Consider the following 57,671-nt stretch of genomic DNA (forward strand, 5'->3'; position numbering starts at 1 on the left):
GTAAGGTTGCTATGACCGGAGCCGTGATGTCCTGAACATTAATAGTTTGCGAAGCTGTTGATGTATTGTTACAAGAATCTTTCGCAGTCCAAGTTCTGGTTACAGAATAAGATCCTGCACAATTTCCAGGCGTAGTCACATCTGCAAAAGTCAGAGTGAATGCACTTCCGCAGGCATCAGTTGCGGTTGCCTGAGCGAACACTGGTGTTGCTGGACAATTGATGGTTGATGGTGCAGGTAAGGCTGCTATGACCGGAGCCGTGATGTCCTGAACATTAATAGTTTGCGAAGCTGTTGCAGTGAAACAAGCATTGCTGGCTGTCCAGGTTCTTTTTACAGAATAGGATCCAGCACAGCTTCCAGGCGTAGTTACATCAACAAAAGTCAGATTTGATCCCACACAGCCATTTGTCACAGTTGGTGTTGTGAATGCTGGAGTAGCTGGGCAATTAATTGTCGATGGTGCTGGCAACGCTGAAAGAGTTGGTGCACATGGAACACAATAATTTGGTGTGGTAATATTTTGAAATGCTGTAGAGCAAGACGAATTTTGATAATCCAACCTTGAGGTACTTACAGCTTGATCCCCGCAAATGTTTGGTTTGGGGGTCAATTGGTATTTCAATGTGATGGTTTCCACATTAAGAAAATCAATATTCCAGTTAATTACTTGTCCAACTTGTGTAAATGAACCTTTAGTTACACTAATTGATCCTCCAACAATATCAAAATTGGCACTGACCGTTTCCTTATCAAAAGGAGTTCCGACAATTTGAGCGGCAACCCATGATAATTGTGTAAAAATTTGAGTGTAGATACCGCTTAAATTAGCTCCGCTTTCTGTAAAATAGGCGCCACCAGATTGAATATTATTCAAGCAGTATTGTGAATTGGTTTGATCTGTTCCTGAAATTCCCCCGAAAAGTCCGACAGAGAATATCTGATTGTTGTATACAACGCTGGAAACAGTATGTGTCTTAGCATTTGTGGCTGCAGTAATGGCACTTTGGATACAAGTCCCGCTGGTTCCTGCAGTACAGGTAGAGCCGCCGGCGCCAGTTCTGTTGGCAACACCATCGGTTAATAAGATGATGCTTCTAGCTGTTGTACAATTGTAAGTTCCATTGGCTATTAATTCGTTATCGGCCTTTACAATCCCATCTTGAATATTTGTATTCCCATTTGCGTTTAATCCGTTTATTATGGTCAACAGACCGGCCTGACCGGATGAAGCCGTCAATCCCTGTCTTAATGTACCCGTTGTAGAATAAGTAACAATGGCAACGCGATTAAGGGTTGTAGGATTATTTGCAGGAAGGAAAAAGGTGTTGATAAAATCGGTAGCAGCATCTTTTGCATAATCCATCGATGTATTTGCATCTCCGGAAATTGTATTTCCCATACTTCCTGAGACATCAATTACCAATACAACTTCAAGAGGCCTTGAAACCGGATTAGCTCCCTGTACTTTTAATTCCACATCAATAATACTGCAAGAACCAGGATTCTTTGTTACAGTTTTTGTGGGAGTTATTGTTTGACCAATCACAAAAGATGACGTTAAAAGCAATACTGTTAGTAAGTATGGTTTTAATTTTTTTTGTGAATATTTGCTAAAGAAGGGTAAATATTTTTTCATCTTCAAATTATTTTATGGTTAAAACCTAATCATAATCCCAAATGATTATTCATCAAGAGGATTAATGACAAGGGTATGTAAAACCGTACTAAGTCTGTAATTAGAGCATTGAGTGGAACTTGCTACAATTTGGGTACAACACCATTTATTTAAAGCAGTACCAGTGGGAACGGTTATTCTTACCAAAAACTTAACTGACTGTCCGCCATCAATTTCAATTTTGTCTATTCGATTTTTATCCATATCCAAAAAAGTTGAATTGATGTCTACATTATTTGATGTACTGCTGCCATCAGTGTTTGAACATGTACTATTGATGTTTTTAGCTGATAGAGAGTAGGTATTTCTCGATGGGGTCTTATTGGTAATAACCATTGTGTAATATGTTCCGTCAAGGGGAACGCTTCTTATGTTCCGGCTTTTGTACACGTCAAAATCTGCTTGACAGGAGCTTTGTCCAAATGTGCTCAGTGAGTTAAAAACCAAAAATAAGACAATGATAGTTAAAGTAGTAAGGTCAAATTGGTCTTTAAAAAAACCGGGTAATTTCCAGTCGGTAGCTATTACCGAGAAATTATTCATTTTGCTTAATTTGTGTCTTGTTTCCATACTTTAATTATTTTAGAAATAATACTAATTCAATTTCTACAGTAACGTATGGAACCAGCAAATCAGCAATAACTAAGATGTCATCGCTTAAAGGATAGTTGCCTATTCAGTACAAATTGAAATGATTTTACTCTTGGGATAAAAAAGCTGTAAATTCTGAAGTGGTATATTTGAATTTACGCGTTATGGAAATTTGTAAAAACTATGTTTAAATACTTTTAACAATGCTAAATTATCACTTTAAATAGAATCACAATCAATAGGTTCTGTTTTTTCGATGAACGTGCAATTATCATCTACGATTAACATTTTTTTTGTAATTCATTAGTTTAAATTAGAATTTGATAACTTTATAACTAATTATTCAAAGTTAATTCATGAAATCATTAATTTTAATTAGACACGCAAAATCCAGTTGGGATTTTCCTGTTATCGATAAAGAGAGACCGCTAATAGAAAGTGGGGTTAAAAACATAAAAAAAGTGGCAAAAAAAGCGATAGAATTTCTCCCTGAAAATAGGACAATCTGGAGTAGTACTGCAAACAGGGCAACTCAGACAGCTTTGCTTTTTTGTGAAAATACCTTTATGAACCAGAATGACATTATTTTTAAAGATAGTTTGTACACTTTTGATGGAAGTAAATTAGAAAATGAGATTAGAAAATGTGAAAATACGATAGAAAATTTAATTCTTTTTGGACATAATGAGGCAATTACAAATATTGTCAATAAATTTGGAGATAAATTTATAATGAATGTTCCTACAGCCGGTTTTGTTTACTTACAATTTGAACAAAATAATTGGCAAAATATTAGTAAAGGAAAAACTATAAAATTTATTTTTCCAAAAGAAATTACAGAATGACAATTACCGAAAACAGATATTTAGATCGAGAAAAAAGCTGGCTGGCTTTTAATTTCAGAGTGCTTCAGGAAGCCGCAGATGAACGAGTTCCATTATTAGACAGGTTACGTTTTTTGGGAATTTTTTCTAATAATTTAGATGAGTTTTTCAGGGTTCGATATGCTGCCATTCGCCGTTTAAGCATGTCTGGAGTATCTGGCGAGAATATTCTTGGCGGAATTACGGCTCAAAAGTTACTTAAGGATATTACAGATACGGTAATCGATCAGCAATCAGAAAGCTTGCGTATTTTGAGTATCATTGAAAAAGAACTTGAAAAGGAAAATATTTTCATTATCAATGAAACGGAAATAAATAAACAACAGGCAAATTTTGTAAAAGATTATTTTATCCAAAAGGTAAGCCCTGAAGTTGTAACGATTATCTTAAATGATTTGGCCGAATTCCCTTTATTAAAAGATACTTCGGGCTATCTGGCAATAAAATTAGTAATGAAGCCCAAAGAACCGTCATCGATTTTAGAAAAGATAAAAACGAAAAAAGAAATTCGATATGCGGTCATAGAAATTCCTAAAACCATTAACCGTTTTGTGGTTTTACCTTCAAATAATGACAAGCAATATATTATGCTTTTGGATGATTTAATCCGACACAATTTGCATAAAATATTCAATATTTTCGATTATGAAAGTATTTCAGCGCACATGATAAAAATTACCCGTGATGCTCAGTTGGAACTCGACAGTGATTTGAATAAGAGTTTCATGGAAAAAATTTCATCAAGCGTAAAAGACAGAAGAATCGGAGAACCGGTGCGTTTTATTTATGACCAGACAATTGATAAAGATACCCTGAAATTCTTCCTTAATAAAATGGGAATTGATGCAAAAGACAGTATTATTCCCGGAGGAAGATACCACAATCGCAGGGATTATATGGATTTCCCTCATTTGGGAAGATATGACTTGTTGTACAAAACAAATACGCCATTACCTGTTGAAGGGTTAAGTCTTGAAGGAAGTATATTGAAAAAAATTGAAGAAAGGGATTATTTGGTTAATGCGCCATATCAATCGTTTTCATACATTATTAAATTCTTGCGAGAAGCTGCTTTAGATCCAAAAGTTTCAGCCATTAAGATTACATTGTATCGTTTGGCTAAAAACTCACAAATTGTAAGTTCATTGATAAATGCTGCCAAAAACGGGAAAAAAGTAACAGTTCAAATCGAGTTACAGGCCCGTTTTGATGAAGCCAGTAATATTTCGTATGCAGAGCAAATGCAGACCGAAGGAATTGAACTTATCTTTGGTGTGAAAGGATTGAAAGTACACAGTAAAATTTGCCTTGTTGATCGTATTGACGATCATGGAAAATTAAAACGTTACGGAATAATTTCAACCGGAAATTTTAACGAATCTACAGCAAAAGTGTATACTGATGTGACCTTATTTACAGCGCATCAGCAAATTTTGAAGGACATTTCGAAAGTTTTTGAATTCTTTCAAATCAATTATAGAGTATACCGTTACAAGCATTTAATTGTCTCGCCGCATTATACAAGATCCCGTTTTTATAAATTAATAGACAGGGAAATCTTAAACGCAAGTTTGGGAAAACCGGCCTACATCAAATTAAAAATGAATAGTTTATCAGACTTTAAAATGATTGATAAATTATACGATGCAAGCAGAGCAGGAGTAAAAGTGAAATTGATAATCAGAGGAATATGTTCATTGATCCCAGGAGTTAAAGGAATGAGCGAAAATATCGAAGCCGTTTCTATAGTAGATAATTACCTGGAACATTCCAGAGTGTATATTTTTTGCAATGATAATGATCCGGATGTTTTTATTTCCTCTGCTGATTTTATGACCCGAAACCTGGATACTAGAGTAGAAGTAACTTGTCCGATTTATGATGCTGTTATTAAAAAAGAATTGCTTGACACTTTTAATATCGCCTGGAAAGGAAATGTAAAAGTACGGTACCATTCAGAAAAATTGGACAATAAATACCGTATGAGAGGTGATAAGCCGATTTTTAGAGCTCAGCTTGAAACCTATAAATATTACAGGGATAAAATTGAAGTAATTGCTGAAAAACTATAATTTCTATTTATCAAAAATAACTGAATCAAAAATTCAAGAATGATTTCAATAAAAAAATATGCTGCTATTGATATAGGATCAAATGCGATGCGACTTTTGATCGCCAATGTTGTTGAGCAGCAAGGTAAAGAAACGCAGTTTAATAAAAGTGCTTTGATCAGGGTGCCTATTCGGTTAGGTCAGGATGCTTTTACTGTGGGTGAAATTACCGAAGAAAACATCGACAGAATGGTAGATGCCATGAAAGCTTTTAAATTGTTGATGAAAGTATATAAAGTAGAACGTTATATGGCATGTGCTACATCAGCTATGCGTGAGGCATATAATGGAAAAGAAGTAACTGAAATTATAAAGAAAAAGGCAGATATTAAAATTGAAATTATTGATGGAAAAAAAGAAGCAGCTATCATTGCTTCTTCCGATTTACATCATTTTATCAGAACGGAACAAACCTATCTTTATGTAGATGTTGGTGGTGGAAGTACCGAGTTTTCTTTGTTTTCTGATGGAAAAATGGTCGCTTCAAAATCATTTAAGAACGGAACAGTACGTTTGCTAAACAATATGGTTAATGACATTGTTTGGGAAGAAATTGAAAAATGGATTAAAACGAACGTTGAGCCTTACGAAAAAGTAACTCTTATAGGTTCTGGCGGAAATATTAATAAAATATTCAAATTATCAGAAAAGGCATTAGATAAACCATTGTCATATATGTACTTGAATTCTCAATACCAATATTTGAATTCGCTTACATACGAACAACGAATCGCTGAACTTGCACTGAATACGGATCGTGCAGATGTTATTATACCAGCATTGCGTATTTATCTTAATGCTATGAAATGGAGTGGAGCCACAAAAATCTATGTGCCTAAAATTGGATTGTCAGATGGTGTGGTAAAAGCAATGTATTACGGAAAAATTTAGGTAATAGTGTTGGTTTTTTCTGCTTTCAGATAAGTTTGAGATGACTTTCTAAAGATCCAAATCAAAAGTTTTTCTGAGCAATTCCAATGCAGGATTCATCTCATTCATTCGGTCGTATTTTTCCTGAGTGGTGAATGCTTTTTTAAGTTCGATGGTATCGTTGATTTTTACTTCAATTGTAATGTTGTGGTTGTGTAATTTACCTCGTAAATAGCCCAGTAAGTCATGCTTTTCCCCCTCAAAATCAATTTTTGAACTTTCGTTCGGCAACTCATGAATAATGGTTGTGCCTTCTAATTTAGGATCATTAAGTAACAATAAGGATTCGAGAATTTTATACCCTTTTTCACCTAATCTGTTGGCGTATTTCACCCATTGTTCGAGCATTTGAGTTTCTGTAAAAGGCTCGGTAGGTAATTCATCGTGGTGTCTTTCGGCAGGTTTTAACTTTGCTTCCAGTTCTTTTTTCGCTCGTATACTTCCCAAAGATAAAGCGGAAACTTTTGGTTGGTCTGTCTTCAGAAGTGGAGAAGTAACTTCGGTCTTAGGAACTGCAACTTCTTTTACAGGTTCTTTAATTTCCTCTTTAGCAACAGTGACTTCATTGGAAATCTCAGGATTCTCAATGTCATTATTTGTAGTTTCTTTGTTGGTTTTAACTTCAACAATAGAATAACTGCTGTTTCTAAAATGGGTTGGCGGAATTATAAATTGTTTAGCTTTTTTTTTTCTCCATCAAAAGTGATAGAGGCAAGCTGCATAAGACAAAGTTCGACCAGCAAACGTTGATTTTGAGATACTTTATATTTTAAATCGCAATCATTTGCTACATCAATTCCTTGTAATAAAAATTCCTGTGAGGCTTTCTGTGCCTGCTCACCAAAAAGTTTTTGAGCCTGTTCACCTGCTTCCAGTAAAATTAAAGTCGCCGGATTTTTACAAACCAGTAAATCTCTGAAGTGGGAGGCTAGACCGGCAACAAAATGATGGCCGTCAAAACCTTTTGCCAAAATATCATTATAAGCCAGAAGTAATTCAGGAATGTTATTATCCAAAATTAAATCAGTTACTTTAATATAGTATTCGAAATCGAGTACATTCAGATTTTCGGTGACAGCTGCACGAGTCAGGTTATTTCCGCAATAGGAAACTACCCGGTCAAAAATAGACAATGCGTCACGCATGGCGCCATCCGCTTTTTGAGCAATGATGTGTAATGCATCATCTTCAAAAGTAATGTTTTGGCTTTTGGCAACTTCAGCAAGATGTTCTTTGGCATCTTTTACAGTAATTCTTTTAAAGTCAAATATCTGGCAACGGGATAAAATCGTTGGGATAATTTTGTGTTTTTCTGTTGTAGCCAAAATAAAAATAGCATGACGTGGCGGTTCTTCCAATGTTTTCAGGAAAGCATTAAATGCAGCCTGAGATAACATATGCACCTCATCAATGATATATACTTTGTATTTTCCGGTTTGCGGCGGAATTCTAACCTGATCGATCAGATTACGGATATCGTCAACGGAGTTGTTAGAAGCTGCATCCAACTCAAAAACGTTGAAAGCAAAGTCTTCATACGGATCGTCATAACCTTCCTGATTGATTTTTCGCGCTAGAATACGGGCGCAAGTTGTTTTTCCTACACCACGCGGGCCTGTAAAAAGAAGCGCCTGAGCTAAATGATTACTCTCTATGGCGTTTAGCAAAGTATTGGTAATAGCCTGTTGTCCAACTACGTCTTTAAACGTTTGCGGACGGTACTTACGAGCTGATACTATAAATTGTTCCATAGAAAATTATTGGATTACAAATATAGAATTTTTGTTGATTTGGTCATGGAGATATTCTTTGAATCAGTGAAAAGTTATTCACAAATTAAAAAGAATGAAAAATAGGTTTTTTGACTGCTTGGATTAATGTTTTCGGTCTTTAATAGTCAAATCCATTAAAACCCGGGCAGCATCGTTTCCTGAATTAGCAGAAAAACCAGTGACATAAACCCCTTTTCTGTCATTTGAAATTGATTTTATGCCATAAACAGTGGCTTCATCATCAGGATCGGTGTCTCCTTCGTAGCGATAGATATGCACGATTTCAAAATCTGTCGGATTTTCAGTAATCTGAATATGTTCCAAATTAAAATCAATGGTAAAGCCTAATGCTTTGAGTTCTTCCAAAGCTTTAGCAACATTTGCATAGTTATAAGTATGTGCCATGATAAGTCAGATTACTGTTGTAATCAATAAAATTACAAAAAAAAGCCGTAGAATGGGAATCAAATCACATTGAAAACCGTCAATAAAAAGTATTTGTTGTAAGTTTGCACCGCAGGCCGCCTTATCGTCGTCTTGTTGTTCGCAACGAGAGGGAGGAAAGTCCGGACACCAAAGAGTAGCATAGCGGGTAATGCCCGTCCGTCGTGAGGCGAGGACAAGTGCAACAGAAAGTATGTACAGGTAATGCTGTAGTGAAACCAGGTAAACTCTATGCGGTGAAATGTCAAGTATATCAGCATTTAAGGGCGACTCGTCTGTTGCTGAAGGGTAGGCAGCTTGATCTCGTTGGTAACAGCGAGACTAGATAAATGATAAGGCTCTACTTCGGTGGAGACAGAATCCGGCTTATAGGCCTGCATTTTTTTACGTTTCTTTTACTTCATTACGACTCAGAACCGAGTTTATTCGGTATTGAGAAAATTCGGTATAAAACCAGTACTTTTTTATACATTGAAAGGCTTTGTTGATAATGCAATTGGTTCAACAACAGTTACAATTGGCTCAACAACAGTTGCAATACGCTAAGCAAATGAGGTACAGAATTTTTGAAAGAATACAAAGAATTGGAAAACAAATGGAGTATCTGTCCTACTTGAATTTGGATTAAAATCATTTTATCTTAAATTCCAAACCAATATTTCTGATGCTTTCGATTGAAATGCTGGAATCGTTGGAAAAATATTTTCGGATACGGCTGATAAAAACATCCATGCTTCTGCCGGAAAAGAAATCATCATCACCCCAAATAGCTAATAAAATTTCGTTTCGCCTAATCAGTTGGTTTTTGTTTTTCAATAAGAATAAAATCAATGCGACCTCTTTTTCAGTAAGGCGTTGTGTGTGATTATCAAGTTTTAATTCGAGCCTTTCGGCATTAAAAATATATTTTCCGACGGCCATTTCTTCCATTGGATTTATCTGATATACTTTTTGCTGACTGCGTTTCAGGATATTATTGAGTCGCAAAACGAGTTCATCGGCTTCAAAAGGCTTAACGATATAATCATCGGCACCCAATTGCAAACCTTTTATTTTGTCTTCTTTTAATTTTCTGGCGGTTAAGAAAACGAAAGGCATTTTCGGATTGGCAAGGCTTATTTTTTCTGCCAAAGTAAATCCGTCAATTTTTGGCATCATGACATCGAAAACACAAATATCGAAAGGTTTTTTTTGAAAAATAGCCAATGCTTCTTCGCCGTCTTTTGTCCAGATCACTTCGTAATTATACAATTCGAGGTATTGTTTGAGAACAGATGCGAAATCGAAATCGTCTTCGGCTAACAGAACTTTTTTCATATTTTGAACAGTAAAAATACCAGATTATTAAACAGAAGGTATGGTGATATTGAAAATTGTGCCTTTTCCTAAATCACTGATTACACCAATAGTTCCCTGATGCGCTTTGATAATCTGGTCTACATAATACAATCCCAGTCCAAGCCCTTTCGTGTTATGCAGATTGCCTTGCTCGACCCTGTAAAATTTATCAAAAAGCAGAGAATGTTTACTTTTTGCAATCCCGATTCCGTTATCCTGAATGTTGATATTGAATACGTTATTTGCTATTGAAGTATGGATTATAATTGTATTGGAACCATATTTGACGGCGTTTTCCAGTACATTTAAGATAGCCGTTGTAAGATGGAATTTATCCAGTAAAACAGTTGTTTTTTCGGTTTTAAAATTAGTTGAGATGCTGATGTTTGGGTTGGCCATTTTAAAATCACCTACAATTGAATTTAAAAAAGTTTCAGAAATGATTTTCTCTTTCTTTAATTCGATTTCATTTTCGCCTAAAGAAGTGTTTAAAACCTGATCGATCAATTGTTGTAAACGGTTATTCTGGCGCGAAACGGTAGCGATTAAATCGTCAAAATGCTTCTCGTTATTCCGAATGTCCTTTCGTTCCAGAATTTTGGTAGAAATGGACAGAGTAGACAATGGTGTTTTTAATTCGTGTGTGATATTATTGATAAAATCTGTTTTGATATCGCTTACTTTTTTCTGTTTGATTAAGGCTTTTATAGCGATTACAAAGAGTGTAATTAAGGTTAAAATAGATAAAAAAGCGAAGCATAAAACCATTGTCATGCGCTTTAAAATAACAGTTTCCCAATCGATTACCGAAACATATAAAGCATCTTCCGTGAGTAATTTATAATCGGAATTTAAAGTATTTCCACCCGTTGTTCCTACATAATTCCTAATCAGGAATGCATTGTCAAGAGAAGCCAGATTACCATATAGCTTGTTTTTGATAAATGGTTTTTCGGCAAAAACGGTATCGGCAGGTTTAGTAGTGTTATAAATGACAAATTTGTTGAGCACGATGGCAAAATCGAGTTTGATATCCGGAATTTCATTTTCGAATTTGAGCTGTAATTTCCGGGTTAATTCGGTTTTGAACTTGTTGTCAAGAATGGCATTTTTGACCCAAAATTTGGTTTTATTTTCCTGGATATAGTTTAAGGCTAAATTGCGATACAATACATCCTTCTTATTGAAAATTGTTGAATCAATATCGCTGTAATCGTTTGTAATTGCAGCAATTTTATTTCTTATTTCCGTATGAAATTGCTCCACTTTATAATCATATGTCGTTTTTATCAGATAAAACTGCATGGCAGAAAGCGCCACAAGTACTGCAATGGAGAATATGATTAATAAATTGATTTTCTTTTTCATCATGTCAAAAATAGCTCTTTTATTCTAAAATAAAACTGTTAACTCAGCATTAACCCAGCATTAACTTTCAGAATGAAAATTTGCACTCAAATTTGCACCGAAACGTTTTTGTTCCATAAAAAAAAACAATACAGTTATGCTGCTAATCTCAAAAAAATATGCCTTTTCCCAGAAAACCACTGAAGATTTCGGTTACAGGCATTTGTCTTATAAATTTCAGGACGACAGAGTTGATTTGATCATCATTTCAAAACCCGGAGAAGAAAAAATCGAAAAACCTTTGTTTTTTTTCTGCCAGGGAAGTTTGCCCAGGCCTCTTGTCATATATAATGAAAAAGGACTGTTCGGAGTTTTACCTTTTAATGAATCTCCTTTTTTGAAAGCATACCATATTATAATCGTAGGCAAGCCGGGTGTTCCTGTTATCTCTAACGCGACAGTTCTGGGGAAAGATTTTATGTACTTAAAAAATGATAAAAATGAGGCCCCACCGAAAGGATATACGGATAGGAACTATTTGGATTATTATGTCTTCAGAAATAATTTTATCCTTAAGCAATTATTGAAGGAACGATGGGCAGCTAAATCAAAATTAGTGGTTTGTGGTCACTCTGAAGGAAGTTCAATAGCTGCAAAAATGGCATTTTTAAATCCTAAAATAACACAATTGATTTATTCTGGAGGAAATCCTTTTGGGAAAATCACTGCTATTTTATCGAACTATGAAGATAAGCAGGAAGCGATACACTATTGGGAAAAAGTGGTTGAAAATGCCAATACTATCAATTATGACAAGGGAGAATCGTATAAAGCAATATACAGTTTCTCGTTGTCACAAAGAGAACATCTTTTAAAACTCAACATTCCAATCCTGATTACGTATGATCTAAAAGACACGGAAGCTACTTATAATAGCCTGTTTCAAGCAGAAGCGATACGTGAGCGAAAGCGGAATTTTCGTTTTATGGCTTATCCTGGTTTGGCTCATGATTTTCTTTCGGTGAATGAAGAATCAGCGCCCAATTATGAGAATTGGAATAAAGTAGCAAAGGATTGGCTTGTTTGGTTGAATGTTAAAGTAAAATAGAAATGAGAAATACAATAATTATGATGTTTGCGTTGGCTGCTTTTCAGTCCGGTTATTCCCAAGAGGCAATAAAGCAAGATCCGATTCCTGCACAATTAGATGAAATTGCCGTCAAAAGAACTGGAAAAGAGGTTAGTATTAAAAACGGAAATATAAAGATTGACGTTTCCAATTCTGTTCTTAAAAAAGTTTCGAATCCGATTGATTTATTAGCCAAATTACCTAAAATACAAGTAAGTCCTAATAAAGAAAGTATTACGGTTTTAGGAAAAGGTACTCCTCTGATTTATATAGACAACCAGAAAGTAGGGATGAACGAGCTGAATTCGCTTGCAGTGGAAGATATAAAATCAATTGAGATCATAAATAATCCTTCTTCAAAATATGAGGCAGAGGGAAGAGCTGTTGTTCTAATTACTTTGAAATTGAGTAAAAAAGAAGGCTTTAAGGCAATAATAACTGAGAATGCAACATTTAAAAGGTATTTCAACAATTATTTTGGCGCTAATTTGAGTGTCAAAAAGAACAAGCTGGAGGTAAGGACGAACTTTAATTTTAACCAATTAGTCATCTGGGAAAGCAATGGCAATGATTTTTCGATCCCAGATGAAGACATTATTTCGAATTATATGGTAAAAGCGGTGACCAAAAGACCTCAATTCGTTTTTGGCAGCGGTGTTTATTATAAAATCAATGAGGATGATTATTTGTCATTTAGTTTTAGCGGAAGAGAGCAGAAAGACAGGTTTACAATTGATACCGACACTTATAATAAAGAGCAAAATATCGAAAACAGTATTCAGACGTATAATAAAAATGATGAGAAAAGACATTTTTACAATGCATTTGCAAATTATGCACATGTTAGTAAGAGTTTAGAGGGAAAACTATTTGCAGGGATTCAGTATTCGAATTTTAACCAGGATATAAAAAGTTTGGTTTTTAATAATTACAACAATACGGCATTTGAAGAATCGCAAAAAACAGAACAAAAATTTAATATTACTGTTTTTTCAGGAAGAGCAGATTTTGAGAAAAAGTTTAAAAACCAGATGAAATTAGAACTCGGGACACTTTATTTAGAAGCAAATTCAGACACCGGTTTTTTAACTGAGAAATTTAATCCTGAAAGTACTACGGATTCGGCATACAATTATCATGAAAAAAACAGCACTGCCTATTCTCAACTTTCGGGAAATATAAAGAAAATGAGTTATACCGGAGGTCTTCGAGTTGAAAACACTATTGCAAAAGGGAAATTTAAATCGGAAAACGGATTGCTAATTGACAAGAATTACACTAATTTATTCCCTAAACTGGAAATTGAAATTCCAATTGACAGCACTAAATCAATTTCAGTTCGTTATGCAAAAAGTATTTCAAGGCCCAATTATTCGTCAACAAGTCAGGCGACAGCATACATAAATCCTTATTTTGTTTTTGCCAATAATAGTAACCTGAATCCGACGTTAACAGATGAAGTTGCGGTGAATTTTCAACGAGGTGAAATAGCTGTAAACATCAGTTACAATAAGAAACATGATCCTGTTTATTACGGAAGCTTTTACGATGCTTCACAGCATTTGCTGACTCTGAAACCTATTAATTTTAAAAAAGAATCGGGTTTTAATGCTGAACTTGTATTGCCGTTCAGTTATCGTTTTTGGACTACAACAAATGTTTTCAGTACTGTTTTGAATAAAGTTGAAGATGAAACTGCAATTGTAAAAAAGTCAAAACCGTATGGGTACTGGTATTCTAATAATACTTTTAAACTGCCTAAAGAAATCACATTGGCAATAACTTTTTATGGGCTGACAAAACAACAAGAAGGAATTTTTGAAAGAAAAGGGATGTTTACCGTGGATGCCGTTATCTCAAAAACGTTCTTCAGTCATTTTGATTGTACCTTAAGCTTTGCGGATATTTTCAGAAAATATAACAACTATGACAGCTATACAATCAATTCGGTGATCGCAAAAGGAAAGTATTTTTCTGATGCCCATGCAGTTTCTTTGTCTATAAAATATTCTTTCGGAAAGCTTAAAGATTCAGAATTCAAAGAGAAAAATATAAATGAAAATGCGAATAGAATCAAATAATTTAAATGTCAAATTCTTCTTCTTCCAAATCAAATTCTTCTCCATCCTGTTCCAACTCGAAGAAAGTGAAAACAGAGCCTCCATAGGCTTTTTCGAAAGAAAAATGATCCAAATGCTCTAGTTTGGTGTATTTGGAATGTTCAATAATCATCATACCTTCTTTTTCCAATAACTCATTTTCAAAAACCAATGTAACGATTTTTTCAAACGCGGATTGTTCCATTCCATAAGGAGGATCGGCAAAAATGATATCGTACTTGGCTTTACTTTTTTCTAAAAATTTGAAAACATCGCTTTTCATAGCTGTGATATCAAAATCAAACTCTTGGGCTGTTTTTTTTATAAACATTACGCAGCCCATATCACCATCAACGCTGGTAATGGGCGTGCAGCCACGTGAGCCAAACTCATAACTGATACTTCCGGTACCTGCAAACAGATCCAAAATGCGTAATTCGCTAAAATTGAAATTATTATTTAAAATATTAAACAAGGCTTCCTTACACATGTCAGTTGTAGGACGAACCGGCAGGTTTTTCGGTGGATTAATACGTCTTCCTTTATATTTTCCGGAAATTATTCGCATGAGTGTATCAGTGTAAAGTGCTGTAAATATTCGTATTTAGATAAATTATCTCTTAAACTGTAATTGTCGTAAAAGAAAGAAACGTTTCGGATGTATTTGTATGCAATTTTATACAAATTACTTGTATTATCGATGTTTCCTATAAGCTTTACCTGAACTGTTTCAGGATTTAACTGAAGTTGTTCGGCAGTAAATAAAATGTAATAAATAAAATCCTGCTCCGTTTTGTACTGGAAAGTATTAAACAGCAGTAATTTTTGATTTTTGACCGCTACAATCTGGAAATTGTCTTTTTGAACATGAATAAACAATTGAGGTTCATCAATATTTTTGGAACAATCCAACACTTTTTTGACTAATACAGAAAATGAATGTCTGTAGTTAAAGCTTCCAAAATAATCAATCAGAAAATTATTAATATTCACATATGGAATATAAACAGTATTCATTTCGTAATTTGAAACCACGTCATAAGTGAAAAAATCAGATTCAAAAACCTTTGTATTATACTGAAGATAGCTGCTTAATGCATTTTCATCAAATAATACTGAAGGTACAAAAGTGAGTAAATTATTGTTGTGTAAAACGATAATCTCATCAAATGGTGTTTGTAAAGCAGCCGTTTCATTGAAAATTTTTGTCAGCGATGCTTCAATTTGATGTGGATTTGAAATGTTTTCAATGGAAATATTATCGGCTAAAATAATTCGATTATCTAACGTATCTTTTATACAATAAGAAACATCAGTTAATGAAATCTGAAGCACTAAATTTTTATATTTTTTTTCGAGAATGGTAGCGTTAGCTAAAGACATTATGCATTAGATTCGTTGATGAGCAAAGCTACAATTTTTTTTAGTTTATTAAATGGTCTGGATGATTTTCATGCGTATATTTGAAATATAATTTTATACCAAAATAAAAATGAATTCCCATCTGTTTTACAGTGTTTTACACAAAAAATTCCCTTTTAAACCCACTGTAAACCAAGATGTTTTTTTTCAAAAAATTGCTGAGTTTATTACAAATACGAATAAAAACGAAATTTTTGTTCTTAAAGGATATGCGGGAACCGGAAAAACTACGGTTATTTCAACTATCGTAAATAATCTGGCAGAAGTTAATAAAAAATATGTTTTGCTGGCTCCCACAGGCCGTGCCGCAAAAGTAATTGCCAATTATTCGAATAAACCGGCATTTACAATACACAAGAAAATTTACTTCCCTAAAAAAGCATCTGGCGGAGGTGTCAGTTTTACTTTGCAACCCAATAAACATAAAAATACTATCTTTTTTATTGATGAGTCTTCCATGATTTCTGATGTGAATACCGAATCAAAATTATATGAAAACGGATCGTTATTGGACGATTTGATTTCTTATGTGTATTCGGGTGATAACTGCAAAATGATTTTGTTGGGTGATACGGCACAATTACCACCTGTTCAGTTAGATATAAGTCCGGCTTTAAATACCGAAACGTTGAGTCTGCATTACAGTAAAGATATTTTTTCGATAGAATTGGACGAAGTAATGCGTCAGGAAGAAAATTCAGGAATTCTGCATAATGCAACAGGATTACGTGATTTACTGAAAGACAGTTTTATAACCGAATTTAAATTCGATTTGAAAGGGTTCAAAGACATCGTCCGTTTGACTGACGGCTATGATATTCAGGATGCGATTAACAGTGCATATAGCAATTTTAGTATTGAAGACACCGCTTTTATCGTTCGTTCAAACAAACGGGCAAATCAATATAATGAGCAAATACGCAGCAGGATATTGGGAAAAGAAAGTGAACTTTCCACCGGAGATTTTTTAATGGTCGTAAAAAATAACTATTTTTGGTTGAAAGATAGTGATGAAGCCGGGTTTATTGCCAATGGAGACATTATTGAAGTATTGGAAATCAGAAATATAAAGGAATTATATGGTTTTAAATTTGCTTCTGTAAAAATACGGATGGTGGATTATCCCAATCAAAAGCCATTTGAAACCATACTTTTATTGGATACTATTTCGAGCGAATCACCTTCGTTATCCTATGAAGATTCAAATAGATTGTATGAAGAGGTTATGAAAGATTATGAAAATGAAACCACTAAATACAAAAAGTTCCAAAAAGTAAAGGAAAATGAATATTTCAACGGATTACAAGTTAAGTTTTCCTATGCCATAACTTGTCATAAATCGCAAGGAGGGCAATGGAATACTGTGTTTATAGAACAGCCCTATTTGCCAAACGGAATCGATAGAGATTATATAAGATGGCTGTATACGGCGATTACAAGAGCCAAGGATAAATTATACCTGATTGGTTTTAAAGACGAGAGTTTTGAAAATTAAATGCTATGACAGAAACTATTTTAAGCCTATTTTTAGGCATCGGATTGGCTTCAGCAGCTGGATTTAGGGTGTTTTTACCTTTATTTGCGCTGAGTCTGGCTTCTTATTTTCATGTTTGGGAATTGAATGAATCCTGGCAATGGATAGGAGGAATTCCTGCTTTAATCACCCTGGGAATTGCTATGATTGCTGAAATTTTTGCGTATTATATTCCTTATGTTGATAATATTCTCGATACGATAGCTACACCACTGGCAGCTATTGCCGGAATAATAACTATGGCTTCAACATTAGTTGATATGAGCCCTATGATGACATGGGTTTTAGCTATAATTGCAGGAGGAGGAACGGCTACGGCAATGCAAGGAATGACAACCGTAACCCGATTGGCATCAACAGTAAAAACGGGTGGAATTGGAAATCCTGTTGTTTCCACTGCCGAAACCGGAACTGCAATAACATTGAGTTCTCTTGCTATTTTTTTGCCAATTGTGGCAATAGTAATAGTTATTTTATTATTTGTAATAGTGTATTGGGTTTATAAAAAATTTAGAAAATGAAAATAATTGCCGTTATTCCTGCACGATATGCCTCTACACGATTTCCAGCCAAATTAATGCAGGATTTAGGAGGAAAAACTGTTATTTTAAGAACATATGAAGCTGCTATCAGCACTCATTTATTTGATGATGTATTTGTTGTAACCGATTCCAATTTGATTTACGAAGAAATAATCTCAAATGGAGGAAAGGCCATTATGAGCATAAAAGAGCACGAATCGGGCAGCGATCGAATTGCCGAAGCTATTGAAAATATGGACGTTGACATTGTAATTAACGTACAGGGAGACGAACCGTTCATAAACAAAGAACCTTTAGAAAAGGTCATTGAAGTTTTTAAAAATGATTTGGATAAAAAAGTAGATTTAGCCTCATTAATGTTTGAAATTAAGGATGCAGCAGAAATTCAGAATCCAAATAATGTAAAGGTTATTGTCGATCAAAAAGGTTTTGCGCTGTATTTTTCACGTTCTGTGATTCCCTATCCAAGAGAAGAAAATGCAGGTGTTCGTTATATGAAACACATTGGTATATACGCCTTTAGAAAAGCAGCGTTATTAGATTTTTACCATTTACCGATGTTGTCTCTTGAAGCTTCTGAAAAACTGGAACAACTTCGTTATTTAGAATATGGAAAAAGAATCAAAATGGTTGAAACTACGCATGCAGGAATCGGAATTGATACTCCTGAAGATTTGGCAAAGGCCAGAGAAATTATAAAAGTAAGCGATTAATGACTGTTAAAGATAAGCTTCCTGTAAGTTATTTGCTTTTTACTAACAAAGGAAGAATCAACAGATTAACCTATTGGACTGCATCCGTTTTTATATGGACGGCTTTTTATATTCTTTTTAATCTATTGGAATTTTCTATTTCTTACACGGCTACTCTGGTTTTGTATCCTCTTTTATTTTGGGCATTAATTGCCACAGCTACTAAAAGATTGCATGACATTAATTACTCGGGAAAGTTAATAGGTATAATTTTAATTCCGGTTTTAGGCCCTTTGGCATTGTTTTTTTTGTTGGGATTTAAAAAGAGTAATGTTGATAAAAACAGATTTGGACACAACCCTAATTTTGCTCCGGATTATTTTAAAAATGAATATACCAACAAGATTCAGCCTTTGAAATCAGACGAAAGAATCATTAATGATGTAACTCAATTAAATCCGGTTGTTGTTTCAAAAATAGAAATTCCTGACAGTATTGAAGCTCTTCGGGATATTATTAAAAACACAAATAATCCTATTTCAATTGGAGGTGGAAAATTCAGTATGGGCGGTCAAACGGCTAGTTCCAATACTGTGCATATTGATATGAGGAAACTCAATAAAATTATTGATTTCTCTGCCAATGAAAGAACGATTAAAGTAGAAACCGGTGTTAGATGGTGTGATATTCAAAAGTATATTGACCCATATAATTTAAGTGTTAAAACAATGCAGACATATGCTAATTTTACTGTTGGCGGATCATTAAGTGTCAATTGTCACGGCCGTTATATCGGTTTGGGAGCACTCATTCTATCTGTAAAATCGATTGATATTATTTTAGAAAATGGTGATTTAAAACACGCTTCAAGAGAGGAAAATACCGATTTATTTTTTGCTTCTATAGGTTGTTATAATGCAATTGGAGTTATTGCTGCAGCCACATTTGATTTAGAAGAAAATATTGCTGTGGAACGAATTAATACTCTTATGAAATGCGAAAATTACTTGGATTTTTTCTTCAATAAAGTAAGAGAGAACAAGGATGTTATTTTCCATAATGGGGATATTTATCCACCAGCATTCAAAAAAATAAGAGGTGTAAGTTGGGTTAAAACAGAGAAAAAACCAACCGAAAAAAATCGTTTAATGCCACTTGAAGCCTCGTATCCATTGGAGAGGTATTTTATTGGAGCGTTCAGTAAAAGTAAATTTGGTAAGTGGAGGAGACAATATATTTACGATCCGATTTTATTTTATAAAACAAAAGTGCATTGGAGAAATTATGAAGCGGGTTATGACGTAGCCGAATTAGAACCGGAATCCAGAAAGCATAGTACTTATGTGTTACAAGAATATTTTGCCCCAGTTAAGAGGTTTGATGAATTTACAAATTTGATGAGTGAAATATTTAACAGACATCATGTTAATGTAATTAATGTTTCCATCAGACATGCTCACAAAGATGACGGCTCATTGCTGGCTTGGGCGCGGGAAGAGGTTTTTGCATTCGTAGTCTGGTATAAACAAAACACAGATGATATTGAAAAAAATAAAGTTGGAATATGGACGAGAGAGCTAATCGACGCTGCGATTTCAGTTAATGGGTCGTATTATTTACCTTACCAAGTCCATGCAACGGATAAGCAATTTCATCAAGCTTATCCAAAGGCAAAAGAATTAATGGAGTTAAAATCAAAAATAGATCCGAATTATAAATTCAGAAATGTGATCTGGGATACTTATTATCAACCTAAACAAAACCAACATGAACAATAAACCATCAGAATTTAAAGCCGTATTTTCAGACACTAAATGGAGTGATGATTTTTATAGCTTTTTACAGGTAATTTTCCATTTGTACCCGGAAGATAAATTTCATTATTTGATAGCTTCAATGAGTAAAGAAAAACCCTCAGATGAAGAAATATTTAAATCGATTCAAAATGATTTACCAAAAATAAAACCTTTTCTTTCTGAATTGACGCTGGCTCTTCCGGCATTAAAGAAGCAAAAGAGAGAAATGTCTAACCAGGTTTTACAATTACTTGGAAATAAAACTACTATTGATGGTTATTTAGAAATAGGTTCAACAGGAAGATACATCAGTGAGTTAAAAAAACATATTTCTCTTAAAGGGAAAATTTTCCTGACTAATGATGTTGAACCAAGTAATGCTATTGGTGATATTATGGAAAGAGGTCAGTTTGGTAAAATTGGACATTTTTTCAATTTAAATAATTATCAACCCATTAGTCAGAATGTAATTGCTGATGAGAGCCTTGATTTAGTGACTTGCCATATTGGATTACATCATTGTCCGCCAGAATTATTGGACGGATATTTAAAATCGATTAAAAGAATTCTTAGAAAAGACGGTTTGTTTATTATTAGAGATCATGATGTAAAAACGGTTGAAATGGCAACTTTTGTTTCTTTAGTTCATACCGTTTTTAATTTAGGTTTGAATGTTTCCTGGGAAACGGACAATGCTGAATTTAAATCATTTAAATCGGTTGAGGAATGGGTTAAAATCATTTCAAATTATGGTTTTCAGGATATGGAAAAAAGAATTTTGCAAGACAAGGATCCTTCGGATAATACATTAATTGGATTTGTAAAATATTAAAAATGAAAAGGTTACGAATACTAACGCTTTGTTCCGTTGTTTTGGCAGCAACTATTTTCTTTACCAAAAAAAGGAATCCAACAACTATTACCGAAGGGGAAGGATTGGTTATAAAAAAGGAATGGCTGACAGTAAGTAAAAATTCTAAAACTCCAAAAGAAAGTATTCGTCCAGCTGATCAAACATTTTTGACTTTCCCGGAATGGTATTTGGTTTTCAGTCCTGATGAACAAGCACAATATTTTAAAAACCAGACAGCTACAAGCTTCCCTTTTATGAGTCATATCAGACAAATTTGGGAAGGATATCATATTGTAAATGAGCAGATAAAAGGTAACTTTCCAACAAACACGGGCTATCACTTTATGATTTGGGTCATAGGATCAAGTGCTTCAGTAGAATATTCTATAAAAGCATGGTACGAAACGGTTATTGGCCGTTTAACAGATACAGGAGATTCAATTACTGATGAAGATCGGTTTAATGCTCAATATACACAGGATTATGTTGATTTTATTAAAGACAGGCCTTGGTATGAATTTGATTTTAAAAAACAGCTGACTTCTTTTTGGTCTTCACCTTCTTTTTTTGGAAATCATTTTTTTAGGAAGATCGAAAGAAAATATATGCTGACTTCAGAATTTATGGTGAAACTTGTCTACGGAAAATTAATTGGTCTTGGCACAGTAACGGTTTATGATACAGCATTGCCAACAACTGAAGTATTAGTAAACTTAATTCCTACGGCGGATTCAAATTTACAGATCAATAAAAAATATTCAGATCTTTGGCTGTTCCTGTAAAAAATTTAAACAAATTGCTTTTACAATTGGATGCGGATAAAATAATGGTTGAGCATATTTTTGATTTTTAGAAAAAAAGAATAATAATATTTTCTTCCTCTCATTATTATTTCCTGATTGTCATCGGGTATTTTTCCGGTTTCAATTTTGATAGTTGAGTTAATTTTCTTGGAAACATCATTCTGAAAAAATACTGTAAAGCCGAAAATAAATAAGTGTACATAAAAGTTTAATTGTCACAGTTTTTTAGTTATTAAAAATAAATAGCTCATTATTTCCTTCAATTTTTGATAAACGACGGATTCTGGTTTTTGAGGAATCGAAAAGTTTTTTAAAATCATCATTCCTCATTTGTTCCGTCTTTCCATTTATTATAGTATTAAATAATATAAAGCCATTTGGTTCCAAAAGAAGCAATACTTTTTCTATAAAAACTTTTTCAAATAAAAAATCAGGCATTACGTTGTCCTGAAAAATGTCAATAATGATTAATCCGAATTTTTGAGTTGATGTCTGAACAAAATTTTCAGCATCATCGATAACAATTTCCAGATTTTCAATTTGGTTTAAACCAAAATAAGTATTGGCGAGATCAATGGTTTCCGGATCAATTTCAACACCTGTAATTTTACCTTTAAATTGAATTTCATCAACTAAAGTCTTAATAACACTACCACCGGCAACTCCAAGAACTGCAATGTGTTTTAAATTTATAATATGTTCAAAACCAATCACATTCAAGCCATTTCTTAGTACACGCTGTAAACTTCCATAAGAAAAATTAGTATTCTTTGAGTCCAGAACCAATTGTCCGTTGTTCCAGGTTATTTCCAGATTATGGTTGATTTTAGATTTTTTTTGATGTATATTTATAGGTATAAAGTAGCTTAAAAGCTTTTTTATATTCATCACTTTTTATTTTCAGTTAGTAAATATAATGCTATTTTTGACCAAATTTTCCTCATGAAAAAAAAAGTATACCAGTTTATTTTCTTCAAATTAATGGGCTGGAAGATATCCGGAACTATAGCGCCTGAAATTAAGAAGTGTGTAATGATTATTGTACCACATACAAGCTGGCATGATTTTTACCTTGGCCTTTTTACCAGAGGGATAGTTGGGTTGGAAATGAATTGGGTTGGAAAGAAAGAATTATTTCAATTTCCGTTTGGAGCTTATTTCCGATGGATGGGAGGTGAGCCGCTGGATAGAAAGAAAAATGAAAATAAAGTTGATGCTATCGCAGAAGTTTTTCAAAATAAAGAAGTTTTCAGATTAGCTATTGCACCTGAAGGAACACGAAAAAAAGTAGAAGAATGGAAAACCGGGTTTTATTACATTGCACAAAAAGCGAATGTTCCGATTATTCCCGTAGCTTTTGATTTTGGAAAAAAAGAAGTTAAAATTTTCGAGCCATTTTTTCTGACAGGAAATAAAGAAGAAGATTTTAATAATCTGGAGAAAAATTTTATTGGAGTTGTCGGCAGAGTACCTGATTTTAGTTTTGTACCTAAAAAATAATTATTCAGGTGTATAGTTCTTAAAAGTTCCGTTTTTATAAAAAATCACAATTTGATCAATTTCTGAGTTGTTTTTTTGGTTTTCCAAAACTTGCGTATTTGAAAAGTTTTTTAAAAAATTTTCATTCATGCGATTTTTTTCCACCATAGGATCATCAGAAAATAAATCAGGCTGATTTTCAATTTTTGATTCTTCGGTTGTATTTTTTTCAATGGGAGTAGAAGTGACAGAAATTATTTCTTGATTAATTTCAGATTTAGGAAAATTTCCTTTTCCATTCAAAATCCAATACAAATCCACATCAGGAAAATTCTCTACAATTTTTAATATCAAATCTAAACTGGGTTTATTTCTGCCTGACAATAGGTGAGATAAACTTGATCGTTGCACACCTATTTTGTCAGCAAAAGCTGAAGCAGATAGGGAATAATAATCGAGTATAATTTCAAGTCTTTTTATAAAATCATCGATGTTTACCATTGTAAATTATGTTTAGTAAAGATGTGAGTTACAAATGTAAACAAAACAATTGAAATAACCTATTTTACAATTGTAAATATTAAAAATAGCTATTATCTAGGTTTATATAAAATTACATAAGTAATTGATAAATAACTAATTATATGTATCGAGTAAAATTGTAAATTAACATCAAAAACCAATGATAAGAAGTAACATTAAAAGGATAAAAACCTGTTTACAAAAGTAATTAAAATGAATAATTTTACTGTTTACAATTGTAAAATATAAGATGTTTACTTTTGTAAATAGAAAAAAACAGCCTATGAATTTTACCACATTATTTTCAGAAATTAAAGAATTAAAATTGTTTGGAAGATACGTTACAAACAATCATATTGAACCTATTTTAAAAGAGTTTCCGGACGAATTTAAAACTTCAGTTATAGGCAAATCTGTAAAAGAAAAACCTATTTATGCAGTTAAAATAGGAACAGGGAAAACTAAAATTCTCATGTGGTCTCAAATGCACGGTAATGAAGCTACAACTACAAAAGCATTATTTGACTTGTTTAATTTCCTGAAACTAAATACGCAGGAAGCAATTCAAATTAAAAATGACTATACCTTATTATGTGTCCCGATATTAAATCCTGATGGTGCTGAAGCGTATACACGAGTAAACGCTAATGAAATTGATCTAAATCGTGATTCGGTTAATTTGTCGCAACCTGAAAGTAAGTTGATTAAAAAGCTTTTTGAAGCTTTTAAACCTGATTTGTGTTATAATTTACATGATCAGCGCTCTATTTTTGCTGCCGGTCAGACGAGAAATCCTGCGACAGTGTCATTTTTAGCGCCCGCCTATAATGAAAACAGAGAAATTAACGAGGTTAGACAAAAAGCAATTGACATTATAGTAGGAATGAACGAAGAATTGCAGAAATATATTCCTAACCAAATTGGACGGTTTGACGATTCGTTTAATATTAATTGCATTGGTGATATGTTTCAATCGCTTGGTGTTTCAACAATTTTGTTTGAAGCTGGTCATTTTCAAGGAGATTATGAGAGGGAAGAAACCCGAAAATATATCTTTATTGGATTACTGTCAAGTTTGCTAAATAGTTATGAAAATGTAAAAAAAGAAGGAAATTTCGAGCGATATTTAAACATTCCTCAAAATAAGCCTATTTTTTACGACATTGTTTATAGAAAATTCAAAATAATTTGCAATTCATTAAATATAATTACTAACTTTGCCGCCCATTACAAAGAAAAGCTAGTTGATAATAAAATTGTGTTTGAAGCGTTCTTTACCGAAGTCGGTGAGGAAATAGAAAATTTCGGACACCAGGAATATGATGGAGAAGGAGGTATTTACTCCGATGATTCAGGTAATGTTCCAATTATTAACAAAAAAGCAGATTTTTATTTAAATAAAAACATAAAATTTGTTAATGGTTTGAAGAAAATGTAATAAATTTGTTACAATTTTAATCAAAATTTAAGTTTTGAGTTTTATTACTAAAGAAAATATAATATTAAATAGCTAATTATGAGTAAGTTTCGTTTAGATGAAGTTGACCATCAAATTCTTGACATGTTAATTGATAATACAAGAATTCCATTTACAGACATCGCAAAAAAATTATTAATTTCAGCCGGGACTGTACATGTTCGTGTAAAAAAATTAGAAGATGCAGGAATCATTCAAGGTTCTTCTTTAACTCTTGATTATGAAAAGTTAGGTTACTCGTTTATCGCTTACGTAGGTGTATTTTTAAACAACACATCACAGACTAAGTTTGTATTGGAAAGAATCAACGAAATTCCTTATGTAACTGTTGCTCATGTTACTACAGGTAAATTCAATATTTTTTGTAAAATAAGAGCAAGGGACACTAAGCATGCAAAAGACGTAATTTATATGATTGATGATATTGATGGTGTTTACAGAACTGAAACCATGATCTCTCTCGATGAAAGCATCAATGATAAGAAAAGATTAATGCATACGATTTTTAAAAATATGTAATTTTAAAAGACCTTTTTTAAGGTCTTTTTTTTATTTTTAAATCATGAAAAATTTACTGGAAACCGATTACGCCGATTATTACTCGTTATACATTGACCAAGTTGAAAATGACGATTGTATTGAAGCTCTTGAGGAGAATATGGCAGATTTTGTCAATTTTATTGAAAATAATATTCCTCCTGAAAAATATGAATATCGTTATCAGCCTGAAAAATGGTCAATCAAGGAAATTGTACAGCATATTATAGATGCCGAGCGGATTTTTTCTTACCGGGCACTGCGTTTTGCGAGATTTGACAGGACTCCAATTCCGGGATTTGAAGAAAATGATTATGTCCCTGTCAGCGAGTCTGATAAAAGAGAAATGAGCGATTTACTACAGGAATTCTTATTAGTGAGAAGAGCAACTATTAAATTATTTGAAAGTTTCTCAGACGATATGCTTTCAAGTAAAGGAATAGCTTCGGGACATGAGATTAAAGTTTTGGCCATTGGGTTTATAATTTCAGGTCACGCAATTCATCATCAAAAAGTGATCAGAGAAAGATATTTGAAATAATTTTTTTATTGAATTAAAGAAAAGCCTCCTTAAGAAATTAAGGAGTTTTTTTTGAAATAAAAAGTACCTGAAATTGATAATCTTCGTTTAAATTTGAAGAAACTATGATTTAAAATAGGAATAAAGTCAGCGAATGTTTATTATTTTTGCTTCTGTATTAAATTATTCTATGGAAAATTATTATCAGCTGCTACGTCAGCATATAGAAATGATTAATCCTTTAACTGATAGGGAATGGGAGTATGTCATGCCTTTTTTTACTTATAAAAAGCTAAAAAAACATCAATTTCTTTTGCAGAAGGAAGACACTGTGAAAAAAGAGTATTGGATTATAAAAGGGCTTTTAAAAACGTATGCAATAGATGATAGTGGTAAAGAACATATTTTGCAGTTTGCAATGGAAAATTATTGGACCAGCGACTATTATGCACTGCAATACCAGCTTCCCGGGAATCTTTATATTGATTGTCTGGAAGATTCTGAATTTTTCTGCTTACACTTAGAGGACAGAGAAGAAATCTGCAGAAATATCCCGGCGATGACTAATTTTTTCAGAGTCAAATCCAATTATGGCTATATTGCTTTACAACAGCGTGTTATGTCTTTATTAACAGAAACGGCCGAGCAGAAATACAACAATATAATTAAGAAACTTCCCAATCTCATACAACGGGTTCCAAAAAAGCTTTTGGCTTCTTATCTTGGAGTTACCAGAGAGACACTTAGCAGGCTTAAAAACTAGTATTTTTTAATTTCTTTTAAAATTTGATTTACATCACTTTTTATTGTTGATGTATCTCCTCGCATAGCCACGACAATCTGCTGAAATTTGCATTATAATTTTAAATAAATAATAAAATGCAAACGATACAAGAGCAGAGCACTGCGCCAGTGCAAAGCCAATTTACTAGAATACCTGCGGCTCTTTGGGCCTTAACAATCAGTGCCTTTGGAATTGGTACAACTGAATTTGTTATTGTTGGACTTTTACCAACAGTTGCTCAAGATTTAAATATTACCATACCTTCAGCAGGCTTGCTTGTCAGTCTGTACGCAATTGGCGTTGCGATCGGAGCGCCAATACTAACGGCCCTTACAAGTAATATTCCCAGAAAAAAACTTTTAATTGCCATTATGATACTGTTTATAGCTGGTAACGGAATTGCATCCATTGCTCCCGGATTTGTTACGTTGGTTATAGCTAGAATTATCACGGGATTTGCTCATGGTGTATTTTTCTCTATTGGTTCTACAATTGCAGCTGCGTTGGTTCCGGCGAACAGAAGGGCTTCGGCTATTTCTATAATGTTTACAGGGCTTACTGTTGCTATTGTAACCGGAGTGCCATTTGGGACCTTTATTGGTCAGCAATTTGGATGGAGAGCAACATTTATCGGTGTGGCGGTTTTAGGTCTTATCGGTTTAATTTCAAGTTGGATGTTATTGCCTTCTAAAATTAAAAATGAAAACAAAATGACTATTAAAGATCAGTTGAAAGTTATTAAAAATAGTCGCCTGTTACTTGGATTTCTTATGACGGCATTGGGTTATGGAGGAACTTTTGTAGCCTTTACTTATTTATCTCCGATTTTACAGAAAATCACAGGACTTTCAGAATCGATGGTGAGTCTCGTGTTAGTATTATATGGTATTGCTATTGCTTTTGGAAATCTTATAGGAGGAAAATTAGCAAATAAAAATCCGCTGAAAGCCTTATTGTGGATGTTTGTTTTTCAGGCGATTGCTTTACTTGTATTTACTTTTACGGCAAGTGATTCCATTTGGGGAATAGTGACTTTATTTATTTTGGGCGCCCTGTCATTTTCGAATGTTCCCGGATTACAGTTATATGTAGTGCAACTTTCGGAGAAATACCTGCCTGGAACGGAAGATGTTGCTTCAGCCTTTAATATTGCGGCTTTTAACGTGGGTATTGCAATGGGAGCTTATGTTGGTGGTTTGGTTGTAGAATCTTCTTTTGGGTTAAAATCTACTCCGTGGGTGGGAGCATTATTTGTGGCATTGGCAATTGGAGTAACTTTAATTAGTAAAAAACTCTCCAGAAAATAAGTGTAAGACACTAAAATGAAAACAATTTAAAAAATGCGTACAAACTATAATTTTAAAAAGAATAAACTGCTATTTTCGCTACTATTTTGGATTTAATGTAATCAGGAATTATAAAGAAATATAAATATCATTTCTAACGTAATAAATTGGGCATTAACTATTCGATCAATTTTTATGAATGAACTGATTGTTAGTCTGTTAGTAATTTTAATTATGTGCAAAATGATATTTTTATGCTTTCTTTTTTGTTTATCCTCCTACAATCAATCTCCAAAAAAAGAGTTTGATTTAAAAGAAAAGGAGGTGAAAAATAATAACAATCAAATCGTTTTTATATTTAAAAAGCAAAATCCAGAAAAGTTCTCAGATGATAACGTTAGTGTTTTAGGAAGTACTATTTATTATTCGGAAGAAAATGATTTTTCCAGCATTGAGCTGTCGCCTAATAATAAAATGAAGAGTGACACAATAGTAAAAAAGGTAGTCAGTAATAAAATATGTCTCTCGCATACCTATAACAAAACACAAAAATTTTTATATGAATTTCAAAAAGGGGATACCATTGTGTTTGATTATGAAAATGGCTACCCTTATGCATCTGTAATTAACCGTAAAACACTAAAGTTTGATACTAATTTTCTAAACGACATTAAAATTGAAAAGCCATTAGAAGACTTTCAGTTTATTGTTAAAAACAAAAGGATCAGAAATGAGAATGAGAGTAAAACTTATTTTAAAGATTTGAATGTTTATAGGGTGACAATTAGCAAATCCCTTGATTCACTGCTGAAAATAAATCAAATTTCTCAAAGTATTTATGAATTACACAAAGCTTCTAATACGTTTTTTGAAATGAATGCAAATAAGACCTTAATTAAATCAGCATCAATCGAAGATTTAAGAAGAGATGATTTGTTATACTTAAAAACATATAGGTATTTTTTAGAAAATTATGCGGTTGAGAAATTCAAACTGAAAACTCAATTTAGCAACAATCCTATGACTTGTAATTCTAAGGTTGCTTTTGATTCAATTGTAAAATCTTCAGTTTTTTCAAAAAGAGTTAAGGAAAGCTTATTGTATGCACATCTCGTAAATATAGCAGAGAATAATTCCAATGCAGATTTGAATGTTTATTTCCAAAAATTTCAAGGAATTGTTAATGATTCGGTATTAAATGAAAAGATCAAAAATAATTATTTGTTAGACTTTACGACTTTGAAGAATGAAGTAAAAAAAGTTTATTTTACGGATCTGAATAAAAATAAAAGTACATTAGAAAGCCTTATTTTAAAAAATAAAGGAAAAGTAGTATTTGTTGATTTTTGGGCGAGCTGGTGCGCACCATGTAGAGCAGCAATGCCTTCATCAAGGAAATTAAAAGAGAACTACAAAGGAAAAGAAGTTGTATTTGTTTATATTTCTATTGACACTGACTTTGAAAAATGGAAAAATGCTTCTGGAAAAGAAAAATTATCTGAAAATGACAACAATTTCCTTGGAATAAATTATCCTCATGCCCTTTTTTATAAAGGATTACAGCTGAAAACAATACCCAGGTATTTAATTTATGACAAAAACGGGAAATTGGTTCATCAAAATGCTCCGACTCCCGAGAGTAAAGAAATCAAAGAAGAGTTAAATAAATATTTGGAAGAGTAGTTTTGCTGGACTTCACACTATAAAATAAATTTCCTTTACTTCATTCTTTAAAATAGTAAAGTAGATAGTTATAAATTGATTAGGGAAAGTAGTTTTAAAAGTAAAAAAGGTTTTAATCTTCATTGTTTAAATGTTGACTAAAACCTTTTTATTTTGTACTGCAAATAAGCAGTTTCTGTGGGCGATGAGGGGTTCGAACCCCCGACCCCCTCGGTGTAAACGAGGTGCTCTGAACCAGCTGAGCTAATCGCCCGTAATAGGACTGCAAATATACAGTTTGATTTTAGAAAAACAACTGTTTTTGAAATAAAATTATTGTTTTTTCACATCTCTTAGAACAGCTCTGTCTTCGTAATTCTCAATAATGACTTCAATAGGCTGATTTTTAGTTGTTTTGCCAATAACGGTGTATAATTTTCCGTTAGAAAATTTAATGTTGCTTCTGTCAAAATCAACATCACCATATTCTAAAGTATTTTTGATATCAATAGTGTCCAGCCAATCTTCGGCGATTTTTTTAACTGCAATATCTGAATAAACAAAAGGTTTGGTTCTGATATTATTTAAAACCCTGTCATTTGGAAAATAAGTGCAACGGGTATGTTTTTGGTTCAAAACAAAAAATAAAAAGACACAACCTACTAAAAAACCAAAGAGGTAGTAACTCAATCTATAAGTAAACTTCATAAGAATTAATTTTCAGCAAAAGTAATAAGAATAAAGCTTAAAACACAATTAAGTTTATATCTCTGTATGTTAAATCGAACCATTCGCCAATGGTTTTATTGGTTAAAATGCCGTGGTAAAAATAGACTCCGTTTTTGAGTCCGCTATCGCAGCGAATGGCGCTTTCAATACCACCGTCATCAGCTATTTTAAGTAAATAAGGCGTGATAATATTACTGATGGATAGTGAGGCAGTTTTGGAATATCTCGAAGGAATATTAGGAACGCAATAATGGATTACTCCATTTTTAATAAATGTTGGGTTTTCGTGTGTTGTAATCTCAGAGGTTTCGAAACAACCGCCTGTGTCAATACTTACATCTACAATTACGGCCCCTTTTTTCATGTGTTCAACCATAGTTTCAGTTACCACAATTGGTGTTCGGTATTTTCCACGCATTGCGCCAATTGCCACATCACAGCGTCTTAGTGATTTTATTAATGTTTTATTTTGAATGGTTGAAGTGAAGATTCTTTGGTTCAGATTGTTTTGCAGACGGCGTAGCTTTGTAATTGAATTATCGAAAACTTTTACGCTTGCTCCAAGACCGATAGCGGTTCTTGCAGCATATTCGGCTACTGTTCCTGCTCCTAGAATTACAACTTCTGTTGGCGGCACTCCGGTAATATTCCCTAAGAGTAATCCGTTACCTGATTTACTGGCAGTCATTAATTCGGCGGCGACAAGTACAGAAGCAGTTCCGGCAATCTCGCTCAATGATTTTACAGCAGGGAAGGAGCCGTCTTCGTCTTTTATGTATTCAAATGCCAGGGCAGTGATTTTTTTCTTTTTGAGTGCTTCGAAATATTCTTTTTTTCTGGTTTTTAATTGAATAGCGGAAATGATAATGGCCTGTTGGTTCATCATTTCGATTTCTGTCAAAGTTGCCGGTTCCACTTTTAAAATCATAGGACAGCTCAGTACCTTTTGAGTATCGTTAGTGATTTCAGCTCCGGCATCGCAGTAGTCTTTATCGGAATAACTGGAATTTTCTCCGGCTCCGGCTTCAATTAAAACTCTATGGCCATGAGAAGTGATGGCATTTACGGCGTCCGGAGTCAGGCAAATGCGGCGTTCCTGATAAGAAGTTTCTTTAGGAATCCCTACAAATAATTCACTTTTATGTTTAGCGATTTCAAGTTTTTCTTCTTGTGGAAGTAATTGTTGTTTGCTAAAAGGGGTAATGGCCATAATGAAATTATTATTTGGCACAAATTACAAAATTTCTCACAATTATCGAAGTTCTATTAATCTTTTACCATCATTTAAAATAGAAATGGTGATGATTGAGTGTTTTTCCGGAATTAAATCCGAAATTTTCTCTGCCCATTCTATAAAGCACCAATTTCCGGAATAGAGGTATTCATCGATACCCATGTCAAGTGCTTCTGTTTGGTTTTTTAATCGATAAACATCAAAATGATAAACCAATTGATTTGAAGTAGTTTGATATTCGTTAACTAAAGAAAAAGTTGGACTGCTTGTAGGATTTTCAACTCCCAGATTTTTGCATAAAGCTTTGATGAAAGTTGTTTTTCCGGCGCCCATTTCGCCATTGAAAAGGATTACTTTTTCCGGGTTTCCTGCGATTACTTTTTGCGCTGCTTTGTTAATTTGATCAAGATTAAATTCGATTTTCATTTTATTTCTTCGGGCTAAAAACTAAAAAGGGTACAATCATTTCTTCCAGTGAAATTCCTCCGTGCTGGTACGTATTTCTGTAATAACTCACATAGTGATTGTAATTATTCACATAAGCCAAAAAGTAATCGTTTTTGGCAAAAATGTACGAACTCGTCATGTTGATTACAGGTAAGCCAATCTTTTTAGGATCTCTTGCAGCATAAACATCTTTGTTTTCATAGGTTAGACTACGACCGGTTTTGTATCTTAAGTTTAAACTGGTGTTTTTGTCTCCAATTACTTTTGAAGGATTTTTACAATTAATCGTACCGTGGTCTGTAGTAATAATCAGTTTAAATCCAAGTCTTTGCGCTTGTTGAATGATTTCCAGTAAAGGTGAGTTTTTGAACCAGCTTAATGTTAGTGAGCGGTAAGCCTTATCATCTGCTGCCAGTTCTTTGACTACGTCCATGTCTGTTTTTGCATGGGAAAGCATGTCGACAAAATTGTAAACTACCGTTACCAGTTTGTTGTCTTTGAGTGCTTTGAAGTTTTCAGCCAATTTCTTTCCGTTGGAGAAGTTGGTAATCTTAAAGTACTCATGATTGATGTTTAATCCTAATCTTTTTAATTGCGCAGTAAGGAATTCAGCTTCGTAAAGGTTCTTTCCGCCATCTTCGACATCGTTTTTCCAGTATTGCGGAAATTGTTTTTCCATATCAAGCGGTAATAAACCTGAGAAAATTGCGTTTCTGGCGTATTGCGTTGCGGTAGGAAGGATAGCGAAATAGGGAGTTTCTGCCTCTAATTTATAATGATTGTTGACTACGCTTTCAAAAGCTTTCCATTGGTCATAACGAAGGTTATCGATGACTACAAAAAGAACATTTTCAGGCTTTTTAAGTTCAGGAACTACTAATTCTTTGAATAAATTGTGGGACTGAATTGGTTTTTGTGCTTTTGGCTCGAACCAGTCTTCGTAATTTTTCTCAATGAATTTGCCGAATTGCGAATTGGCTTCCGCTTTTTGTGATTCGAGGATCTGAAACATATTCTGATCGTCTATATCTTCTAATTCGAGTTCCCAGAAGATTAGTTTTTTATAAAGTTCCACCCATTCTTCATAAGAATTGACCATGGCCATTTCCATGGCTATTTTGCGGAATTCCTTTTGATAATCTAACGTGGTTTTTTCTGATATCAATCGGGAGTGATCCAAGTTCTTTTTTAAGCTTAGAAGGATCTGGTTAGGATTGACAGGTTTAATCAGGTAATCGGCTATTTTGGAACCGATGGCTTCTTCCATGATGTATTCCTCTTCACTTTTTGTAATCATGATTACGGGAGTAGAAGATTTTTTCTCTTTCATTTCGGCTAACGTTTCCAGGCCACTCATTCCGGGCATATTTTCGTCAAGAAAAACAATATCGAAGTTTTCTTCCTGAAATAAATCGACGGCGTCACGACCGTTATTACATGTGGTTACATTATAATTTTTCTTTTCCAGGAATAATATATGTGGCTTTAATAAGTCGATTTCGTCATCGACCCAAAGTATTTTGATGTCCATAATAATTTTAATTTCTGTTGCAATTTACTATTTATTAAACACAGGATTCACAAATTTATTATAAAAAACTATTTTTATTTTTCAGTTTATAAAGCCGTATTCTGTTTGTTTTTGGGTTGTTTCGGCATTGTGGCAGATGAAAATGGTTTAACTGAAACAGAGGATGCTCCATCTGAAACTGCAGACACGAAATCTGTCAAAGCAGGTGCTCCAACTTATAAAGCAGGTGCTCCATCTGAAACTGCAGACACGAAATCTATCAAAGCAGGTGCTTCAACTTATAAAGCAGGTGCTCCATCTGAAACTGCAGACACGAAATCTGTTAAAGAAAACGCTTCAACGGTAACTGCTTTGTTGTAAATAATTGCAGGTTTTTTAAAATTTTTCAAAAAAGCATACCGACTTTTTAATACTTCTCATAAAAGCATATCTTTGGAACCTAAATCAAACTTACTTACTATGAAATTTAATACCTGCGTTTTGCTTTTTTCAGGTGTAGTACTATTTGCTACAGGTTGTAAAAAGGAAACAGAATTTGATCCCAATGCCCCCGATGCCTTATTTTCCAACAGAGATACACTTGTAAATCCTGCGGATGATTTTTTTACGTATGCAAACGGTGGCTGGTTTAAAAACAACCCGATTCCGGATTCGGAACGTAGCAATGGGATTTTCAGGACCATTCAGGATACAATTAACAATCAGATTAAAGAAATTTGCGAAAAATCGGCTCAAGCCAATGCTGATAAGGGAAGTAACAAGCAGAAAATAGGGGATTTTTATGCTTCAGGAATGGATACTATTGCTATAGACAAAGCAGGAATCAATCCGTTGAAAAAAGAAATTGCCAAAATTGATGCTGTTAAGGACATTCCATCTTTATTGAATACAATTGCTTATATGCATACTATTGGTGCAAGTCCGGCTTTTGGCTTCTATTTAGGTCAGGACGATAAAATAAGTACAAAATATGCCTTGTTTCTTTCTCAAGGCGGATTGGGATTAGGCAACAGAGATTATTATTTTAATACAGATAAAGAAAATACCAATATCCGTGCAGAATATGTAAAACATTTGGAAGCTATGTCTAAACTGATGGGTAATGACGGTCCGACTTCTGTGAAAAATGCTTCAGTGATAATGAAGCTGGAAACAGATTTGGCAAAAGCTTCCAGAAAATTGGAAGATCTTCGTGATCCGATTAAGAATTACAACAAGATGTCGATTACCAAATTCAAATCATCGACACCTAATATTGATTGGAATAAAGTTTTGCCTGCCATGAACGTAGCCAAAGCAGATTCTGTTATCGTAGGTCAGCCGGAGTTTTACACTTCGTTAGACAAGATGGTTACGTCTTATTCTATTGAAGATTGGAAAACGTATTTAAAATGGAATCTGGTAAACAGTTATGCCTCTTATTTAAGCAGTGACATCGAAAAGCAGAATTTTAAATTCTACGCTACGGTTTTAAGTGGAGTAGCAAAGCAAAAACCGAGATGGAAGAGAGTAGTAGAACAAACAGACGGTTCATTAGGAGAATTGATAGGTCAGGTATATGTTGATGAATATTTGCCAAAAGGAACCAAAGAAAAATTACTTGAAATAGGAAACAATATCCGTGATGTATATGCCGATCATATTAAAAAATTAGATTGGATGAGCGATGCCACAAAAACAAAAGCATTGAACAAACTCTCTAAAATAGTAATGAAAGTGGGTTATCCTGACAAATGGAAAGACATGAGTTCTGTTATCATTGATAAAAATTCCTACTGTGCAAACATTATTGCGGTAAACAAATGGGATTATAACTACATGGTTACCAAATACGGAAAACAGGTAGACAGAACAGAATGGAGCATGTATCCTCAAACGTATAATGCGTATTATAATCCGAGTAATAACGAAATCGTAGTGCCGGCTTGTAATATTTTGGTTCCGGGTTATGAAGGAAGAATGCCTGATGATGCTATTTTGTATGGAATTATTGGAGGTTCTACTTTCGGTCATGAAATCACGCACGGTTTTGACGATCAAGGAAGTCAGTACGATGAAAATGGAAACTTAAATAACTGGTGGACACCGGAAGACCTGAAAAAATTTAATGAGAAGACGAAACTTATCGTTGCTCAGTTTAATAAATTTGAAGCTTTACCTGGCAAATTTGTTAACGGAGATGCTACTCAGGGAGAAAACATTGCTGATTTAGGCGGAGTAGTGATGGGTTATGAAGCTTTTAAGAAAACTGCCCAGTATAAAGAGAATCAAAAAATCGCAAAATTATCACCGGATCAGCGTTATTTCCTTGCTTACGGATACGCATGGATGGTTAATATTAAGAATGAATCATTAGCACAGCAAATCATGACAGACGTTCATTCGCCTGCAAAATTTAGAATCAACGGACCTTTGAGTAATATCCCTGAATTCTACAAGGCCTTCAATATCAAAGAAGGAAGCAAGATGCGTCAGGCAGAAAAAGACAGAGTGATTATTTGGTAATCAAAACCAATTAGAACTTAAAAACCCTTTTGAAATAAACTTCAAGAGGGTTTTTCTTTTGAATACATCAAATTCATATATTTGTATAAATCAATTTTTTGTGAGTAATACCAATAAATTAAAAATTTTCAACGACCCTATATATGGTTTTATAACCATTCCTAATCCATTAATTTACGATTTAATTCAGCATCCTTATTTTCAACGCTTGCGTAGGATTTCTCAAATGGGATTATCGTATTTGGTTTATCCGGGAGCAAATCATACCCGTTTTCATCATGCTTTAGGCTGTTTGCATATTATGCAGAAAGCGATTCAGGTGTTGCGATTTAAGAACACTGAAATATCCAAGGAAGAAGAAAACGCGCTTTATATCGCCATTTTGCTTCATGACATTGGTCATGGGCCTTTTTCGCATGCGATGGAGCACAGTATTGCCGAAGACGTGCATCATGAGGAAATCTCATTGCTGTTTATGAATAAATTGAATGAAGAGTTTGAAGGAAAGCTGAGTTTAGCGATTCAGATTTTTAAAGGAGAATACCATAGGAAATTCATGTTACAGTTGATTTCTAGCCAGTTGGATATGGATAGAATGGATTATTTGAAAAGAGACAGTTTTTATTCCGGAGTAGAAGAAGGGAAAATAAATTCCGACCGTTTAATTCAGATGATGAATGTGGTAGACGATGTTTTGGTTATAGAAGAAAAAGGAATTTATTCGGTTGAAAAATTTTTAATGGCAAGAAGGCTTATGTATTGGCAGGTTTATCTGCATAAAACGAGTCTTGCAGCCGAACTGATTCTGACCAAAACACTGAAAAGAGCCAAGGAATTGCATCAGAAAGGGATTGTAATAGAATGCAGTAAACCGTTGTTTTTCTTTATTGAGAACAAAATCACATTGGAGGATTTTACCGATGTTATTTTGAATAAGTTTGCTCAATTAGACGATTCAGATATAATTGGAGCGATAAAAAACTGGCAGTTTCACGAGGACTTTGTATTAAGTTCGCTGAGTAAAATGATCATCAACCGGGATTTGCTTAAAATTAAGATGAGCGAAGAAAAGTTTACAGTAAAAGAAGTTCTGGAATTGGCAGAGCAATTTTCAAAAGAATATAACGTTGGTATACAGGAAGCTAAGTATTTTGTTTTCAAAGGAAAAATCAAAAATCAAGCTTACAGTAAGATTGCCGAACCTATCAGAATACTCAAAAAAGATGGCGGAATAGAAGACGTAGCACTGCTTTCGGACCAATTATCATTGAAAGCTTTATCGAAACAAGTGACAAAGTATTTTCTTTGTTTTCCAAAACAACTCAATAAAAACTAAAGTTTCTTTTTAAAATTTTATATTTTTGTCACGATGAAATTTACAGCCGAACAAATAGCAGGAATTTTAGAAGGTGAAGTGGTGGGAAATCCTAACGCTGAAGTCTCCAGATTGTCTAAGATAGAAGAGGGAACAGAAGGTTCTTTAACCTTTTTGGCCAACCCCAAATATGTTAATTTTATCTATGATACAAAAGCTACAATAACTATTGTAAACCAGACTTTTGTGCCTGAAAATGAGATTAGCACAACATTGATAAAAGTAGAAGATGCTTATAAGTCCTTTTCGAAGCTATTGGAATTTTACAATCAGATTAAGCTGAATAAAGTAGGTATTGAAGTACCTTGCGTATTGGCTGAAAGCTCAAAACATGGGGAAAACTTCTATTTGGGAAGTTTCAGCTATGTTGGAGAAAATGTCATTATTGGGAACAATGTAAAGATTTATCCGAATTCGTTTATTGGAGATAACGTAAAAATAGGGGATAACACCATTATTTTTGCTGGAGCCAAAGTGTATTCGGAAACAGAAATCGGTAAAGGATGTACTATTCATTCCGGAGCCATTGTAGGTGCTGACGGGTTTGGTTTCGCGCCAAACGAAGAAGGAGTTTACAGCAAAGTACCACAAATAGGGAATGTGATTTTAGAAGATAATGTAGACGTTGGTGCATGTACTACTATTGATAGAGCTACGCTGGGTTCTACCATTATTAGAAAAGGAGTAAAACTGGACAATCAAATCCAGATAGCCCATAATGTTGAAATAGGTGAGAACACGGTAATTGCTGCTCAAACAGGAATAGCGGGCTCTACTAAAATAGGAAAAAGTTGCATGATTGGCGGACAAGTAGGTATTGCCGGACATTTAATTATAGGTAACGGAGTTAGAATTCAGGCACAATCAGGTGTAGGAAGAAATATAAAAGACCACGAAACATTACAAGGAAGCCCAACTTTCGGATACAGTGATTTTAATAAATCGTATGTTCATTTCAAGAATCTTCCGAAAATCGTGTCAGAAATAGAAGAACTAAAAAAGAAAAACAAATAATTATGGTTAAGCAAAAGACCATTCAGTCAGAAATTGCGCTTAAAGGCGTTGGATTACACACAGGTAAAGAAGTTACCATGACTTTTAAGCCGGCACCGGTAAACAATGGATTTACGTTTGTTCGTGTAGATTTAGAAGGTCAACCTATCATTGAAGCGGATGCTGCCTATGTTGTAAATACACAAAGAGGAACTAATCTTGAGAAATTAGGAGTAATGATTCAGACTCCGGAACACGTTTTGGCCGCACTTGTTGGCTGTGATCTGGACAACGTAACAGTGGAGCTGAATGCATCCGAATTGCCTATTATGGATGGTTCATCAAAATATTTTGTTGAAGCTATTGAAAAAACAGGAATTGTTGAGCAAGAAGCGGAAAGGAACGTATACGTTGTAAAAGAAGTTATCTCTTACATGGATGAGGCAACAGGCAGTGAAATCATTGTTATGCCATCAGATGATTATCAAGTAACCGCTATGGTTGATTTTGGTACCAAAGTTTTAGGTACTCAAAATGCCAGCATGAAAAATATTTCGGAATTTAAGACTGAAATTGCTGACTGCCGTACTTTTAGTTTCCTACACGAATTAGAAACCTTATTGGAGCATGGTTTAATTAAAGGTGGTGATTTGAATAATGCTATCGTGTATGTTGATAAAGAAATCTCTGATGCCACAATGGACAGGCTGAAAGTAGCTTTTGGAAAAGACAAAATTTCAGTGACACCAAACGGTGTTTTGGATAACCTTACATTGCATTACCCTAATGAAGCAGCACGTCATAAATTATTAGACGTGGTTGGAGATTTGGCACTTATCGGAACCAGAATTAAAGGAAAAGTAATTGCAAATAAGCCAGGGCATTTTGTAAACACTCAATTTGCTAAAAAAATATCTAAGATTATCAAAACCGAACAGAAAAACCACGTTCCTGTTTACGATTTGAATAAGGAACCTTTAATGGATATTCACAAAATCATGTCAATGTTGCCTCACAGGCCACCATTTTTGTTGGTTGACAGGATTTTGGAAATGTCAGACACCCATGTTGTCGGGTTGAAAAATGTTACAATGAACGAAGATTTCTTCGTTGGACATTTTCCGGGAGCACCTGTTATGCCAGGAGTTTTAATCGTTGAAGCGATGGCTCAGACTGGAGGAATTTTAATTTTGAGTACCGTTCCGGATCCTGAAAATTACCTGACCTATTTTATGAAAATAGACAATGTTAAATTCAAGCATAAAGTATTACCAGGCGATACATTAATTTTTAAATTAGACTTACTTTCTCCAATCAGAAGAGGAATCTGTCACATGCAGGCGAGTGCTTACTCTAATGGTAAGTTAGTTGCTGAAGCGGAATTAATGGCACAAATCGTTAAAAAACAATAACAATATGAATCAACCTTTAGCCTATGTTCATCCTGGTGCAAAAATCGCCAAAAACGTTGTAATTGAGCCTTTTACTACCATTCATAATAACGTTGTTATTGGTGACGGAACTTGGATTGGTTCCAATGTTACGATTATGGAAGGTGCCCGTATTGGTAAAAATTGTAATATTTTCCCAGGAGCAGTAATTTCTGCTGTACCACAAGATTTGAAATTTGGAGGAGAAGAATCACTTGCGGTAATTGGAGATAATACTACTATAAGAGAGTGTGTCACAATAAATAGAGGAACTATTGCCTCAGGACAAACAACAATAGGAAATAATTGTCTGATTATGGCAACTGCGCATATTGCACACGATTGTCATATTGGAAATAATGCAATTGTGGTTAATGGTGTAGCGCTTGCAGGTCACGTTACCATTGGAGATTTTGCTATTATTGGAGGTTTGGCAGCAGTTCACCAGTTTATTTCTATTGGTGACCATGCTATGGTTTCCGGAGGATCATTAGTAAGAAAAGATGTTCCGCCTTTTACAAAAGCGGCTAAAGAACCGTTGTCTTATGTTGGTATCAACTCTGTTGGGTTAAGACGCAGAGGATTTACCACTGAAAAAATTAAAGAAATTCAGGATATTTACAGAATTCTATATCAAAAAAATTACAATACATCACAAGCTTTAGCTATCATTGAAGCTGAAATGCAGGCTACTCCGGAACGAGATGAAATTTTAGATTTTATCAGAAATTCATCAAGAGGAATCATGAAAGGTTATACAGGCGTATAATTTTAAAAAAGAAACAAAAATCAAATAAATACTCAAAAATGGCATCTACATCAGATATTAGAAACGGATTATGTATAAAATTTAATCACGATATATATAAAATTATTGAATTCCTTCACGTAAAACCAGGGAAAGGACCAGCTTTCGTGAGAACAAAACTTAAAAGTCTGACAACTGGAAAAGTACTTGATAATACATTTTCTGCGGGTCATAAAATTGAAGATGTGAGAGTTGAAACTCATACTTTTCAATTTTTATATGCTGAAGGAGATCAATTTCATTTTATGAATAACGAAAGTTTTGAGCAGATTACATTAAACAAAACAATCTTAGATGCTCCGGATTTATTGAAAGAAGGAACGAATGTAATGGTTCAGATCAATACTGAAACAGATTTGCCGCTTTCAGTGGATATGCCAGCTTCTATTGTTCTTGAAGTTACTTATGCAGAGCCTGGAGTTAAAGGAAACACGGCAACAAATGCTACTAAACCGGCAAAAGTTGAAACAGGAGCTTCAGTAAACGTACCTTTGTTTATTAATGAAGGAGATAAAATCAAAATTGACACGGCTACAGGTTCTTATATGGAGCGTGTAAAAGAGTAATCAGATGAAGTTTCCCCAAACACATACTCTAAAAGAAATTGCTGCTATTATAGGTTGTGAATTTGTTGGTAAGGATGATTTCCAGGTTCTTGGAATGAATGAAATTCATGTTGTTGAGCCCGGTGATATTGTGTTTGTTGACCATCCAAAATATTACGATAAAGCTTTGCAATCAGCTGCAACGATAGTTTTAATTAACAAAAGCGTTGATTGTCCCGAAGGCAAAGCTTTATTAATTTCTGACGACCCTTTTAGGGATTTTAATAAATTAACCCGTCATTTCAGGCCTTTTCAGGCTTCAAATGCATCTATTTCGGCTACAGCCAAAGTAGGAGAGGGTACAATTATCCAGCCCAATTCTTTTGTTGGAAATAACGTGTCTATCGGTAAAAACTGTCTGATTCATTCTAATGTTTCCATTTACGATAATACTGTGATTGGAGACAATGTTATTATCCATGCAGGAACTATTCTTGGAGCAGACGCCTTTTATTATAAAAAACGTCCGGATGGCTTCGATCAATTGATTTCAGGCGGAAGAGTAGTCATTCAAGACAATGTTGGAATTGGAGCACTTTGCACCATTGACAAAGGAGTTACCGGAGATACAACAATTGGAGCCGGCACAAAAATTGACAATCAGGTGCATGTTGGCCATGATACTGTAATTGGAAAAAAATGTCTGATAGCTTCACAAACCGGAATTGCGGGTTGTGTTGTCATTGAGGACGAAGTAACTCTCTGGGGTCAGGTTGGTACCACCAGCGGGATAACCATTGGCTCAAAAGCAGTTGTTATGGGGCAAACGGGAGTAACTAAATCTATTGAGGGAGGAAAATCCTATTTTGGAACTCCTGTAGAAGAATCCCGCGAAAAACTGAAACAACTGGCCAATCTTAAAAAACTTCCTGAAATACTAAATAAACTGAATAAAAATGAAGGCTAAAGAAATAGTTAAGAATTTTTATAAATCGGATGCTTTTCGGGACAATGAATTACTGGATACATTTATTCATCCAGATGTAACGCTGGATTGGAATAGCAGTAAGGGTTTTCTTCAATTGAACAGGGAGGAAATGCTAAAACTGGCCAGTGAAATGCAAAAAGCGTATTATTCTTCCCGAATTTATATTACACATATACTCGAAGAAGAAAATACAGTCAGTGTTCGTTACATTCACTACGTAAAAACGATTGAAAACCCAAGAGAAGAAATGATTTTGGCTCATTTTATGGTGATTTGGGAACTTAAAGGAGAAAAATTATACCGTGGATTTCAAATGAGTCAATTAACGTAATTTATTTTAAAAAATAATTTAAAAGTACATTTCAAAACCTTACTTTTGCAACACAAAAAATAAACTATATAAACAAAATATCATGAGTGTTTTAGTCAATAAAGATTCAAAAATAATCGTTCAGGGATTTACAGGAAGCGAAGGAACTTTCCACGCTTCACAAATGATTGAATACGGAACAAATGTTGTAGGTGGTGTAACTCCTGGAAAAGGAGGAACAATGCATTTAGATCGTCCGGTTTTTAACACAGTTAAAGATGCTGTTGATAAAGCAGGAGCTGATACAACAATTATTTTCGTTCCGCCAGCATTTGCTGCTGACGCTATTATGGAAGCTGCTGATGCAGGAATCAAAGTAATCATCGCTATTACTGAAGGTATCCCTGTAGCAGACATGATTAAAGCTAATGAATATATTAAAGGAAAAAATTGTCGTTTAATCGGACCTAACTGTCCAGGTGTAATTACTCCAGGAGAAGCAAAAGTAGGTATCATGCCAGGTTTTGTTTTCAAAAAAGGAACTGTAGGTATTGTTTCTAAATCAGGAACTTTAACTTACGAAGCTGCGGACCAGGTTGTAAAACAAGGTTTAGGTATCACAACAGCTATTGGTATTGGTGGAGATCCAATTATTGGAACTACTACAAAAGAGGCTGTTGAATTGTTAATGAATGACCCTGAAACCAAATGTATCGTTATGATTGGTGAAATTGGAGGTCAATTAGAAGCTGATGCTGCTAAATGGATTAAAGCTGATGGTAACCGTAAGCCGGTTGTTGGTTTTATTGCTGGTGAAACAGCTCCAAAAGGAAGAACAATGGGTCATGCAGGTGCTATCGTAGGTGGTGCTGATGATACAGCTGAAGCTAAAAAACGCATCATGAGAGAAAACGGAATTCACGTTGTAGACTCTCCAGCTGAAATTGGTAAAAAAGTTAAAGAAGTTTTAGGTTAATACCCAAATGAATATAAAATCTAATGCCTCACGATTTTCGTGGGGCATTTTTTTACAAATGATTGCAACATTTAAAAAATATAAAAATGTATAAAGAATTAAAAAAAATTAAAATCAGCAATAGTTTTACTTTAACAGAAAACAATAACCTAGAAGAAATCTGCAATGCACCGGAAGCGGGGAGTGGCGTTTTTTTGGTTTATGCTGTTGATGGCGAAGAAAAAGAGCTGATAATGGTCGCTTCTACCGGGACAATACAAAATGACGGGACGTTAAAAATTAAAGCAGGAGGATTGTATGACAAAATTGTCAATGGTCACCAATTTGCTAAAACCGGAAGAAAATATTCCTGGCCTGCTCAAATGAAAAAAGAAGGCATTGCTGCTTTAGAAGTACATTGGTACGAAACATTCAACGAAAAGAACAAAGTAATACCAACTTCTATGGAAGGACAGGTTTTGCAAAATTTCCTTGATGAAAACGGGAAATTACCAAGATGGAATGTAGCTTTTTAATCCTATTGAAGGATTTTTAAAACCATGAAAAAGCCCCGAATTGCGGGGCTTTTTTTATTAGAAATTCGGACTTAAATTGTATTTTTTATAGAAGTTATCAAGTGCTTCAACCACTTCTTCTTCGGTATCTACGATTTTTATCAAATCCATATCGCTTGGACTTACCGTTTTTTCCTGCTCAATCATTACTGTTTTCACCCAGTCAATTAATCCCGCCCAAAAGCTGGAACCTACTAAAATAATAGGGAATTTTCCAATTTTTTTAGTTTGGATAAGCGTTATCGCTTCAAATAATTCGTCTAATGTTCCAAAACCTCCCGGCATCACGACAAACCCTTGTGAATATTTCACAAACATTACTTTTCGAACGAAGAAATAGTCAAAATTAAGATTTTTGTCTTTGTCGATATAAGGATTAAAATGCTGCTCAAAAGGCAATTCGATATTCAAGCCCACGGAAGTTCCTTCACCACGGTGCGCACCTTTATTTCCGGCTTCCATAATACCCGGGCCACCGCCTGTAATTACTCCGTAACCTGCTTTACTGATTTTATACGCGATTTTTTCGGCCAACAAATAGTATTTATCTTCCGGTTTTGTTCTTGCTGATCCAAAAATAGAAACACAAGGCCCAATTCTGGCCATGCTTTCATAACCATTCACAAACTCCGACATAATTTTAAAAATTGCCCAAGAGTCATTGGTCCTTATCTCGTTCCAAGTTTTTTGTTTCAGCTTGTCTTGGATTCTTGAATCCTCATTTTCATAATCGTTAAACGCCATGTTTTGTATTTTATATTTTAATATTTTATTTTGAAGCTGTTTCCTGCTATTCACTGCAATCTTTTGTTTTTAAATAAAAAACAAAAGGATTTCCGTTGCTATCAGGGCTAAAAAAATAGCCTGCTAAAGTAATTCTTTTTTTAGAAATTGAGCCGTATAGCTTTTTTTATTTTTAGCAATTTCTTCGGGAGTACCTTTGGCAACCACTTCGCCACCGCCTTTTCCGCCTTCGTAACCGATGTCAATAATATAATCAGCGAGTTTAATAACGTCCATATTATGCTCAATAATTAATACAGAATTTCCTTTATCAACCAGTTTATTAATGACATCCATCAGCACTCTGATATCTTCAAAATGCAGACCGGTTGTGGGTTCATCCATGATATAAAAAGTGTTTCCTGTATCTTTTTTGGACAATTCAGTGGCTAATTTTATACGTTGTGCTTCTCCACCTGAAAGCGTTGTACTTTGCTGTCCAAGAGTAATATAACCCAAACCTACATCTTGTATGGTTTTTACTTTTCGATGGATTTTCGGGATATTTTCAAAGAAAGGAACTGCTTCATCAACCGTCATATTCAAGACATCGGAAATCGATTTTCCTTTGTATCTGATCTCTAATGTTTCTCTGTTAAAACGTTTTCCCTGACAGGTTTCACATTCTACATAAACATCAGGTAAAAAACTCATTTCTATCGTTCTCACACCGGAACCTTCACAAGTTTCACAACGTCCGCCAGCTACATTAAAGCTGAACCTGCCGGCTTTATAACCTCGAATCATGCTTTCAGGAGTCATGGTAAACAAACTTCTGATTTCAGTAAAAACTTCGGTATAAGTCGCCGGATTGGAGCGCGGTGTTCGGCCAATAGGGCTTTGGTCTATATCAATGACTTTATCTATATGCTCTAATCCTTCAATTTTTTTATAAGGCTGTGGCTTTTTGACACCATTGAAATAATATTCATTTAGAATAGGGTAGAGCGTCTCATTAATCAATGTCGATTTTCCGCTGCCGGAAACACCAGTCACGCAAATTAATTTTCCTAAAGGCAATTCAATAGAGACATTTTTTAAATTATTTCCTGTAGCACCAGTCAATTTAATTGATTTTCCATTGCCTTCACGGCGTTTTTTAGGAACTTCAATTTTCATTTCTCCATTCAAATACATGGCAGTTATCGTATGCTGTTCCAATATTTCTGCCGGAGTTCCTTTGCTGATGATTTCTCCGCCAAATTTTCCTGCTTTTGGGCCTATATCAATTACATAATCAGCACGTTCAATCATGTCTTTATCATGTTCCACAACGATTACTGAGTTGCCAATATCTCGTAATTGCTCTAATGAATGGATTAATTTTTCATTATCTCTTTGATGCAATCCAATACTTGGTTCGTCTAAAATATACAATACGCCAACTAGTTGCGAGCCAATTTGCGTAGCCAGACGAATACGTTGCGCTTCTCCTCCTGAAAGTGATTTCGAACTTCGGCTTAAAGCCAGATATTCCAAACCAACATTTACCAGGAAGTGAAGTCTGTCTTTGATTTCTTTGACTACTTCAATAGCGATAGTTTTTTGTTTTTCAGACAAATGATTATCCAAATTATCAAACCAATCCGTTAAATCAGAAATATCCACATTGGATAATTCTGCAATATTCTTATCATTAATTTTGAAGTAAAGCGCTTCTTTTTTTAGTCGTGAACCATGACATACTGGACAGTTTACTTCATCCATAAAGTCTTTAGCCCAACGTTTTATTGAAGTTGAACCGCTTTCATCATGTTGTGTTTTGATGAAGTTTGAAATCCCTTCAAAATCAATTTTATATTCTTTGGTAACACCAGCTGTTTTAGAAGTGACAGAAAATTTATCTTTTCCACCGTTCAAAATCATTTCCATTGCTTCCGCCGAAATGGTTTCAATAGCATCGGTTAATTTGAACTCAAATTTTTCCCCAATTGTTTCCAATTGCTTGAAAATCCAAGAAGATTTATATTCTCCAAGTGGTGCAAAACCGCCATTTTTGATTGATAATTTTGGATTTGGAACTATTTTTTTGGTATTGATTTCATTTACTGTTCCCAATCCGTTGCAATGTTCGCAGGCACCTTTTGGCGAATTGAATGAAAAAAGGTTCGGTTCAGGGTTCTGATAAGAAATTCCTGTTGTAGGACACATCAAGTTTCTACTGAAATATCTGGTCTGATTTGTATCTTGATCAAGAATCATCAGCACATTTTCGCCGTGATACATCGCCGTGTGAATGCTTTCAGATAACCTTTTTTCGCTTTCCGGTGAATTTTCAACGAGCAGCCTGTCTACCACAATTTCGATATCGTGTGTCTTGTATCGGTCCAATTTCATTCCGGCAACTAAGTCCTGAACTTCTCCATTTACACGGACTTTCAAAAACCCTTGTTTAGTGATTTGCTGGAATAATTCGGCATAATGACCTTTTCTCGCACGGATAACAGGAGCAAGGATATTGATTCGTTTTCCAATAAAATTTTCGGTAATTAAATTTTTGATTTGCTCATCAGAATAAGAAACCATTTTTTCACCCGTATTGTAACTGTAAGCATCTCCGGCACGTGCAAAAAGCAAACGAAGAAAATCATAAATTTCGGTAATGGTTCCTACGGTCGAACGAGGACTTTTACTGGTGGTTTTCTGTTCAATGGCAATCACTGGAGACAATCCGTCTATTTTATCAACATCGGGACGTTCCAATCCGCCTAAAAACTGTCGGGCATATGCCGAAAAAGTTTCTATATAGCGACGTTGTCCTTCGGCATAAATCGTATCGAAGGCCAATGATGATTTTCCCGAACCCGAAAGCCCGGTAATAACAACCAGTTTTTCACGGGGAATAGAAATGTCAATATTCTTGAGATTGTGCACTCTGGCACCAATAACTTCAATAGTATCTTCGGTATTTAGCATAGTTTTTGGCAAAACACAAAGGTACATTTTTTGTGTCAAAATTTAATAATCCCTTTTTAAGTTTCTAAATCCTTTTGTATATCCAGATTTCTAAATTTTGGAGAAGTTAAACCGGTTACACCTACTACAACTATGGTCATAATTCCACCAAAGACTACCGAAGGTACAACACCCATTAATTTCGAAGTGAATCCGCTTTCAAAAGCACCTAATTCGTTTGAAGAACCTACAAATATTGAATTTACGGAAGATACTCTGCCCCGCATATGATCAGGCGTATAAATTTGAAGGATAGTTTGTCTAATTACCACTGAAATTCCATCGGCGACACCACTAAGAAACAGTACAGCAACTGAAACCCAAAAATTAGTTGATAGTCCGAAAATGATAATGCAGATTCCAAAAGCTAAAACAGCTAAAAGTAATTTTTTTCCAGCATTTGTATTTAGTGGCATAGAAGTAGCGATAAGCATCGTAATTAAGCCGCCAATAGCTGGTGCGGCCCTCAAAATACCAAATCCTTCAGAGCCGACTTTTAGAATATCTTGAGCAAAAATGGGCAATAATGCCACAGCCCCTCCAAACAGTACTGCAAACATATCGAGTGACAAAGCATTAAGTACCGTTTTGTTTTGGAATACAAATGTAATGCCTTCTTTCAGACTTGTAAAAACAGGTTCGCCTAATTTTGGATTTAAGATGGGTTTTGATTCGATTTGAAATAAAGCAAAAACCCCGAGAATGATACTGATGACCACTAAAAGCATGGAAGCAAAAACACCAATCCCGCCAATGGTAAATCCTGCTAATGCCGGTCCGATTACAGCAGCAACCTGCCATGTCGAACTACTCCAGGCAGCGGCATTTGGCTTCTCTTTATTAGGGACAATTAAGCCAAGAAGACTAAAAACCGAAGGAATAATAAAGGCACGAATGATCCCTCCTAAAAATACCAGAGCATAAATAGCGTTTAAAACGATACTTTTAGAAAATGTTTCAGCAACTTCAGGTTTTAGGAGAATGCACATCAAAATACTGATGAAAGCTAATCCAAACAGGCATTTAACCAGCATTCCTTTTTTTTCATTCTGATCGACAATATGCCCTGCGAATAAAGCCATTCCTATGGCTGGAATTACTTCCATTAAGCCTATTAAACCTAATGATAATGGATCTTTTGTTATTCGGTATACTTCCCATTCGATTAATACGAATTGCATGGACCAGCCCAGTACAATTCCCAGTCTCATTAACAAAAACCAACGAAATTCTTTTATTTTTAACGATGAAAAAGGATCTTTTTTAGTCATTATTCTCTTATGTCTTTTAATCTTAATTGTAAGCTTATAGTGTTGTTCCATTCATTTTCATCAATGGAATAAACAATTTCAATGGGATTCTGATTTTCAGTTAGCGCTTTTTTTCCTGCCAAACCGAAACCTATAGCAGCAAAACCAACACTGTTTTCCTGTTTTACATACAAACGCAAATGTTCCTCGTCTTTGCCTAATGTCTTTCCGTAGCCAGTGTCGTTTACATTTTTGGACCAGAATACAGGAGTCATATTTTGAGGTCCAAATGGCTCGAATTGCTTTAAAATCCGGAAAAATTTATCGTTAATGTCATTTAAGTCAATTTCTAAATCAACGGCAATTTCAGGTGTTAATAAATCAGGATGAATGGTTTCCCGTACAACTTGTTCGAATTTGTTTTTGAATGCACTGTAGTTTTCTTCTTTCAGCGTCATTCCTGCAGCATACATATGTCCGCCAAATTGTTCCAAATGTTCTGCGCTGGCTTCCAATGCATTGTAAATATCAAAATCTTTAACAGAGCGTGCTGAAGCAGCCAGTTTATCGCCACTTTTTGTAAAAACTATAGTTGGTCTGTAATGTGTTTCAATCAATCTGGAAGCTACAATTCCAATAACACCTTTATGCCAGTCTTCCTGATATACGACAGTTGTAAATTTTTTTTCTTCAGCATTATTTTCTATCTGTAATAAAGCTTCTTTTGTAATTTGTTTGTCTAAATCCTTTCTGTCAGCATTAAAAATTTCAATTTGAGAAGCAAATTCCTCTGCTTGGGCCAAATCAAATTCGGTCAGTAATTCAACGGCATAGTTACCGTGTTTTATTCGTCCGGCAGCGTTTATTCTGGGAGCAACAATAAAAACAACATCAGTTATGGTAAGTACTTTTTTTTTCAGATTCTGAATTATTGCCTGAATTCCGGGCCTTGGATTTGAATTGATTACTTCCAATCCGAATTTTGCCAATATCCTGTTTTCTCCTGTCATAGGAACAATATCCGCGGCAATAGCCGTAGCAACCAAATCTAAATAAGGCAATAAATCATCAATTGTTTGGTTCCTGTTTCGGCCTAATGCCTGAATCAATTTGAAACCAACACCACAACCGCATAATTCATCATAAGGATAGCTGCAATCGTTTCTTTTAGGGTCTAAAACAGCTATAGCTTCGGGTAGAATTTCTCCCGGCCTATGGTGATCGCAAATGATAAAATCAATATGTTTTTCTTTGGCGTATGCCACATGATCAATCGATTTTATACCACAGTCCAGCGCAATAATCAAGGTAATGCCGTTATCATCAGCATAATCAATTCCTTTGTATGAGACGCCATAACCTTCGTCATAACGGTCAGGAATATAAGTGGCAATATTGGGATAATACGTTTTTAAATAGGAAGAAACCAGTGAAACAGCGGTAGTACCATCAACATCATAATCACCGAAAATCAGTATGTTTTCGTTGTTTGCAATGGCATTTTCAATGCGTTCAACTGCTTTATGCATATCTTTCATTAAGTAAGGATCATGCAAATCGTCTAAACTGGGACGGAAAAACTGCCTTGCTTCTTCAAAAGTTGCAATACCGCGTTGGAGTAGGAGTGTCGCGATATTTTCTTCTACATTTAAAGCCTGTGAGAGTTGTTTTATTTTTTCTTGAGAGGGTTTTGGTTTGATGGTCCAGCGCATAATTTTTTGTATGGAGTATAAATATGTTATGAATTCAAATTTACTATAAAATTTCAAAAGTGATTGTTAATTATTTTTTTTAAATCAGAAAATAAACCCTCTTAATCTGAATAAAAAGTGGTTATTTTGAACTTTAATATTATTTAAATACAATCATTAGATGCAAATTCAAGGTCAAATTGTAGATATAGAAAACAAACGGATTTATTCAGGTGAAATTACTATTGAAAATGGGAAAATCATTTCAATAACAGAAAAAGAACATGGTATTAAAAGCTATATTCTTCCGGGATTTATTGATGCTCATATCCATATTGAAAGTTCTATGTTAGTACCTTCTGAATTTGCTAAAATCGCTGTACTTCATGGGACAGTAGGCACCATTTCAGATCCTCACGAAATTGCCAATGTCCTTGGCAAAGAAGGAGTTTACTATATGATTGATAATAGTAAGCAGGTGCCGCTGAAGTTTCATTTTGGGGCACCATCCTGTGTTCCTGCCACTTCTTTTGAAACGGCTGGAGCAGTTATTGATTCTGAGGAAATTAAAGAATTGATGGCTTCGTCTGATATATTTTATCTGTCAGAAATGATGAATTATCCCGGCGTTTTATTTGATGATGCAGAAGTTTTAAAGAAAATTCATTGGGCCAAACATTTTAATAAACCAATAGACGGGCATGCACCCGGATTGCGTGGAGAGGCTATTAAAAAATACATTTCAGCTGGAATATCGACTGATCATGAATGTTTTACTTTCGATGAGGCACAGGAGAAATTATCGCTTGGCATGAAAGTAATCATCCGAGAGGGCAGTGCAGCTAAAAATTTTGAAGCTTTGATTGATTTACTTCCTGATAATTACGAGAATATGATGTTTTGCTCTGATGACAAACATCCTGATGATTTGATTTTAGGACATATCAATTTGCTTTGTGCTCGTGCTGTGGCAAAAGGAATCGATGTTTTTAAGGTACTGCAGGCGGCCTGCATAAATCCGGTAAATCATTATAAGATGAAGGTTGGTCTGCTGAAAATAAATGATTCGGCTGATTTTGTTATTGTGGAAGATTTAGTTGGTTTCAATGTTCAAAAAACATATATAGATGGTGAATTAGTTGCTGAGAACGGCATTTCATTTGTGAATAATGTTGCATTTGAAACGCCAAATAATTTCAATATTTTGGCTAAAGAAATTACTGATTTTGAGCTTTCAGGATCTTCTTCAAAAATAAGAGTGATTGAGGCTTTAGAAGGACAATTGATTACAAATGAGATACATCACAAGCCATTGATTAAAGAGGGAAAATTAATTTCTGATGTAGAGAATGATATTTTAAAAATGGCAGTTGTCAACAGGTATCAAAATGCCAAACCAGCTGTTGCGTTTATTAAGAATTTCGGATTAAAAAAAGGAGCCATAGCAAGTTCTGTGGCACACGACTGTCATAATATTGTCGTTGTGGGAACCTCCGATGATGAAATCTGTAAAGCGGTCAATCTTCTGATTGAAAATAAAGGCGGAATTTGTGCTGTAAATGATGCCGAAATAAAGGTATTACCACTTCCTGTTGCAGGAATTATAAGTGATAAAGATGGTTGGGAAGCCGGAAAATTATATCAGGAAATTGATACAATGGCCAAAGAACTGGGCAGCAATCTGAAAGCGCCGTTTATGACGCTTTCATTTATGGCTTTATTAGTTATTCCTGATTTAAAATTATCTGATAAAGGCTTGTTTAGCGGGAATTCTTTTTCGTTTGTAGACTTAGAAGTTTAAGCTTTTTTTGCTGTTAATGCTTCCTCTTCAAACAGAATTCCGTTCCAGCCGGTTGCTATAAAATTCCGGATATTCTGGTGGTTTGTTCCATTTGGTTCGTTAAGGACCTCTTCAAAATAATAGGCCCCAAAACAGGCTAATGTTTCCGCCTGAGATAAACTTTGCAAATAGGCAAAAGCAAAAATCTTGCAGGATCCTGAATTTTCTCCGGCTGCATTATATTGTGTTCCGTTCTGAAAACCTGTTGGTGTAAAAGAATAGTTTTCTTCAATAAGAGTAATAGTTTCAGCAAAAGTTATTGATTTAGGCGCTGTTTTTAATTTTTCCAGAAAAGTATTTATCATATCAATCATCATTTTAAAAGCTTCCAGTAAAAGAGGTTTGGTCTTTAATTTTACCCTCAGTATTATTTTTTAGATTCTTTGGCAGTACTTTTTCCTGCTACAATTACCACGATTTCTCCTTTTGGAGGCTTTGCTTCAAAGTGTTTCAGGGCTTCTTCAGCTGTTCCGCGAACAGTTTCTTCATGAAGTTTGGAAATTTCGCGGGAAACAGAAACTTGCCTGTCTGCACCGAAATACTGTATGAATTCAGCTAATGTTTTTGTCAGTTTATGTGGCGAAACATATAGAATCATAGTGCGGGTTTCTTCAGCAAGAGCCAAATAACGGGTCTGACGCCCTTTTTTATCCGGTAAGAAGCCTTCAAATATAAATTTATCGTTCGGCAGACCACTGTTAACCAATGCAGGTACAAAGGCAGTGGCGCCAGGCAGACAATCAACTTCGATATTATTTTCTACACAAGCTCTGGTTAGTAAAAAACCCGGATCCGAAATAGCAGGAGTTCCGGCATCTGAAATTAAAGCGATATTTTCACCAGCTTGTATACGCTTGATGATATTTTCAACTGTTTTGTGTTCGTTATGCATGTGATGACTGTGCATGTGAGTTGAAATCTCAAAATGCTTGAGTAATTTTCCGCTGGTTCGAGTGTCTTCTGCAAGAATTAAATCAACATCTTTCAGCACTTTAATTGCCCTAAAAGTCATATCTTCCAAATTACCAATAGGAGTAGGAACCAAGTATAATTTACCCATTACAAAAATTTATTTTCAACAAACTCCATAAACCGCTCTGCAAATTCATCTTTGCCTTTCCATTCGTTATAGTCCGGTTTAACCAGTTCGTCGATAAAATTTTTAGCATCTTCAAAAGTATCGAAAGTACTCAATTGAGAAACGACTCTGTTGAAATCTTCGCTGCTTCCTCCAAAAAGATTTTTTTCGAATGCAATTCTGTCATTTAAACCAATATTGATTCCTTTATTAAGTTTGTCGTTCAGATTGGCTGTCGGTTTAGGATCGGCTTTATCAAAAATTATATCTTTTCCTTCATTTACATCTACAAATACGGTTTCAATGTGTATTTCAGGGGCAGGTTTTTCAAAAACAACATCTTTTCCTTCATGTACGTCGCTAAAAACTGTTTCAATGTGTACTTCGTGAGACGTTGTATCTTCAATTTTATCTTCAATGATTTTTGAGATTTCTTGAGCCACTTTAGTTTCTTCCGATTTTTTAATATCGCTTACCCTTTCAAAAATTGGATCTGCAGGTATTCCTCCCAAAATATCATCAAAAGAAATTTGCTTTTTTTCCGGCTTTGGAATTTCAATGATTGGAGTTTCAAGAATAGGAGTTTCAATTTCGGCTTCCACCTTAGGTTGCTCAGCGATTATTTCTTTTGCAGGCTCTTTAGTATCGATTGTTTCTGACGGAACCGGATCAACGGTGTTTTTTGGTGTTTTTGCCTGATCCTTTTTTGAAACCGTTTGAGCAGGCTCAGTTTCTATTTTCGATTCAACAACCAGTTCCTCATCTTCTTCTTTGATCTCAGCTACCACAATTTTTTCGTCAAAATCAAAGGCTTTTTCAAGTTTAGCTTCAATTTCATGAATACCAATGGTTGGCTTTACTTCACTGAAATTTTCTTCAACAAATAATAAAACCGATAGCTTTTCGTATAATTTTTGAGTTTCATGATGCAATTCACGGACATCTTCTTTGTGTTTCAATTGCAAAATTCTATGAGCGATGCTAATTAATTCGGCTTCTAACTTTTTTTTCATAACTTTTAAAATTATAATGAGTGAGGCGTATCTTTTTTAATAAATTTGTTGTGTTACAAAGTAATAAAAACTATTCATTTTTATCGTTATAAAAATAAAAAATGTTTCTTGAAAATACAGTAAATCACAAAGAACAATTTGGTTGGATCGAAGTAATATGCGGCTCTATGTTTTCAGGTAAAACTGAAGAATTGATACGCAGATTGAAACGTGCTCAGTTCGCCAAACAAAAAGTAGAAATTTTTAAACCATCCATAGACACCCGTTATGATGATGAGATGGTAGTTTCACATAATAAGAATGAAATTCGTTCCACTCCGGTTCCAGCGGCAGCCAATATTCGTATTCTGGCCCAAGGATGTGATGTGGTCGGTATTGACGAAGCGCAGTTTTTTGATGACGAAATTGTCTCTATCTGCAATGATTTGGCAAATTCTGGAATCAGAGTAATTGTGGCAGGATTGGATATGGATTTTAAAGGAAATCCCTTTGGTCCAATGCCGGCGCTTATGGCAACTGCCGAATACGTTACAAAAGTTCACGCCGTTTGCACACGCACAGGAAATTTGGCACATTACAGTTTTAGAAAAAATGACAACGAAAAATTGGTTATGCTTGGAGAAACCGAAGAGTATGAGCCATTAAGCCGTGCAGCTTATTTTAATGCGATGAAAAAAAATCAGGAAGAAAATTCAGATAAGAAAAAATAGGATAACAAATTGAGCGTCACTTTACAAAATATAATTGCTGCTATTAATGCTAAAGCCAATATTGATAATGCTTCCGGTGTTATTGATAATGTGTCCATTGATAGCCGTTCACAGCAAAACAATAACAAAACTTTATTTTTTGCTTTGGTTGGACCCAATCATGATGCGCATATTTACATCGAAGACCTGATTTCAAAAGGGGTTAAAAATTTCGTTGTTACCGATATTTCGGAAATTTTAAACGACAAGGCTAATTTTTTTGTTGTAGATAATACGCTTACGGCATTACAGGATTTTGCGGCTTACTATAGAAACCTTTTTCATTTTCCGGTCATAGGCATTACGGGAAGCAATGGAAAAACAATCATTAAAGAATGGCTGAATTTTCTGCTGGGTCCTGATTTTAATATTATCAGAAGTCCAAAAAGCTACAATTCACAAGTAGGAGTGCCACTTTCGGTAATTGCAATTAACGAAAATCATAATCTTGGTATTTTTGAAGCAGGAATTTCTACGAGTGGTGAAATGATTCATCTTCAAAAAATTATCAGGCCAACGATTGGTATTTTAACCAATATCGGAACTGCCCACGACGAGGGTTTTTCGGATATTTCACATAAAATAAAAGAGAAGTTAAAGCTTTTTAGTGGTGTTTCAGTCCTTATTCTGAATAAAAACAAAACGGTTGAAGCTTTTATAAAGCCGGAAATCAAAACTTTTACCTGGAGTACAAATGACAGGACGGCTGATGTTTTTTTTCAAAAGCATACGTTTGAAGATTATTCGGTTCTGAATATTATCTGGAAAAATCAATCTTTTCAGATAAGAATCCCTTTTACTGATGAAGCTTCGGCCGAAAACAGCATGCATTGCATTTTAACCATGCTTTATATGGAATACAGTCTGGAAACCATAGAGCATCGTGTCAGCCAGTTATTTCCTGTTGAAATGCGTCTGAAAGTAAAAACAGGAATTAACAATTGTACTTTAATTGATGATAGTTACAGTTCGGATTTTCAATCACTTAAAATAGCTTTAGATTTTCTTGAAAATCAAAAACAGCATAAAAAGAGAACACTAATTTTATCCGATATTTTTCAATCGGGATTGTCAAATGATGAGCTTTATGCTCGAGTGTCGCATCTTATTATTTCGCATAAGATAAGCCGGGTGATTTGTATTGGGGAAGTTATTACTCAGTTTAAAAATAAATTCCTTAATCCTATTTCTTTCACTTCAACAGATGATTTTATTACTGCTTTTGAAAGTCTGGAATTTGTGAATGAAACAGTATTGATTAAAGGCTCCCGTCAATTTGAATTTGAGAAAATTGTTTCGCTTCTGGAAGAGAAAACGCATGAAACAGTTCTTGAGATTAATCTGAACGCTATAAGTCATAATTTAAATTATTTTAAATCAAAACTGAACCCGAAGACCAAATTAATGGTGATGGTGAAAGCGTTTGGCTACGGAAGTGGAAGTTATGAGATTGCTAAATTACTAGCACATCATAAAATTGACTATTTAGGAGTGGCTTTTGCCGATGAGGGAATTGAACTCCGTAAAGCAGGTATTGAATTGCCTGTGATGGTTTTAAACCCTGAAATGACTAGTTTTCCATCGATTATACAATACCATTTGGAACCGGAAATATATAGTTTGCGCGGACTAAAGGCTTTCTTGAAAATTGCCAA

General features: G+C 34.5%; 54 protein-coding genes, 1 tRNA gene and 1 other RNA gene (1 of these 56 running past the window's edge). 33 read left to right on the forward strand and 23 right to left on the reverse strand.

Annotated elements, in window-relative coordinates; genetic code table 11:
* Positions 1-1,639 (reverse strand): vWA domain-containing protein (locus ACRDEC_RS09920; RefSeq protein ID WP_431498182.1); only part of this gene is annotated, 1,639 nt, incomplete at its 3' end.
* A 45-nt stretch (positions 1,640-1,684) separates the two neighbouring features.
* Entirely contained in the window at positions 1,685-2,248 is a 564-nt protein-coding gene (locus tag ACRDEC_RS09925) for a hypothetical protein (RefSeq protein ID WP_431498183.1), read from the reverse strand.
* A gap of 377 nt (positions 2,249-2,625) precedes the next feature.
* Here ACRDEC_RS09925 and ACRDEC_RS09930 point away from each other — a divergent pair, with 377 nt between their 5' ends.
* The 3 genes from ACRDEC_RS09930 to ACRDEC_RS09940 are packed head-to-tail and all read left to right on the forward strand — an operon-like array spanning position 2,626 to position 6,155.
* On the forward strand, positions 2,626-3,114 hold the full coding sequence (locus tag ACRDEC_RS09930; RefSeq protein WP_431498184.1) for a SixA phosphatase family protein: 489 nt from the start codon (positions 2,626-2,628) through the stop codon (positions 3,112-3,114).
* A complete protein-coding gene (gene ppk1, locus ACRDEC_RS09935; RefSeq protein WP_431498185.1) occupies positions 3,111-5,225 on the forward strand; it encodes a polyphosphate kinase 1 in 2,115 nt (704 codons plus the stop codon). The genes ACRDEC_RS09930 and ppk1 overlap by 4 nt, the downstream gene beginning before the upstream one ends.
* A 39-nt stretch (positions 5,226-5,264) precedes the next feature.
* The gene (locus ACRDEC_RS09940) at positions 5,265-6,155 is read left to right on the forward strand and encodes a Ppx/GppA phosphatase family protein (protein ID WP_431498186.1); all 891 of its coding nucleotides are present in this window, start codon (positions 5,265-5,267) and stop codon (positions 6,153-6,155) included.
* A gap of 48 nt (positions 6,156-6,203) precedes the next feature.
* On the opposite strand, the gene ACRDEC_RS09945 is transcribed toward ACRDEC_RS09940, so the two are convergent.
* The 3 genes from ACRDEC_RS09945 to ACRDEC_RS09955 form a co-directional block, all read right to left on the reverse strand.
* Positions 6,204-6,641, reverse strand: coding sequence for a DNA polymerase III subunit gamma/tau (locus ACRDEC_RS09945; protein ID WP_431498187.1), 438 nt, complete (start codon positions 6,639-6,641; stop codon positions 6,204-6,206).
* Between the two features lie 218 nt (positions 6,642-6,859).
* Entirely contained in the window at positions 6,860-7,945 is a 1,086-nt protein-coding gene (gene dnaX / locus ACRDEC_RS09950) for a DNA polymerase III subunit gamma/tau (RefSeq protein ID WP_431498188.1), read from the reverse strand.
* A gap of 123 nt (positions 7,946-8,068) precedes the next feature.
* Positions 8,069-8,371, reverse strand: a complete 303-nt coding sequence (locus ACRDEC_RS09955) for a hypothetical protein (RefSeq protein ID WP_431498189.1) — start codon at positions 8,369-8,371, stop codon at positions 8,069-8,071.
* Positions 8,372-8,479: 108 nt separating this feature from the next.
* Here ACRDEC_RS09955 and rnpB point away from each other — a divergent pair.
* An RNA gene (rnpB, locus tag ACRDEC_RS09960) (RNase P RNA component class A) lies at positions 8,480-8,795 on the forward strand.
* A 245-nt stretch (positions 8,796-9,040) separates the two neighbouring features.
* Here the strand turns inward: rnpB and ACRDEC_RS09965 are convergent.
* Complete coding sequence (locus ACRDEC_RS09965; RefSeq protein ID WP_431498190.1) at positions 9,041-9,727, reverse strand: response regulator transcription factor; 687 nt, start codon at positions 9,725-9,727, stop codon at positions 9,041-9,043.
* 27 nt (positions 9,728-9,754) lie between these two features.
* The gene (locus tag ACRDEC_RS09970) at positions 9,755-11,119 is read right to left on the reverse strand and encodes a sensor histidine kinase (RefSeq protein ID WP_431498191.1); all 1,365 of its coding nucleotides are present in this window, start codon (positions 11,117-11,119) and stop codon (positions 9,755-9,757) included.
* A 133-nt stretch (positions 11,120-11,252) separates the two neighbouring features.
* On the opposite strand from ACRDEC_RS09970, the gene ACRDEC_RS09975 reads away from it, so the two are divergent.
* Together ACRDEC_RS09975 and ACRDEC_RS09980 are read left to right on the forward strand one after the other, a co-directional pair.
* Positions 11,253-12,203: an alpha/beta hydrolase family protein gene (locus tag ACRDEC_RS09975; RefSeq protein WP_431498192.1), complete on the forward strand. Its 951-nt coding sequence runs from the start codon at positions 11,253-11,255 to the stop codon at positions 12,201-12,203.
* Between the two features lie 2 nt (positions 12,204-12,205).
* Positions 12,206-14,305 (forward strand): outer membrane beta-barrel protein, encoded by a 2,100-nt coding sequence (locus ACRDEC_RS09980; RefSeq protein WP_431498193.1) that lies wholly within the window; start codon positions 12,206-12,208, stop codon positions 14,303-14,305.
* A gap of 1 nt (position 14,306) precedes the next feature.
* On the opposite strand, the gene ACRDEC_RS09985 is transcribed toward ACRDEC_RS09980, so the two are convergent.
* Positions 14,307-14,891 carry an RsmD family RNA methyltransferase gene (locus tag ACRDEC_RS09985; protein WP_431498194.1) on the reverse strand — a complete coding sequence of 195 codons (585 nt, stop codon included), beginning with the start codon at positions 14,889-14,891 and terminating at the stop codon, positions 14,307-14,309.
* On the reverse strand, positions 14,882-15,706 hold the full coding sequence (locus tag ACRDEC_RS09990; protein ID WP_431498195.1) for a DUF3822 family protein: 825 nt from the start codon (positions 15,704-15,706) through the stop codon (positions 14,882-14,884). The genes ACRDEC_RS09985 and ACRDEC_RS09990 overlap by 10 nt, the downstream gene beginning before the upstream one ends.
* Positions 15,707-15,815: 109 nt before the next feature.
* Between ACRDEC_RS09990 and ACRDEC_RS09995 the strand changes: the two genes are divergently transcribed.
* The 6 genes from ACRDEC_RS09995 to ACRDEC_RS10020 are packed head-to-tail and all read left to right on the forward strand — an operon-like array spanning position 15,816 to position 21,944.
* On the forward strand, positions 15,816-17,240 hold the full coding sequence (locus tag ACRDEC_RS09995; RefSeq protein ID WP_431498196.1) for an ATP-dependent DNA helicase: 1,425 nt from the start codon (positions 15,816-15,818) through the stop codon (positions 17,238-17,240).
* Positions 17,241-17,245: 5 nt separating this feature from the next.
* The gene (locus tag ACRDEC_RS10000; RefSeq protein WP_431498197.1) at positions 17,246-17,800 is read left to right on the forward strand and encodes a DUF4126 domain-containing protein; all 555 of its coding nucleotides are present in this window, start codon (positions 17,246-17,248) and stop codon (positions 17,798-17,800) included.
* Positions 17,797-18,534: a 3-deoxy-manno-octulosonate cytidylyltransferase gene (kdsB, locus tag ACRDEC_RS10005; protein ID WP_431498198.1), complete on the forward strand. Its 738-nt coding sequence runs from the start codon at positions 17,797-17,799 to the stop codon at positions 18,532-18,534. The genes ACRDEC_RS10000 and kdsB overlap by 4 nt, the downstream gene beginning before the upstream one ends.
* The gene (locus tag ACRDEC_RS10010; RefSeq protein ID WP_431498199.1) at positions 18,534-20,291 is read left to right on the forward strand and encodes an FAD-binding protein; all 1,758 of its coding nucleotides are present in this window, start codon (positions 18,534-18,536) and stop codon (positions 20,289-20,291) included. The genes kdsB and ACRDEC_RS10010 overlap by 1 nt, the downstream gene beginning before the upstream one ends.
* Positions 20,281-21,141, forward strand: coding sequence for a methyltransferase domain-containing protein (locus ACRDEC_RS10015; RefSeq protein WP_431498200.1), 861 nt, complete (start codon positions 20,281-20,283; stop codon positions 21,139-21,141). The genes ACRDEC_RS10010 and ACRDEC_RS10015 overlap by 11 nt, the downstream gene beginning before the upstream one ends.
* A 2-nt stretch (positions 21,142-21,143) precedes the next feature.
* Entirely contained in the window at positions 21,144-21,944 is an 801-nt protein-coding gene (locus ACRDEC_RS10020) for a hypothetical protein (RefSeq protein ID WP_431498201.1), read from the forward strand.
* Positions 21,945-22,190: 246 nt separating this feature from the next.
* On the opposite strand, the gene ACRDEC_RS10025 is transcribed toward ACRDEC_RS10020, so the two are convergent.
* Entirely contained in the window at positions 22,191-22,853 is a 663-nt protein-coding gene (locus ACRDEC_RS10025; protein ID WP_431498202.1) for a spermidine synthase, read from the reverse strand.
* A 54-nt stretch (positions 22,854-22,907) separates the two neighbouring features.
* Between ACRDEC_RS10025 and ACRDEC_RS10030 the strand changes: the two genes are divergently transcribed.
* Positions 22,908-23,465, forward strand: coding sequence for a 1-acyl-sn-glycerol-3-phosphate acyltransferase (locus tag ACRDEC_RS10030; protein WP_431498203.1), 558 nt, complete (start codon positions 22,908-22,910; stop codon positions 23,463-23,465).
* Here the strand turns inward: ACRDEC_RS10030 and ACRDEC_RS10035 are convergent, their stop codons facing one another.
* Positions 23,466-23,945, reverse strand: a complete 480-nt coding sequence (locus tag ACRDEC_RS10035; RefSeq protein WP_431498204.1) for a helix-turn-helix domain-containing protein — start codon at positions 23,943-23,945, stop codon at positions 23,466-23,468. It abuts the gene before it with no gap.
* 304 nt (positions 23,946-24,249) lie between these two features.
* Between ACRDEC_RS10035 and ACRDEC_RS10040 the strand changes: the two genes are divergently transcribed.
* The 6 genes from ACRDEC_RS10040 (at position 24,250) to ACRDEC_RS10065 (ending at position 30,253) form a co-directional block, all read left to right on the forward strand.
* Complete coding sequence (locus ACRDEC_RS10040; protein WP_431498205.1) at positions 24,250-25,404, forward strand: M14 family metallopeptidase; 1,155 nt, start codon at positions 24,250-24,252, stop codon at positions 25,402-25,404.
* Between the two features lie 78 nt (positions 25,405-25,482).
* The gene (locus ACRDEC_RS10045; protein ID WP_310557498.1) at positions 25,483-25,962 is read left to right on the forward strand and encodes an Lrp/AsnC family transcriptional regulator; all 480 of its coding nucleotides are present in this window, start codon (positions 25,483-25,485) and stop codon (positions 25,960-25,962) included.
* A 43-nt stretch (positions 25,963-26,005) separates the two neighbouring features.
* A complete protein-coding gene (locus ACRDEC_RS10050; RefSeq protein WP_431498206.1) occupies positions 26,006-26,521 on the forward strand; it encodes a DinB family protein in 516 nt (171 codons plus the stop codon).
* A gap of 133 nt (positions 26,522-26,654) precedes the next feature.
* Positions 26,655-27,263, forward strand: a complete 609-nt coding sequence (locus ACRDEC_RS10055) for a Crp/Fnr family transcriptional regulator (RefSeq protein WP_431498207.1) — start codon at positions 26,655-26,657, stop codon at positions 27,261-27,263.
* Between the two features lie 116 nt (positions 27,264-27,379).
* Entirely contained in the window at positions 27,380-28,591 is a 1,212-nt protein-coding gene (locus ACRDEC_RS10060) for an MFS transporter (RefSeq protein ID WP_431498208.1), read from the forward strand.
* Between the two features lie 303 nt (positions 28,592-28,894).
* On the forward strand, positions 28,895-30,253 hold the full coding sequence (locus ACRDEC_RS10065; protein ID WP_431498209.1) for a TlpA family protein disulfide reductase: 1,359 nt from the start codon (positions 28,895-28,897) through the stop codon (positions 30,251-30,253).
* Positions 30,254-30,431: 178 nt separating this feature from the next.
* On the opposite strand, the gene ACRDEC_RS10070 is transcribed toward ACRDEC_RS10065, so the two are convergent.
* The 5 genes from ACRDEC_RS10070 to ACRDEC_RS10090 form a co-directional block, all read right to left on the reverse strand.
* Positions 30,432-30,506 (reverse strand) — tRNA-Val (locus ACRDEC_RS10070).
* Between the two features lie 59 nt (positions 30,507-30,565).
* Entirely contained in the window at positions 30,566-30,940 is a 375-nt protein-coding gene (locus tag ACRDEC_RS10075; RefSeq protein ID WP_431498210.1) for a DUF4258 domain-containing protein, read from the reverse strand.
* Between the two features lie 37 nt (positions 30,941-30,977).
* The gene (locus ACRDEC_RS10080; RefSeq protein WP_431498211.1) at positions 30,978-32,171 is read right to left on the reverse strand and encodes an alanine dehydrogenase; all 1,194 of its coding nucleotides are present in this window, start codon (positions 32,169-32,171) and stop codon (positions 30,978-30,980) included.
* A gap of 42 nt (positions 32,172-32,213) precedes the next feature.
* Positions 32,214-32,621 (reverse strand): tRNA (adenosine(37)-N6)-threonylcarbamoyltransferase complex ATPase subunit type 1 TsaE, encoded by a 408-nt coding sequence (tsaE, locus tag ACRDEC_RS10085; protein ID WP_431498212.1) that lies wholly within the window; start codon positions 32,619-32,621, stop codon positions 32,214-32,216.
* Between the two features lies 1 nt (position 32,622).
* Entirely contained in the window at positions 32,623-34,173 is a 1,551-nt protein-coding gene (locus tag ACRDEC_RS10090) for a response regulator (protein ID WP_431498213.1), read from the reverse strand.
* Positions 34,174-34,302: 129 nt separating this feature from the next.
* On the opposite strand from ACRDEC_RS10090, the gene ACRDEC_RS10095 reads away from it, so the two are divergent.
* The 11 genes from ACRDEC_RS10095 (at position 34,303) to ACRDEC_RS10145 (ending at position 44,618) form a co-directional block, all read left to right on the forward strand.
* Positions 34,303-34,533 (forward strand): hypothetical protein, encoded by a 231-nt coding sequence (locus tag ACRDEC_RS10095; RefSeq protein ID WP_431498214.1) that lies wholly within the window; start codon positions 34,303-34,305, stop codon positions 34,531-34,533.
* A gap of 99 nt (positions 34,534-34,632) precedes the next feature.
* Positions 34,633-36,678, forward strand: a complete 2,046-nt coding sequence (locus ACRDEC_RS10100) for a M13 family metallopeptidase (RefSeq protein WP_431498215.1) — start codon at positions 34,633-34,635, stop codon at positions 36,676-36,678.
* A gap of 100 nt (positions 36,679-36,778) precedes the next feature.
* A complete protein-coding gene (locus ACRDEC_RS10105; protein WP_431498216.1) occupies positions 36,779-38,014 on the forward strand; it encodes an HD domain-containing protein in 1,236 nt (411 codons plus the stop codon).
* A 33-nt stretch (positions 38,015-38,047) separates the two neighbouring features.
* Positions 38,048-39,067: a UDP-3-O-(3-hydroxymyristoyl)glucosamine N-acyltransferase gene (gene lpxD / locus ACRDEC_RS10110; protein ID WP_431498217.1), complete on the forward strand. Its 1,020-nt coding sequence runs from the start codon at positions 38,048-38,050 to the stop codon at positions 39,065-39,067.
* Between the two features lie 2 nt (positions 39,068-39,069).
* Positions 39,070-40,458 carry a bifunctional UDP-3-O-[3-hydroxymyristoyl] N-acetylglucosamine deacetylase/3-hydroxyacyl-ACP dehydratase gene (locus tag ACRDEC_RS10115; RefSeq protein ID WP_431498218.1) on the forward strand — a complete coding sequence of 463 codons (1,389 nt, stop codon included), beginning with the start codon at positions 39,070-39,072 and terminating at the stop codon, positions 40,456-40,458.
* 4 nt (positions 40,459-40,462) lie between these two features.
* Positions 40,463-41,245 carry an acyl-ACP--UDP-N-acetylglucosamine O-acyltransferase gene (lpxA, locus tag ACRDEC_RS10120; RefSeq protein ID WP_135524829.1) on the forward strand — a complete coding sequence of 261 codons (783 nt, stop codon included), beginning with the start codon at positions 40,463-40,465 and terminating at the stop codon, positions 41,243-41,245.
* A gap of 38 nt (positions 41,246-41,283) precedes the next feature.
* The gene (gene efp, locus ACRDEC_RS10125; protein ID WP_431498219.1) at positions 41,284-41,850 is read left to right on the forward strand and encodes an elongation factor P; all 567 of its coding nucleotides are present in this window, start codon (positions 41,284-41,286) and stop codon (positions 41,848-41,850) included.
* Between the two features lie 4 nt (positions 41,851-41,854).
* Positions 41,855-42,796, forward strand: coding sequence for a UDP-3-O-(3-hydroxymyristoyl)glucosamine N-acyltransferase (locus ACRDEC_RS10130; RefSeq protein ID WP_431498220.1), 942 nt, complete (start codon positions 41,855-41,857; stop codon positions 42,794-42,796).
* Positions 42,786-43,148: a nuclear transport factor 2 family protein gene (locus tag ACRDEC_RS10135; RefSeq protein ID WP_431498221.1), complete on the forward strand. Its 363-nt coding sequence runs from the start codon at positions 42,786-42,788 to the stop codon at positions 43,146-43,148. The genes ACRDEC_RS10130 and ACRDEC_RS10135 overlap by 11 nt, the downstream gene beginning before the upstream one ends.
* Positions 43,149-43,230: 82 nt before the next feature.
* Complete coding sequence (sucD, locus tag ACRDEC_RS10140) at positions 43,231-44,103, forward strand: succinate--CoA ligase subunit alpha (protein ID WP_431498222.1); 873 nt, start codon at positions 43,231-43,233, stop codon at positions 44,101-44,103.
* Positions 44,104-44,189: 86 nt separating this feature from the next.
* A complete protein-coding gene (locus ACRDEC_RS10145) occupies positions 44,190-44,618 on the forward strand; it encodes a hypothetical protein (RefSeq protein ID WP_431498223.1) in 429 nt (142 codons plus the stop codon).
* Between the two features lie 57 nt (positions 44,619-44,675).
* Here the strand turns inward: ACRDEC_RS10145 and ACRDEC_RS10150 are convergent, their stop codons facing one another.
* The 4 genes from ACRDEC_RS10150 to recJ all read right to left on the reverse strand — a co-directional run bounded on the left by ACRDEC_RS10150 (position 44,676) and on the right by recJ (position 51,357).
* Positions 44,676-45,401, reverse strand: a complete 726-nt coding sequence (locus tag ACRDEC_RS10150; protein ID WP_431498224.1) for a TIGR00730 family Rossman fold protein — start codon at positions 45,399-45,401, stop codon at positions 44,676-44,678.
* 123 nt (positions 45,402-45,524) lie between these two features.
* On the reverse strand, positions 45,525-48,356 hold the full coding sequence (uvrA, locus tag ACRDEC_RS10155; RefSeq protein ID WP_431498225.1) for an excinuclease ABC subunit UvrA: 2,832 nt from the start codon (positions 48,354-48,356) through the stop codon (positions 45,525-45,527).
* Between the two features lie 56 nt (positions 48,357-48,412).
* Positions 48,413-49,666: an MFS transporter gene (locus ACRDEC_RS10160; RefSeq protein ID WP_431498226.1), complete on the reverse strand. Its 1,254-nt coding sequence runs from the start codon at positions 49,664-49,666 to the stop codon at positions 48,413-48,415.
* The gene (recJ, locus tag ACRDEC_RS10165; RefSeq protein ID WP_431498227.1) at positions 49,666-51,357 is read right to left on the reverse strand and encodes a single-stranded-DNA-specific exonuclease RecJ; all 1,692 of its coding nucleotides are present in this window, start codon (positions 51,355-51,357) and stop codon (positions 49,666-49,668) included. Before recJ ends, ACRDEC_RS10160 begins: the two co-directional genes overlap by 1 nt.
* 160 nt (positions 51,358-51,517) lie before the next feature.
* Between recJ and ade the strand changes: the two genes are divergently transcribed.
* Positions 51,518-53,137, forward strand: a complete 1,620-nt coding sequence (gene ade / locus ACRDEC_RS10170; protein ID WP_431498228.1) for an adenine deaminase — start codon at positions 51,518-51,520, stop codon at positions 53,135-53,137.
* Here the strand turns inward: ade and ACRDEC_RS10175 are convergent.
* From ACRDEC_RS10175 to ACRDEC_RS10185, 3 genes are all read right to left on the reverse strand, one after another.
* The gene (locus ACRDEC_RS10175) at positions 53,134-53,481 is read right to left on the reverse strand and encodes a HopJ type III effector protein (RefSeq protein ID WP_431498229.1); all 348 of its coding nucleotides are present in this window, start codon (positions 53,479-53,481) and stop codon (positions 53,134-53,136) included. The genes ade and ACRDEC_RS10175 overlap by 4 nt on opposite strands.
* A gap of 62 nt (positions 53,482-53,543) precedes the next feature.
* Positions 53,544-54,236 carry a 16S rRNA (cytidine(1402)-2'-O)-methyltransferase gene (gene rsmI / locus ACRDEC_RS10180; RefSeq protein ID WP_431498230.1) on the reverse strand — a complete coding sequence of 231 codons (693 nt, stop codon included), beginning with the start codon at positions 54,234-54,236 and terminating at the stop codon, positions 53,544-53,546.
* On the reverse strand, positions 54,236-55,267 hold the full coding sequence (locus ACRDEC_RS10185; protein WP_431498231.1) for a hypothetical protein: 1,032 nt from the start codon (positions 55,265-55,267) through the stop codon (positions 54,236-54,238). Before ACRDEC_RS10185 ends, rsmI begins: the two co-directional genes overlap by 1 nt.
* A gap of 101 nt (positions 55,268-55,368) precedes the next feature.
* Between ACRDEC_RS10185 and ACRDEC_RS10190 the strand changes: the two genes are divergently transcribed.
* Complete coding sequence (locus ACRDEC_RS10190) at positions 55,369-55,977, forward strand: thymidine kinase (protein WP_431498232.1); 609 nt, start codon at positions 55,369-55,371, stop codon at positions 55,975-55,977.
* Between the two features lie 9 nt (positions 55,978-55,986).
* Positions 55,987-57,671: the 5' portion of a bifunctional UDP-N-acetylmuramoyl-tripeptide:D-alanyl-D-alanine ligase/alanine racemase gene (locus tag ACRDEC_RS10195; RefSeq protein WP_431498233.1), read on the forward strand. It continues 760 nt past the right edge of the window; 1,685 of the gene's 2,445 nt are visible here — the first part of the coding sequence; it begins with the start codon at positions 55,987-55,989; its stop codon lies beyond the right edge, outside the window.

The organism is Flavobacterium sp. (genome assembly GCF_050696275.1).
Classification (GTDB): Bacteria; Bacteroidota; Bacteroidia; order Flavobacteriales; family Flavobacteriaceae; genus Flavobacterium.

Excerpts from the sequence above, each read along its gene's own strand:
- ACRDEC_RS09995 (WP_431498196.1), top strand. The coding sequence starts at position 15,816 with ATGAATTCCCATCTGTTTTACAGTGTTTTACACAAAAAATTCCCTTTT.
- ACRDEC_RS10090 (WP_431498213.1), bottom strand. The coding sequence starts at position 34,173 with ATGGACATCAAAATACTTTGGGTCGATGACGAAATCGACTTATTAAAG.
- ACRDEC_RS10100 (WP_431498215.1), top strand. The coding sequence starts at position 34,633 with ATGAAATTTAATACCTGCGTTTTGCTTTTTTCAGGTGTAGTACTATTT.
- sucD (WP_431498222.1), top strand. The coding sequence starts at position 43,231 with ATGAGTGTTTTAGTCAATAAAGATTCAAAAATAATCGTTCAGGGATTT.
- ade (WP_431498228.1), top strand. The coding sequence starts at position 51,518 with ATGCAAATTCAAGGTCAAATTGTAGATATAGAAAACAAACGGATTTAT.
- lpxD (WP_431498217.1), top strand. The coding sequence starts at position 38,048 with ATGAAATTTACAGCCGAACAAATAGCAGGAATTTTAGAAGGTGAAGTG.
- ACRDEC_RS10115 (WP_431498218.1), top strand. The coding sequence starts at position 39,070 with ATGGTTAAGCAAAAGACCATTCAGTCAGAAATTGCGCTTAAAGGCGTT.
- dnaX (WP_431498188.1), bottom strand. The coding sequence starts at position 7,945 with ATGGAACAATTTATAGTATCAGCTCGTAAGTACCGTCCGCAAACGTTT.
- ACRDEC_RS10030 (WP_431498203.1), top strand. The coding sequence starts at position 22,908 with ATGAAAAAAAAAGTATACCAGTTTATTTTCTTCAAATTAATGGGCTGG.
- ACRDEC_RS10000 (WP_431498197.1), top strand. The coding sequence starts at position 17,246 with ATGACAGAAACTATTTTAAGCCTATTTTTAGGCATCGGATTGGCTTCA.
- ACRDEC_RS10160 (WP_431498226.1), bottom strand. The coding sequence starts at position 49,666 with ATGACTAAAAAAGATCCTTTTTCATCGTTAAAAATAAAAGAATTTCGT.
- ACRDEC_RS09925 (WP_431498183.1), bottom strand. The coding sequence starts at position 2,248 with ATGGAAACAAGACACAAATTAAGCAAAATGAATAATTTCTCGGTAATA.
- ACRDEC_RS10175 (WP_431498229.1), bottom strand. The coding sequence starts at position 53,481 with ATGATAAATACTTTTCTGGAAAAATTAAAAACAGCGCCTAAATCAATA.
- ACRDEC_RS10190 (WP_431498232.1), top strand. The coding sequence starts at position 55,369 with ATGTTTCTTGAAAATACAGTAAATCACAAAGAACAATTTGGTTGGATC.
- ACRDEC_RS09985 (WP_431498194.1), bottom strand. The coding sequence starts at position 14,891 with ATGCGAATAATTTCCGGAAAATATAAAGGAAGACGTATTAATCCACCG.
- ACRDEC_RS10020 (WP_431498201.1), top strand. The coding sequence starts at position 21,144 with ATGAAAAGGTTACGAATACTAACGCTTTGTTCCGTTGTTTTGGCAGCA.
- kdsB (WP_431498198.1), top strand. The coding sequence starts at position 17,797 with ATGAAAATAATTGCCGTTATTCCTGCACGATATGCCTCTACACGATTT.
- ACRDEC_RS10060 (WP_431498208.1), top strand. The coding sequence starts at position 27,380 with ATGCAAACGATACAAGAGCAGAGCACTGCGCCAGTGCAAAGCCAATTT.
- ACRDEC_RS10015 (WP_431498200.1), top strand. The coding sequence starts at position 20,281 with ATGAACAATAAACCATCAGAATTTAAAGCCGTATTTTCAGACACTAAA.
- ACRDEC_RS09965 (WP_431498190.1), bottom strand. The coding sequence starts at position 9,727 with ATGAAAAAAGTTCTGTTAGCCGAAGACGATTTCGATTTCGCATCTGTT.
- rsmI (WP_431498230.1), bottom strand. The coding sequence starts at position 54,236 with ATGGGTAAATTATACTTGGTTCCTACTCCTATTGGTAATTTGGAAGAT.
- ACRDEC_RS10150 (WP_431498224.1), bottom strand. The coding sequence starts at position 45,401 with ATGGCGTTTAACGATTATGAAAATGAGGATTCAAGAATCCAAGACAAG.
- ACRDEC_RS10045 (WP_310557498.1), top strand. The coding sequence starts at position 25,483 with ATGAGTAAGTTTCGTTTAGATGAAGTTGACCATCAAATTCTTGACATG.
- ACRDEC_RS10050 (WP_431498206.1), top strand. The coding sequence starts at position 26,006 with ATGAAAAATTTACTGGAAACCGATTACGCCGATTATTACTCGTTATAC.
- ACRDEC_RS10080 (WP_431498211.1), bottom strand. The coding sequence starts at position 32,171 with ATGGCCATTACCCCTTTTAGCAAACAACAATTACTTCCACAAGAAGAA.
- efp (WP_431498219.1), top strand. The coding sequence starts at position 41,284 with ATGGCATCTACATCAGATATTAGAAACGGATTATGTATAAAATTTAAT.
- ACRDEC_RS10135 (WP_431498221.1), top strand. The coding sequence starts at position 42,786 with ATGAAGGCTAAAGAAATAGTTAAGAATTTTTATAAATCGGATGCTTTT.
- ACRDEC_RS09980 (WP_431498193.1), top strand. The coding sequence starts at position 12,206 with ATGAGAAATACAATAATTATGATGTTTGCGTTGGCTGCTTTTCAGTCC.
- recJ (WP_431498227.1), bottom strand. The coding sequence starts at position 51,357 with ATGCGCTGGACCATCAAACCAAAACCCTCTCAAGAAAAAATAAAACAA.
- ACRDEC_RS09955 (WP_431498189.1), bottom strand. The coding sequence starts at position 8,371 with ATGGCACATACTTATAACTATGCAAATGTTGCTAAAGCTTTGGAAGAA.
- ACRDEC_RS10055 (WP_431498207.1), top strand. The coding sequence starts at position 26,655 with ATGTTTATTATTTTTGCTTCTGTATTAAATTATTCTATGGAAAATTAT.
- ACRDEC_RS09970 (WP_431498191.1), bottom strand. The coding sequence starts at position 11,119 with ATGATGAAAAAGAAAATCAATTTATTAATCATATTCTCCATTGCAGTA.
- tsaE (WP_431498212.1), bottom strand. The coding sequence starts at position 32,621 with ATGAAAATCGAATTTAATCTTGATCAAATTAACAAAGCAGCGCAAAAA.
- lpxA (WP_135524829.1), top strand. The coding sequence starts at position 40,463 with ATGAATCAACCTTTAGCCTATGTTCATCCTGGTGCAAAAATCGCCAAA.
- ACRDEC_RS10025 (WP_431498202.1), bottom strand. The coding sequence starts at position 22,853 with ATGAATATAAAAAAGCTTTTAAGCTACTTTATACCTATAAATATACAT.
- ACRDEC_RS09930 (WP_431498184.1), top strand. The coding sequence starts at position 2,626 with ATGAAATCATTAATTTTAATTAGACACGCAAAATCCAGTTGGGATTTT.
- ACRDEC_RS10185 (WP_431498231.1), bottom strand. The coding sequence starts at position 55,267 with ATGAAAAAAAAGTTAGAAGCCGAATTAATTAGCATCGCTCATAGAATT.
- ACRDEC_RS10145 (WP_431498223.1), top strand. The coding sequence starts at position 44,190 with ATGTATAAAGAATTAAAAAAAATTAAAATCAGCAATAGTTTTACTTTA.
- ACRDEC_RS10130 (WP_431498220.1), top strand. The coding sequence starts at position 41,855 with ATGAAGTTTCCCCAAACACATACTCTAAAAGAAATTGCTGCTATTATA.
- ACRDEC_RS09975 (WP_431498192.1), top strand. The coding sequence starts at position 11,253 with ATGCTGCTAATCTCAAAAAAATATGCCTTTTCCCAGAAAACCACTGAA.
- ACRDEC_RS09940 (WP_431498186.1), top strand. The coding sequence starts at position 5,265 with ATGATTTCAATAAAAAAATATGCTGCTATTGATATAGGATCAAATGCG.
- ACRDEC_RS10035 (WP_431498204.1), bottom strand. The coding sequence starts at position 23,945 with ATGGTAAACATCGATGATTTTATAAAAAGACTTGAAATTATACTCGAT.
- ACRDEC_RS10075 (WP_431498210.1), bottom strand. The coding sequence starts at position 30,940 with ATGAAGTTTACTTATAGATTGAGTTACTACCTCTTTGGTTTTTTAGTA.
- ACRDEC_RS09990 (WP_431498195.1), bottom strand. The coding sequence starts at position 15,706 with ATGTCTTTAGCTAACGCTACCATTCTCGAAAAAAAATATAAAAATTTA.
- ppk1 (WP_431498185.1), top strand. The coding sequence starts at position 3,111 with ATGACAATTACCGAAAACAGATATTTAGATCGAGAAAAAAGCTGGCTG.
- ACRDEC_RS10010 (WP_431498199.1), top strand. The coding sequence starts at position 18,534 with ATGACTGTTAAAGATAAGCTTCCTGTAAGTTATTTGCTTTTTACTAAC.
- ACRDEC_RS10040 (WP_431498205.1), top strand. The coding sequence starts at position 24,250 with ATGAATTTTACCACATTATTTTCAGAAATTAAAGAATTAAAATTGTTT.
- uvrA (WP_431498225.1), bottom strand. The coding sequence starts at position 48,356 with ATGCTAAATACCGAAGATACTATTGAAGTTATTGGTGCCAGAGTGCAC.